48 protein-coding genes (2 of these 48 running past the window's edge) are annotated in these 57,671 nt (G+C 71.3%); 17 read left to right on the top strand and 31 right to left on the bottom strand.

Annotated features, from left to right (window positions below; genetic code table 11):
• From F7Q99_RS16680 to F7Q99_RS16660, 5 genes are all read left to right on the top strand, one after another.
• On the top strand, positions 1-92 hold the 3' portion of the coding sequence (locus tag F7Q99_RS16680; RefSeq protein WP_153462391.1) for a DUF2304 family protein. The gene continues 103 nt to the left of window position 1, outside the view; the window shows 92 of its 195 coding nt (coding positions 104-195); its start codon lies beyond the left edge, outside the window; the stop codon is at positions 90-92.
• A gap of 31 nt (positions 93-123) precedes the next feature.
• Positions 124-1,029: an N-acetyl-1-D-myo-inositol-2-amino-2-deoxy-alpha-D-glucopyranoside deacetylase gene (gene mshB, locus F7Q99_RS16675; protein ID WP_153462389.1), complete on the top strand. Its 906-nt coding sequence runs from the start codon at positions 124-126 to the stop codon at positions 1,027-1,029.
• Positions 1,026-1,517 carry a DUF6113 family protein gene (locus F7Q99_RS16670; RefSeq protein ID WP_230210241.1) on the top strand — a complete coding sequence of 164 codons (492 nt, stop codon included), beginning with the start codon at positions 1,026-1,028 and terminating at the stop codon, positions 1,515-1,517. The genes mshB and F7Q99_RS16670 overlap by 4 nt, the downstream gene beginning before the upstream one ends.
• Positions 1,518-1,743: 226 nt before the next feature.
• Complete coding sequence (locus F7Q99_RS42600) at positions 1,744-4,062, top strand: peptidoglycan binding domain-containing protein (RefSeq protein WP_153462388.1); 2,319 nt, start codon at positions 1,744-1,746, stop codon at positions 4,060-4,062.
• Between the two features lie 150 nt (positions 4,063-4,212).
• Positions 4,213-5,934 (top strand): ABC transporter family substrate-binding protein, encoded by a 1,722-nt coding sequence (locus F7Q99_RS16660; protein WP_153462386.1) that lies wholly within the window; start codon positions 4,213-4,215, stop codon positions 5,932-5,934.
• 53 nt (positions 5,935-5,987) lie between these two features.
• Here the strand turns inward: F7Q99_RS16660 and F7Q99_RS16655 are convergent, their stop codons facing one another.
• The 23 genes from F7Q99_RS16655 to F7Q99_RS16550 all read right to left on the bottom strand — a co-directional run bounded on the left by F7Q99_RS16655 (position 5,988) and on the right by F7Q99_RS16550 (position 37,191).
• Entirely contained in the window at positions 5,988-7,007 is a 1,020-nt protein-coding gene (locus F7Q99_RS16655; RefSeq protein ID WP_153462384.1) for an ABC transporter ATP-binding protein, read from the bottom strand.
• On the bottom strand, positions 7,000-8,097 hold the full coding sequence (locus F7Q99_RS16650; protein ID WP_153462382.1) for an ABC transporter ATP-binding protein: 1,098 nt from the start codon (positions 8,095-8,097) through the stop codon (positions 7,000-7,002). Before F7Q99_RS16650 ends, F7Q99_RS16655 begins: the two co-directional genes overlap by 8 nt.
• A 15-nt stretch (positions 8,098-8,112) precedes the next feature.
• A complete protein-coding gene (locus F7Q99_RS16645) occupies positions 8,113-9,042 on the bottom strand; it encodes an ABC transporter permease (RefSeq protein WP_153462380.1) in 930 nt (309 codons plus the stop codon).
• Positions 9,035-9,979 carry an ABC transporter permease gene (locus tag F7Q99_RS16640; RefSeq protein WP_153462378.1) on the bottom strand — a complete coding sequence of 315 codons (945 nt, stop codon included), beginning with the start codon at positions 9,977-9,979 and terminating at the stop codon, positions 9,035-9,037. Before F7Q99_RS16640 ends, F7Q99_RS16645 begins: the two co-directional genes overlap by 8 nt.
• Positions 9,980-10,073: 94 nt before the next feature.
• Positions 10,074-11,717, bottom strand: coding sequence for a peptide ABC transporter substrate-binding protein (locus F7Q99_RS16635; RefSeq protein ID WP_153462376.1), 1,644 nt, complete (start codon positions 11,715-11,717; stop codon positions 10,074-10,076).
• A 408-nt stretch (positions 11,718-12,125) separates the two neighbouring features.
• Positions 12,126-13,271, bottom strand: coding sequence for an ABC transporter ATP-binding protein (locus F7Q99_RS16630; RefSeq protein ID WP_153462374.1), 1,146 nt, complete (start codon positions 13,269-13,271; stop codon positions 12,126-12,128).
• A complete protein-coding gene (locus F7Q99_RS16625) occupies positions 13,261-14,313 on the bottom strand; it encodes an ABC transporter ATP-binding protein (RefSeq protein WP_153462372.1) in 1,053 nt (350 codons plus the stop codon). The genes F7Q99_RS16630 and F7Q99_RS16625 overlap by 11 nt, the downstream gene beginning before the upstream one ends.
• A gap of 16 nt (positions 14,314-14,329) precedes the next feature.
• Positions 14,330-15,244, bottom strand: coding sequence for an ABC transporter permease (locus tag F7Q99_RS16620; protein WP_153466267.1), 915 nt, complete (start codon positions 15,242-15,244; stop codon positions 14,330-14,332).
• A 76-nt stretch (positions 15,245-15,320) separates the two neighbouring features.
• Positions 15,321-16,247, bottom strand: coding sequence for an ABC transporter permease (locus tag F7Q99_RS16615; protein WP_153462371.1), 927 nt, complete (start codon positions 16,245-16,247; stop codon positions 15,321-15,323).
• 102 nt (positions 16,248-16,349) lie between these two features.
• A complete protein-coding gene (locus F7Q99_RS16610) occupies positions 16,350-17,969 on the bottom strand; it encodes a peptide ABC transporter substrate-binding protein (protein WP_153462369.1) in 1,620 nt (539 codons plus the stop codon).
• Between the two features lie 188 nt (positions 17,970-18,157).
• Positions 18,158-19,174, bottom strand: a complete 1,017-nt coding sequence (locus tag F7Q99_RS16605) for an ABC transporter ATP-binding protein (RefSeq protein WP_153462367.1) — start codon at positions 19,172-19,174, stop codon at positions 18,158-18,160.
• Positions 19,167-20,216: an ABC transporter ATP-binding protein gene (locus F7Q99_RS16600; RefSeq protein WP_153462364.1), complete on the bottom strand. Its 1,050-nt coding sequence runs from the start codon at positions 20,214-20,216 to the stop codon at positions 19,167-19,169. The genes F7Q99_RS16605 and F7Q99_RS16600 overlap by 8 nt, the downstream gene beginning before the upstream one ends.
• A 19-nt stretch (positions 20,217-20,235) precedes the next feature.
• Positions 20,236-21,177 (bottom strand): ABC transporter permease, encoded by a 942-nt coding sequence (locus tag F7Q99_RS16595; RefSeq protein ID WP_153462362.1) that lies wholly within the window; start codon positions 21,175-21,177, stop codon positions 20,236-20,238.
• Positions 21,170-22,114: an ABC transporter permease gene (locus F7Q99_RS16590; protein ID WP_153462360.1), complete on the bottom strand. Its 945-nt coding sequence runs from the start codon at positions 22,112-22,114 to the stop codon at positions 21,170-21,172. The genes F7Q99_RS16595 and F7Q99_RS16590 overlap by 8 nt, the downstream gene beginning before the upstream one ends.
• Before the next feature lie 89 nt (positions 22,115-22,203).
• Positions 22,204-23,832, bottom strand: coding sequence for a peptide ABC transporter substrate-binding protein (locus tag F7Q99_RS16585; protein ID WP_153462358.1), 1,629 nt, complete (start codon positions 23,830-23,832; stop codon positions 22,204-22,206).
• A 427-nt stretch (positions 23,833-24,259) separates the two neighbouring features.
• Complete coding sequence (gene typA, locus F7Q99_RS16580; protein WP_153462356.1) at positions 24,260-26,164, bottom strand: translational GTPase TypA; 1,905 nt, start codon at positions 26,162-26,164, stop codon at positions 24,260-24,262.
• 210 nt (positions 26,165-26,374) lie between these two features.
• A complete protein-coding gene (locus F7Q99_RS16575; RefSeq protein ID WP_153462354.1) occupies positions 26,375-28,177 on the bottom strand; it encodes an ABC transporter family substrate-binding protein in 1,803 nt (600 codons plus the stop codon).
• A gap of 112 nt (positions 28,178-28,289) precedes the next feature.
• Positions 28,290-30,902, bottom strand: a complete 2,613-nt coding sequence (locus tag F7Q99_RS16570) for a SpoIIE family protein phosphatase (RefSeq protein WP_230210240.1) — start codon at positions 30,900-30,902, stop codon at positions 28,290-28,292.
• Between the two features lie 264 nt (positions 30,903-31,166).
• On the bottom strand, positions 31,167-33,944 hold the full coding sequence (locus F7Q99_RS16565) for a SpoIIE family protein phosphatase (protein WP_326846742.1): 2,778 nt from the start codon (positions 33,942-33,944) through the stop codon (positions 31,167-31,169).
• A 195-nt stretch (positions 33,945-34,139) separates the two neighbouring features.
• On the bottom strand, positions 34,140-34,550 hold the full coding sequence (locus F7Q99_RS16560; protein ID WP_153462352.1) for an NUDIX domain-containing protein: 411 nt from the start codon (positions 34,548-34,550) through the stop codon (positions 34,140-34,142).
• Positions 34,551-34,560: 10 nt separating this feature from the next.
• Entirely contained in the window at positions 34,561-34,713 is a 153-nt protein-coding gene (locus tag F7Q99_RS40430; RefSeq protein WP_195911093.1) for a hypothetical protein, read from the bottom strand.
• A 118-nt stretch (positions 34,714-34,831) separates the two neighbouring features.
• On the bottom strand, positions 34,832-36,226 hold the full coding sequence (locus F7Q99_RS16555) for a DUF4190 domain-containing protein (RefSeq protein ID WP_195911092.1): 1,395 nt from the start codon (positions 36,224-36,226) through the stop codon (positions 34,832-34,834).
• Between the two features lie 146 nt (positions 36,227-36,372).
• Positions 36,373-37,191, bottom strand: coding sequence for a methyltransferase domain-containing protein (locus F7Q99_RS16550; protein ID WP_153462347.1), 819 nt, complete (start codon positions 37,189-37,191; stop codon positions 36,373-36,375).
• A 165-nt stretch (positions 37,192-37,356) separates the two neighbouring features.
• On the opposite strand from F7Q99_RS16550, the gene F7Q99_RS43655 reads away from it, so the two are divergent.
• Entirely contained in the window at positions 37,357-38,043 is a 687-nt protein-coding gene (locus F7Q99_RS43655) for a RibD family protein (protein WP_153462345.1), read from the top strand.
• Positions 38,040-38,486, top strand: coding sequence for a deaminase (locus tag F7Q99_RS43650; RefSeq protein WP_407697792.1), 447 nt, complete (start codon positions 38,040-38,042; stop codon positions 38,484-38,486). Before F7Q99_RS43655 ends, F7Q99_RS43650 begins: the two co-directional genes overlap by 4 nt.
• 89 nt (positions 38,487-38,575) lie before the next feature.
• Here the strand turns inward: F7Q99_RS43650 and ychF are convergent, their stop codons facing one another.
• The gene (ychF, locus tag F7Q99_RS16535) at positions 38,576-39,649 is read right to left on the bottom strand and encodes a redox-regulated ATPase YchF (RefSeq protein ID WP_153462343.1); all 1,074 of its coding nucleotides are present in this window, start codon (positions 39,647-39,649) and stop codon (positions 38,576-38,578) included.
• A 272-nt stretch (positions 39,650-39,921) separates the two neighbouring features.
• Here ychF and F7Q99_RS16530 point away from each other — a divergent pair, with 272 nt between their 5' ends.
• Positions 39,922-40,554: a DUF6542 domain-containing protein gene (locus F7Q99_RS16530; RefSeq protein WP_153462341.1), complete on the top strand. Its 633-nt coding sequence runs from the start codon at positions 39,922-39,924 to the stop codon at positions 40,552-40,554.
• A 10-nt stretch (positions 40,555-40,564) separates the two neighbouring features.
• On the opposite strand, the gene ppgK is transcribed toward F7Q99_RS16530, so the two are convergent.
• Together ppgK and F7Q99_RS16520 are read right to left on the bottom strand one after the other, a co-directional pair.
• Positions 40,565-41,311, bottom strand: a complete 747-nt coding sequence (ppgK, locus tag F7Q99_RS16525; RefSeq protein WP_153462339.1) for a polyphosphate--glucose phosphotransferase — start codon at positions 41,309-41,311, stop codon at positions 40,565-40,567.
• Between the two features lie 142 nt (positions 41,312-41,453).
• Positions 41,454-42,428 (bottom strand): 4-hydroxy-3-methylbut-2-enyl diphosphate reductase, encoded by a 975-nt coding sequence (locus F7Q99_RS16520; protein ID WP_153462337.1) that lies wholly within the window; start codon positions 42,426-42,428, stop codon positions 41,454-41,456.
• Between the two features lie 138 nt (positions 42,429-42,566).
• Between F7Q99_RS16520 and xseA the strand changes: the two genes are divergently transcribed.
• The 3 genes from xseA to F7Q99_RS16505 all read left to right on the top strand — a co-directional run bounded on the left by xseA (position 42,567) and on the right by F7Q99_RS16505 (position 44,812).
• Positions 42,567-43,778, top strand: coding sequence for an exodeoxyribonuclease VII large subunit (gene xseA / locus F7Q99_RS16515; RefSeq protein WP_153462335.1), 1,212 nt, complete (start codon positions 42,567-42,569; stop codon positions 43,776-43,778).
• A gap of 60 nt (positions 43,779-43,838) precedes the next feature.
• Positions 43,839-44,099, top strand: a complete 261-nt coding sequence (locus F7Q99_RS16510) for an exodeoxyribonuclease VII small subunit (protein ID WP_153462334.1) — start codon at positions 43,839-43,841, stop codon at positions 44,097-44,099.
• A gap of 110 nt (positions 44,100-44,209) precedes the next feature.
• Positions 44,210-44,812 carry a malonic semialdehyde reductase gene (locus F7Q99_RS16505; RefSeq protein ID WP_153462332.1) on the top strand — a complete coding sequence of 201 codons (603 nt, stop codon included), beginning with the start codon at positions 44,210-44,212 and terminating at the stop codon, positions 44,810-44,812.
• A 106-nt stretch (positions 44,813-44,918) separates the two neighbouring features.
• Here the strand turns inward: F7Q99_RS16505 and F7Q99_RS16500 are convergent, their stop codons facing one another.
• A complete protein-coding gene (locus F7Q99_RS16500) occupies positions 44,919-45,455 on the bottom strand; it encodes a DUF4245 domain-containing protein (protein WP_326846741.1) in 537 nt (178 codons plus the stop codon).
• A 215-nt stretch (positions 45,456-45,670) separates the two neighbouring features.
• On the opposite strand from F7Q99_RS16500, the gene glpX reads away from it, so the two are divergent.
• Positions 45,671-46,711 carry a class II fructose-bisphosphatase gene (gene glpX / locus F7Q99_RS16495; RefSeq protein ID WP_153462330.1) on the top strand — a complete coding sequence of 347 codons (1,041 nt, stop codon included), beginning with the start codon at positions 45,671-45,673 and terminating at the stop codon, positions 46,709-46,711.
• Positions 46,712-46,808: 97 nt separating this feature from the next.
• Here the strand turns inward: glpX and F7Q99_RS16490 are convergent, their stop codons facing one another.
• Positions 46,809-47,192, bottom strand: a complete 384-nt coding sequence (locus F7Q99_RS16490; RefSeq protein WP_407697858.1) for a WhiB family transcriptional regulator — start codon at positions 47,190-47,192, stop codon at positions 46,809-46,811.
• A 372-nt stretch (positions 47,193-47,564) separates the two neighbouring features.
• Positions 47,565-48,356, bottom strand: coding sequence for a DUF1707 SHOCT-like domain-containing protein (locus F7Q99_RS16485; RefSeq protein WP_326846740.1), 792 nt, complete (start codon positions 48,354-48,356; stop codon positions 47,565-47,567).
• Between the two features lie 145 nt (positions 48,357-48,501).
• On the opposite strand from F7Q99_RS16485, the gene F7Q99_RS16480 reads away from it, so the two are divergent.
• Positions 48,502-50,169: a fumarate hydratase gene (locus F7Q99_RS16480; protein ID WP_153462328.1), complete on the top strand. Its 1,668-nt coding sequence runs from the start codon at positions 48,502-48,504 to the stop codon at positions 50,167-50,169.
• A gap of 75 nt (positions 50,170-50,244) precedes the next feature.
• Here F7Q99_RS16480 and F7Q99_RS16475 read toward each other — a convergent pair whose 3' ends face one another.
• Complete coding sequence (locus tag F7Q99_RS16475) at positions 50,245-51,003, bottom strand: GntR family transcriptional regulator (RefSeq protein WP_153462326.1); 759 nt, start codon at positions 51,001-51,003, stop codon at positions 50,245-50,247.
• Positions 51,004-51,169: 166 nt separating this feature from the next.
• Between F7Q99_RS16475 and F7Q99_RS16470 the strand changes: the two genes are divergently transcribed.
• Positions 51,170-51,460 carry a hypothetical protein gene (locus F7Q99_RS16470; RefSeq protein WP_153462324.1) on the top strand — a complete coding sequence of 97 codons (291 nt, stop codon included), beginning with the start codon at positions 51,170-51,172 and terminating at the stop codon, positions 51,458-51,460.
• A gap of 131 nt (positions 51,461-51,591) precedes the next feature.
• On the opposite strand, the gene F7Q99_RS16465 is transcribed toward F7Q99_RS16470, so the two are convergent.
• Positions 51,592-51,876, bottom strand: coding sequence for a hypothetical protein (locus F7Q99_RS16465; RefSeq protein WP_153462322.1), 285 nt, complete (start codon positions 51,874-51,876; stop codon positions 51,592-51,594).
• A 213-nt stretch (positions 51,877-52,089) separates the two neighbouring features.
• Between F7Q99_RS16465 and F7Q99_RS16460 the strand changes: the two genes are divergently transcribed.
• From F7Q99_RS16460 to F7Q99_RS16450, 3 genes are all read left to right on the top strand, one after another.
• Complete coding sequence (locus F7Q99_RS16460; protein WP_153462320.1) at positions 52,090-55,047, top strand: AfsR/SARP family transcriptional regulator; 2,958 nt, start codon at positions 52,090-52,092, stop codon at positions 55,045-55,047.
• Positions 55,048-55,610: 563 nt separating this feature from the next.
• On the top strand, positions 55,611-56,282 hold the full coding sequence (locus tag F7Q99_RS16455) for a class I SAM-dependent methyltransferase (RefSeq protein ID WP_153466259.1): 672 nt from the start codon (positions 55,611-55,613) through the stop codon (positions 56,280-56,282).
• A 104-nt stretch (positions 56,283-56,386) separates the two neighbouring features.
• Positions 56,387-57,671, top strand: the 5' portion of a protein-coding gene (locus tag F7Q99_RS16450) for an ATP-binding SpoIIE family protein phosphatase (RefSeq protein WP_326846738.1). Its footprint extends 569 nt past the window's final position; 1,285 of the gene's 1,854 nt are visible here — the first part of the coding sequence; it begins with the start codon at positions 56,387-56,389; its stop codon lies off the right edge, out of view.

Raw genomic sequence — 57,671 nt, 5'->3', positions numbered from 1 at the left:
TCGGCTTCTACCTGGCGTCCAGCTCGCTCGCCCCGTCGATCAGCCAGGTCACCAGCAACCTCGCCGGGATGATCAACGGGCTGAAGCTCTGACCGCTCCCGGCCGGTCGTTAGGCTTCCTCCCATGACCGCGACTACCGGCCGCCGCCTGCTCCTGGTGCACGCCCACCCCGACGACGAGTCGATCGGCAACGGCGCCACCATGGCCCGGTACGCCGCCGAGGGTGCCCGTGTCACCCTGGTGACCTGCACCCTCGGCGAGGGCGGCGAGGTGATCCCGCCGGAGCTGGCCCATCTGACGGCCGATCGGGAGGACGCACTCGGCCCGTACCGGATCGGCGAGCTGACCGCGGCCATGAGCGCCCTCGGCGTCACCGACGTCCGCTTCCTCGGCGGCCCCGGGCGCTACCGCGACTCCGGGATGATGGGTGTCCCCGACAACGACGCGCCGGGCTGCTTCTGGCAGGCCGACGTGGACGAGGCGGCCGGCCATCTCGTCGCGGTGGTCCGCGAGGTGCGCCCGCAGGTGCTGGTCACCTACGACGAGAACGGCGGCTACGGGCACCCGGACCACATCCAGGCGCACCGGGTCGCGATGCGCGCGTACGACCTCGCGGCCGATCCGGCGTACCGCCCGGAGCTCGGCCCGGCCTGGCGGGTCGCCAAGGTGTACTGGAACCGGATGCCCCGCTCGGTGATCGAGGCCGGGCTCGCCGAGACCGCCGCCAAGGCGCCCTTCCCGGGCACGGCCGTCCCGTCGGACGTCCCCGGGGTGGTGGACGACGCGGTGGTCACCACCGCGCTGGACGGCGCCGCCCACGCCGGGCGGAAGGCCGCAGCGATGGCCGCGCACGCCACCCAGATCACCGTGGACGGCGCGTTCTTCGCGCTCTCCAACGACCTCGGCCAGCCGCTGATCGCCACCGAGTACTACCAGCTGGTGCGCGGCGAGGCGGGGCCCGGACGGCCCGAGGACGACCTGTTCGCCGGCCTGGACCACGAGACGTCTGCCGAGGAGAGCGCCCGATGAGCAAGCCCGAAGACGCCAAGCCCGCGGACGCCAAGCCCGAAGACGCCAAGCCTCGCCGCCGCTCGCTCGCCGTGACCGTCCTCGGCACCCAGGCCGAGCGCCTGGCCGAGGCTCAGCCCCCGCTCGCCGCGCGGATCGCGGCCTATGTCCTGTTTCTCCTGCTGGGTTTCGCGGTGTCGGTCTGCGGATCATTTGTGCAGGCCTTGTGGCCGCCCGTGGGACTCCTGCTGGCGCTCGGCGCGACCGCCGCGACCTTCTACGCCGGACTGCGCGTCACCGGCACCAGGCTGGGCGCGGCGATGCCCGCGGCCGGCTGGTTCCTGGCGCTGGTGCTGGTCATCGTGCCGCGGCCGGAGGGCGACACCGTGCTGTGGACCAACGCCACCTCGCTCAGCTGGATGTTCGTCGGCTCGATCCTGGGCGTGATCTGCGCCACCCTGCCGACCCGTACCAGCTGGTTCCCGGGCGTGCCCAACTCCCCGCGCTGACCCGGCGTACGGTACCGCGCACGACGCGCAGTCAGGACCACGCGACCGCACTCCCATACCGGAGGAAACGGACGTATCAGGATCTGTCCGAACCCGTTCACCGCTCAGTTCTTCCCAGTATGGTGGTGCCGCAGAACGCCAAACCCGACGCCGCCGCCCCAGGCCCGGCGACCACGAACCGCGGTCGCGCCCCACGGCCCGCCCGCGAACCCGGAGCAGAGCAGCATTGAGCAGCCGCGAATCTGACAACGCCCACCCGACGCCCCGGCGCACGGGCCCGGACGCCTACCCGTCGGGCACCCCGCCCTACGGCTCACCGGGGCTGCCCGGCGGCGACCGGGCGGGCGCCGGTGCCGCCCAGGGCGCCGCGTCGGGCGGCGAGGACGAGGTCCAGAAGACCGAGACCACCCTGACCACCCGGGTCCGGATCAACATCCCCGGCTCGCGCCCGATCCCGCCGGTCGTGGTCCGCAGCACCGTCAAGAACGAGGACGGCCCGGGCGACGAGGCCCCGGCGTCGGAGCCGGACGGCCCGCGCCACCGCTCCGCGCCCCCCTCCCCCGTCCTCGGTGTGATGGAGGGCGGCGACCGCACGGCCACGCCGCCGAACCTGCCGCCGGAGTGGCAGATACCGCCGATCCCGGCGGCGACCAGCGAGTCCGAGTCGACCGGCGCGTGGTTCCGGCCCCGGCAGAAGAAGGCCGCCCCCGCCGAGTCCGCGCCCGCCCAGGTCCCGGCCGGTGCGCCCGCCGCGCCGGGTGCCGACGCCGAGCCGCGGCCGAACGGCGCCCGCCCGAACGGCGCCCAGGCGCCCGCAGCCCGTCCCAACGGCTCCCGGCCGAACGGCGGCCCTGCCGCGGGCCCGGACGGTGCCCGCCCGAACGCCCGCCCGGTGCCCGCCCAGGGCCAGGCGCCCGCCCCGGCCCCCGCGCCGCGCCCGAACGGCGCGCCCGCCTCGCCGTTCGGCTCCGGCCCGGAGGACCGCGAGGAGCCCGGCGTGTACGAGGCCGCGCCCGCCGCCGACCCGTTCGCCCCGACGCCCCCCGCCGGGCCCCGCGGCCCGCAGAACGGCCGTCCCCGCGACGGCGCCCCCCAGAACGGCCGCCCCCAGGGCGCCCGCCCGCAGGGCCGTCCCGGCGGCCGCCCCGACGCGGCCGGTGCGGCGGACGCGGAGGACACCTCGGTCGACGGCTTCAAGCCGATCCGCGAGGACATGCCCGCGCCGGCCGGCATATCCGGCCAGCCCCGGGGCGGCGCGCAGAGCGGTCCCGCCCGTGCCGGCGACGGCCGCCCGCAGCCGAGCCTGTTCGCCTCCGCCCCGACCGGCACCGACCCGTTCGCCGCCCAGCGCCCCGCCGCGCACCGCCCGGGCCAGGACGCGTTCGCCACCCCGGCCCCCGGTGGCCTGTTCCCCGGCGCTCCGGCCGGGCCGGGCGCCCCCGGCCGCCCCGGCGCCGACCGGGAGTCCACCGAGGTCACCCCGCTGCCGGCCGCCGCGCCCGGCCCCCTGCCCGAGCCCGCCCAGGCCGCTCCCGCACCGGCTCCCGCTCCCGCTCCCGCTCCCGCCAAGGGCCAGGGCAAGAAGAAGGGCGGCGCCGGCAAGAAGATCGTCAAGCTGGGCGTCTACGGCGTCGGCGGCATCCTGTTCCTCGGCGCCGCCGCGTACGGCACCGGCCTGATGCTGAACCAGTCCGACGTCCCCAAGGGCACCCTGGTGCTCGGCACCGACATCGGCGGCGACAACCGCGACCAGGCGATCCACGCGCTCGACGAGACCGTCGGCAAGGCCGGCCAGCAGCCGCTCAAGCTGAAGATCGGCGACCAGACGGTGGACCTGGACCCGACCGTCGCCGGGCTGGGCTTCGACACCACGGCCACCGTGGACAAGCTCGCCCAGCACAGCTACAACCCGGTCGACGTCATCAAGTCGCTGAAGGGCGGCAGCAAGGCCGTCGCGCCGGAGGTCAAGGTCGACCGGGCCAAGCTCAAGGCCGCCCTGGACGGCCTGGCCGCCGGTTCGGGCCAGGGCCTCCAGGAGGGCTACGTCAAGTTCAGCGACGCCGGCGAGCCGGTCGTCGTGCCCGGCCGGGCCGGCCAGGCGGTGGACTCCGCGAGCGCCGTCGACGTGGTCGAGCAGGCCTACCGCGACCGCGCCGCCGGCAAGCCCGACCAGCCGATCGCGCTGGGTGTCACGGCCGCCCAGCCCAAGGTCTCCGCGCAGGCCCTGCAGGCCGCCGCGGACAGCCTCGGCAAGTCCGTGGTCAACGGCAACGTGCACGTCCTGGCCGGCACCAAGAAGTGGGACTTCGGCAAGCAGACCGCCGCCAAGGCGCTCACGCTCGTCCCGGACGCCTCCGGCAAGATCGCGCCCAAGTGGGACCTGGACGCGCTCAACACCCAGCTGGGCAACGTCTTCGACAAGGTCAAGGTGAAGAAGAACGGCCAGACCGCGGTGATCACCCCGCAGGACGTCGCCGACGCCGTCACCTCGGTGATGGACAAGAGCGGCGACAAGGACCGCACCTTCAAGTTCACCGTCGCCTGAGCCGCACCCGATCAGGCCGATCGCGCCTGATTCGCGCCGATCGAACGTGGGCGGGCCCGGATCCGGGCCCGCCCACTCGACAACTCACCCTCCCGGTCAGCAAGATGTGACGCCACACCATCCGCCGCATCCGCCACGAGGAGCACGCCCATGGGCCGCCGCCTACACCACCGGACGGCCCTGCTCGCCGGCCTGACCGCCCTCTCGCTCTCGCTGACGCTCTGTTCGTGCGGCTCCCGCTCGGACGGGGCCGCCACGCCCGGCGACGCCCTGGCGTCCGCGCCCGCGACGCCCAAGCTCACGTCGATGGACGTCAATCCGCGCGACCGCTCCCAGCTGCGCCAGGGCGGCACCCTGAACGTGGCGATCGCCCAGTTCTCCCGCCAGTGGTCGCCGATCCACACCGACGGCAGCGAGTCCTCGACGATGACCGTCACCAAACCCCTGCTGCCGACCTTCTTCCGCTCCGACGCGGCGGGCACCCAGACCGTCAACCCGGCCTACCTCCAGGACGCCCACGCGGAGCAGCGGGACGGCCGGCAGGTCGTCGTCTGGACGCTCAACCCCAAGGCCCGCTGGTCCGACGGCACCCCGATCACCTGGCGCGACATCGAGGCCAACTGGCACGCCCTGAACGGCAAGGACCCGGCCTTCAAGTCCGGCAGCAGCACCGGCTTCGAGCTGGTCTCCTCGGTCGAGCGCGGCAAGGACGACTTCCAGGCCGTGATGACCTTCGACCAGCCGTTCTCCGAGTGGCAGTCGATGTTCAACGGCGTCGCCAACGCGCCGCTGCTGCCGGCGAGCCAGGTCGCCACCCCGGAGCTGTTCAACTCCGCCTACCTGGACGCCATCCCGGTCACCGCCGGCCCGTTCAAGCTGGAGAAGCTGGACCGGGCGGCGCAGACCGTCACCCTGGTCGCCGATCCCGCCTGGTGGGGCGACAAGCCGATGTTGGACCGGATCGTCTTCCACGCCATGGCCCCCATGGCCATGGCCGGCGCCTTCGGCCAGGGCCAGATCGACTTCTTCAACAACGGCCCGGACGTGGCCGGCTACGCGGTCATCAAGCAGACCAAGGGCGCCGCCGTCCGCCGCGCCGGGGGGCCGGACTTCCGGCAGTTCACGCTGAACGCCAAGAGCCCGATGCTGACCGACGCGACCGTGCGCCAGGCCGTGTTCCAGGCGATCAACCGGGACGCGATCACCCGCGAGGACCTCAAGGGCCTGGACTGGCCCGCCGCCACCCTCAACAACCACCTGCTGGTCGCCAACCAGAACGCCTACCGCGACAACTCGCTCGGCCTCAGCCGGTTCGACCCCGCCGAGGCCCGCCGCAAGCTGGACGCGGCCGGCTGGAAGCTCGACGGCGACGTCCGCAAGAAGGACGGCCGCGAGCTGAACCTGCGGATGGTCATCCCGGCCGGTGTCGCCACCGCGCAGAACGAGGCCAACGCGGCCACCAGGATGCTCCGGGACGTCGGCGTGAAGGTCACCACGGTGCCGGCCGGCTCCAACGAGTTCTTCGACAAGTACGTCAACAAGCAGGACTTCGACATCGTCGCGTACGCGCTGCTCGGCACGCCCTTCCCGGCCAGCGGCGACCGGGCCAACTTCGCCCAGAACAGCGGCACCAACCACTCCCAGACCGGCAGCCCGGCCATCGACGCCGCCCTCGACCGGGCCGCGGCCGCGCCCGACGCGGCCACCGCCTCCGAGGCCATCAACCAGGCCGACGGCGAACTGTGGAAGGTCGCCGGGATGCTCCCGCTCTACCAGCGCCCACAGCTGTACGGCGCCCGCGCCAACCTCGCCAACATCGGCGCGCAGGGCCTCTCGGACGTCGTCTGGGAGAACGTCGGCTTCGAGAAGTGACCGGCCGGGCCACGGAGTCGAGCGGACTCCGCGGCCCGGCCGGCGGGGCGTGTTCAGGCGGTGCCGATCACGTCCCGCACCTCGGCGAAGTGGCAGGCCGACTCGTGCGCGGCCGGGCCCTCCAGCAGTGCGGGCACCGCCAGCAGCGGCAGTTCGGTGGTGCAGCGCTCCTGCGCCTTCCAGCAGCGGGTGCGGAAGCGGCAGCCGGACGGCGGGTTCGCCGGCGACGGCAGGTCGCCGCTGAGCAGGATGCGCTCGCGCTGATCCCGTCCGGTCGGGTCCGGCACCGGCACGGCCGACAGCAGCGCCTGGGTGTACGGGTGGGTCGGGTAGGAGTAGATCTGGTCCTCCGTCCCGATCTCGACCATCTTGCCGAGGTACATCACGCCGACCCGGTCCGAGATGTGCCGGACGATGGAGAGGTCGTGCGCGATGAACATGTACGAGAGCCCGAACTCTCCCTGCAACTGCTCCAGCAGGTTGATCACCTGCGCCTGCACCGACACGTCGAGCGCCGACACCGGCTCGTCGCAGATGATGACCTCCGGCTTGAGCGCCAACCCCCTTGCGATGCCGATGCGTTGACGCTGACCGCCGGAGAACTGGTGCGGATACCGGTTGATGTACTCGGGGTTGAGCCCGACCACGTCCAGCAGATCCTGAACGGCCTTGCGGCGGTCACCCTTCGGCGACACCTCGGGATGGATCTCGTACGGCTCGCCGACGATGTCGCCGACCGTCATGCGCGGGTTCAGCGAGGTGTACGGGTCCTGGAACACCATCTGGATGTTCCGCCGCACCGCCTTCAGCGCCGCACCCGACAGCCGGGTGATGTCCTGTCCCTTGAAGCGCACCTCGCCGGCGGTCGCCCGTTCGAGGTTCATCAGCACCTTGGCCAGCGTGGACTTGCCACAGCCGGACTCACCGACGATGCCGAGCGTCTCGCCCTTCATCAGGTCGAAGGAGATGCCGTCGACCGCCTTGACCGCGCCGACCTGCCGCTTGAAGAGGATGCCCTGGGTCAGCGGGTAGTGCTTGACCAGGTCCCGGACCTCCAGGATCGGCTCAGCCATGGAGGGTCTCCTTCCAGAAGTGGCAGGCGCTGCGGCGGCCCGGCAGGTCCGCGCCGTCCGCGTCCAGCACCGGGACGAGCGGCGGCGGTTCGACCAGACAGCGGTCCTGCACCCGGTCGCAGCGCGGGTTGAACGCGCAGCCCGCCGGGATCCGCAGCAGGCTCGGCGGCAGGCCCTGGATGGCGTACAGGTTCTGCCCCTTCTGGTCCAGCCGGGGGATCGAGGTGAGCAGGCCCCTGGTGTACGGGTGGGCGGGCCGCGCGTACAGCTCGTGCACCGGCGCCGTCTCGACGATCCGGCCCGCGTACATGACCGCGATCTTGTCCGTGACGTCGGCGACCACGCCGAGGTCGTGGGTGATCAGGATCAGCCCCATCTGGAACTCGGCCTGCAACTCGGCCAGCAGGTCCATCACCTGGGCCTGGACGGTCACGTCCAGCGCGGTGGTGGGCTCGTCCGCGATGATCAGGTCGGGCTCCATCGAGAGCGCCATCGCGATCATGATGCGCTGGCGCATCCCGCCCGAGAACTGGTGCGGGAAGTCGTTCACCCGCTGCCGGGCGGCCGGGATGCGCACCCGTTCCATCAGCTCGACGGACCTCTCCCGCGCCTCCTTGCGCGAGGCGCCCTGGTGCACCCGGAACATCTCGCCGAGCTGGTAGCCCACGCTGAGCACCGGGTTGAGCGAGGAGAGCGCGTCCTGGAAGATCATCGCGATCTTCCGGCCGCGGACCGCGCGCCGGGCCTTGGAGCTCATCGTCAGCAGGTCCTGGCCCCGGAACAGGATCCTCCCGGCGGTGATCCGCCCGGGCGGCATGTCCAGGATGCCCATGATCGCCTGCGCGGTCACCGACTTGCCCGACCCGGACTCGCCCAGCACCGCCAGCGTCTCCCCGGCCGAGACCGAGTAGCTCACCCCGTTGACGGCCTTGGCGATGCCGTCCCGGGTGACGAACTCGACGTGCAGGTCGTCGACTTCGAGCAGCGGGGTGCCGGGCACCAGGGCCTCCCGGCGGGGGCCGAGCACCTCCACCGCGTCCGGGCGCGGCCCGCCGTCCGTCGTACCGGACGGCTTCGTCGTGTCACTCATGGTCCGCGGCCCTCCTCAGCGCAGCTTGGGGTCGAGGGCGTCGCGCACCGCGTCGCCGAGCATGATGAACGCCAGCACGGTGATGCTCAGCACGACGGCCGGGAAGAGCAGCACGTGCGGGGCGTTCAGGAAGCGGGACTGGGCGTCGCTGATCATCAGGCCCCAGGAGATCGCCGGGGACTGGATGCCGATGCCCAGGTAGGACAGCGCGGCCTCGGCGCCGATGTACACGCCGAGGTTGATGGTGGAGACCACGATCACGGGCGCCACCGCGTTCGGCAGGATGTGCCGGGTGACCATCCGCCCGGTGCCGGCCCCGAGCGCGCGGGCCGCGACCACGTAGTCGTTGTGCTTGTTGGAGATCACCGCCGAGCGCATCAGCCGGTAGATCTGCGGCCAGCCGAGCACCGCCATCACCGCCGAGACCGTCCAGGCGTTGCCCTTCTGCCAGGTCGACATGATGAGCATGCCGCCGAGCAGCAGCGGGATGGCGAAGAAGATCTCGGTCACCCGGGAGAGCAGGCTGTCCCAGAGGCCGGCCAGCCAGCCGGCCAGCAGGCCGAGCGTGCCGCCGACCAGGACCACCAGCGAGGTGGTCAGGATGCCGACGATGATCGAGTTGCGGGCGCCCCAGACCGTCCGGGTGTAGATGTCGCAGCCCTGGACGTCGAAGCCGAACCAGTGGTCCGCGTCGGGGCGCTTCAGCGAGGAGGAGAGTTCGCAGAACCCGGGCGAGTTCGGGTCCTGGTCGGTGAACAGCTGCGGGGCGATCGCCAGCGCCACCATGAACAGCACCAGCAGCCCGCCGATGATGAACAGCGGATTGCGCCGCAGGTCGTACCAGGCGTCCGTCCAGAGGCTGGCCACCCGGTCCTTGGCGTCCTTGCGGCCCTTGCCGAGGGCGACCGCGGCCTTGCCGTCCAGCGTCTTCGTCGGCTCACTCATAGCGGATCCTCGGGTCAAGAACGGCGTAGAGCAGATCGACCACCAGGTTGGTGAACAGGTACACCAGCACCAGGGCGCTCACGACGCCCACCACGATGGTGCGTTCGCGCAGGTACACGGACTGGAACAGCTGGTGCCCGATCCCCGGGATGTTGAAGATGCCCTCGGTGATCACGGCTCCGCCCATCAGCGAACCCAGGTCCATGCCGAGGAAGGTGACGATCGGGATCAGCGCGTTCCGCAGCCCGTGGCGGACCACCACCCGCAGCGGGCTCAGGCCCTTGGCCACCGCCGTGCGGACGTAGTCGGCCCGCATCACCTCGATCAGGCTGGTCCGGGTGAGGCGGGCGATGTAGGCGAGCGAGGTGGACGCCAGCACGTAGGCCGGCAGCAGGTAGGCCCGGAAGCCGGCGTCCTCGTTGAACGAGACCGGGAAGAAGTCGATGCCGTAGTCGGTGTTGAGCTTCACCCCGAGCAGCAGTTGGAGCACGAAGCCGATCACGAAGGTCGGGATCGAGATGACCATCAGGGTCGAGATCAGCACCAGGTTGTCGATGAACCGGCCGCGCCGCAGGGCGGCGACCACGCCGGCCACCACGCCGATCACCATCTCGACGCCCAGCGCCATCAGCGCCAGGTTGATGGTGTACGGGAACGCCCGCGTCATCACGTCCACGACGGCGTGGCCGCGGTAGTCCTCGCCGAAGTCGCCCTGGAACAGGCCGATCAGGTAGTGCCAGTACTGGACGAAGAAGGGATCGTCCAGGTGGTACCGGTCGTGCAGCATCGCCACGACCGTGGGGTCCGCGCGTTTCTCACCGGCCAGCGCTTGGATGGGATCACCGGGCAGCAGGAAGACCAGTGCGTAGATCAGGAACGTCGCGCCGAGGATCACAGGTATGGCCTGGATGACCCGACGGACCACATAGCGGCCCATGCGGCCTCCTCGCGGTTCGGGGCACGCCCGTGACGGGCGGCGCGGGGATCACCCGCGCCGCCCATCGGCGTACCGGCCAGGGGGTGCGACAGGGTTAGGCGAGCTCGACTCCGGCCAGGTCGATCCGGTTCTGGGAGTCGATGACCACGTTCTTGACGCCCTTGGTGTACGCCCCGGAGGTCATGTAGGTGTACACGGGGATGTACGGCAGGTCCTTGATCAGGACGTCGTCGGCCTGCTGGTACAGCTTCAGGCCCTCCTCCTCCGTCTTCGCGCTGTCGGCCTTGGCGAGCAGCGACTCGAAGTCCTCGTTGACGTAGCCGCCGTAGTTGGAGCCGTTCTCGATGGCGATCTTCGAGAAGATCGGGCGGAGGTAGTCCTCGATGGACGGGTAGTCCATCTGCCAGGCCATGCGGAAGGCGCCGGAGTACTCCTTCTTGCCGAGCGCGTCGAGGATCTTGCCGAACTTCTCGAAGGGCTTGAAGGTGACGTCGAGGCCGAGGTTGTTCTTCAGCTGGTTGCCGACGGCCTCGATCCACTCCTTGTGGCCGCCGTCCGCGTTGTAGCCGATCTCCAGCTTGTTGCCGGGCAGGCCGCCGGACTGGGCGTACAGCTCCTTCGCCTTCGCCGGGTTGTACTTGGCGGCCTCGCCGAGGGCGCCCTGCCGGTAGCCCGGAATGATCGGGCTGATGAAGTCGTCGGCCGGCTTGCGGGTGCCGGAGAAGATGGTCTTGGTGATCGCCTCGCGGTCGATCGCCATCGAGATCGCCTTGCGCAGCTCGGGCTTCGCGAACGCCGGGTTGGTGGCGATCGGGAAGCCGATGTAACCGACCCCGGATTCCGGCTTGTAGATGTACCGGTCACCGAACTCCTGGGAGACCGTCGACATCGCCGAGATCGGCAGCTTGTTGGTGATCTGGATGTTGTCCGCGCGAAGGTCGTTGTACGAGGTTTCCAGCTTGTCGTAAATCTTGAAGGTGACCGAATCGAGCTTGGCCTTTTTGCCCGGGAACTTGTCGTAGCGCTTGACCTTGATCTGGCTGTTGTGCTGCCAGGGGCCGTCCATCTGGAACGGCCCGTTGCCGATCGGGTTGTCACCGAATGCCTTCGGGTCGTTGAAGAACGCCTTCGGGAGCGGGTAGAAGGCGTTGTACCCGAGCATGGTCTTGAACTGCGAGAACGGGTCCTTGAGGGTGACGGTGAAGGTCTTGTCGTCGACCACCTTGAGGCCCTTGAGCTGCTTGGCGGTGGGCGTCTTGTCCTTGCCCGGGGCCAGCTCCTCGGAGCCCTCGATCTTGTCGAAGAACGGCAGGGCCTGCGCCGCGTTGGTCTGGTCGGCGCCCCAGTTCCAGGCGTCGACGAAGGACTGCGCGGTGACCTTCTCGCCGTTGTGGAAGGTGTAGCCGTCCTTGAGCTTGATCGTCCAGACCTTGGAGTCCGGGGTCTCGATCGACTCGGCGACGCTCAGCCGCGGCGCGCTGGTCTTGGGATCGTAGTCGACCAGGCCGGCGAAGAGCGCGTACTCCACCTGGGAGCCCTCGGACTCCGCGGTGTTCTGCGGCACCAGGCCGTTCTGCGGCTCACCCGACTCGATGCTGATCGAGCCGCCCGTCTTTCCGCTCCCGCCGCTCGCCTGGTCCGAGGCCTTCTTGCCGTCGCCACCGGTGCTGCACGCGGAGATCGCCAGTGCCGCACACGCGGCCGTCGCGGTCAGGCGCATCGTCTTGGTGAGCCTCATTCAACTGCTCCTCGATTTGGGGGCTTACGAACGAACGGCGCCCCGCCACTCGGTGTGCCGGGCATGGCGAGGTCGACATCCCAGGGCCGATCCGCGCAGTTGGCGAGGTGGCCACTGAAACACGCAGAGCAACTATCGATCACCCGACCCACTTTTCGGAATCCACGTCACGTCTCTTTTCAATTACATGCTCAGGCCAGGCCGGACAATGCTCGCCAAATTCCCGCATATCGCGTCCGGAATTATCCGTTCCGGATTCCGGATGGCGGACGGCGATCTCCGGTATTCGCGCGTTTACGAGGCGTAATTGATCTTTTCCCGGGCGTTTCCGCAGCACAGCGGAGGGCGCGCCCTCGATTCGAGGACGCGCCCTGGGTTCGCGCCGCCGCTGCGACGTCGGCCGAATTGTTACCCGGCCACCGGGCCACCCTGCCCGTTCTGCCCGTTCTGCCCGCCCTGATCGTTCTCGCGCTCCGCGGCGAAGTGGCACGCCGACGCGTGCCGCGCCGGCCCGTCCAGCCACGGCGGCGCCACCAGCAGCGGGACCTCCACCACGCACCTCTGCTGCGCCTTCCAGCACCGGGTCCGGAACCGGCAGCCGGACGGCGGGTTCGCCGGCGAGGGCACGTCCCCGGTGAGCACGATCCGGTCCCGCGACTCCCGCGCCGTCGGGTCCGGCACCGGCACGGCCGAAAGCAGCGCCTGGGTGTACGGGTGCGTGGCGTGGTCGTAGATCTCCGCGTCGGTGCCGATCTCGACCACCTTGCCGAGGTACATCACGCCGACCCGGTCCGAGATGTGCCGGACGATCGAGAGGTCGTGGGCGATGAACATGTACGACAGGTTGAACTCGCCCTGGAGCTGATCCAGCAGGTTGACCACCTGCGCCTGCACCGACACGTCGAGCGCCGACACCGGCTCGTCACAGATGATGACCTCCGGCTTGAGCGCCAACCCCCTTGCGATGCCGATGCGTTGACGCTGACCGCCGGAGAACTGGTGCGGATACCGGTTGATGTACTCGGGGTTGAGCCCGACCACGTCCAGCAGATCCTGAACGGCCTTGCGGCGGTTGCCCTTCGGCGACACCTCCGGGTGGATCTCGTACGGCTCGCCGATGATGTCGCCGACCGTCATGCGCGGGTTCAGCGAGGTGTACGGGTCCTGGAACACCATCTGGATGTTCCGGCGCACCGCCTTCAGCGCCGCCCCCGACAGCCTGGAGATCTCCTCGCCCTTGTACCGGACCGATCCCCCCGTGGCCGGCTCCAGGTTCATCAGCACCTTGGCCAGCGTGGACTTCCCGCACCCAGACTCGCCGACGATGCCCAGCGTCTCGCCCTGCATCAGGTCGAAGCTGACCCCGTCGACCGCCTTCACGGCGCCGACCTGCTTCTTGAGCACGACGCCCGTGGTGAGCGGGAAGTACTTGACGAGGTCCCGGACTTCGAGGATCGGCTCGACGCGCGGCACCTCCTGGGTGAAGGCGATCTCCTCCGGTACCGCCTCCCCCGGCGTACCGGCCTCGTCGGGCGTCTGCCCGTCAGCGGTCATGGAGGGTCTCCTTCCAGAAGAAGCAGGCGCTGCCCCGCCCGGGCAGGGCGGTGCCGTCCTCCTCGGTCACCTGGAACAGCTCCGGCACCTCGACCCGGCAGATGTCCTGCGCCCGCGGGCAACGCGGGTTGAAGGCGCAGCCCTTGGGGATCCGCAGCAGGCTCGGCGGCAGGCCCTTGATCGCGTAGAGCTCCCGGCCCTTCTGGTCCAGCCGCGGGATCGAGTCCAGCAGGCCGCGGGTGTACGGGTGGGCGGGCCGCGCGTACAGCTCGTGCACCGGCGCCGTCTCGACGATGCGACCGGCGTACATCACGGCGATCTTGTCCGCGACGTCGGCGACGACGCCGAGGTCGTGGGTGATCAGGATCAGCCCCATGTGGTACTCGGCCTGCAACTCGGCCAGCAGGTCCATCACCTGGGCCTGGACGGTCACGTCCAGCGCGGTGGTCGGCTCGTCCGCGATGATCAGGTCCGGTTCCAGGGCCAGCGCCATCGCGATCATGATGCGCTGGCGCATGCCGCCCGAGAACTGGTGCGGGTAGTCGTTCACCCGCTCCTTGGCGGCCGGGATGCGCACCCGGTCCATCAGCTCGACGGCCTTCTCCTTGGCCTCCTGGCGGGACGCGCCCTGGTGGGCCCGGAACATCTCGCCGAGCTGGAAGCCCACGCTGAGCACCGGGTTGAGCGAGGAGAGCGCGTCCTGGAAGATCATCGCGATCTTCCCGCCGCGGATCCGCCGCCGCTCCTCCTTGCCCATCTTCAGCATGTCCTGGCCGCGGAAACGGATCTCGCCGCGCGGGATGCGGGCCGGCGGCATGTCCAGGATGCCCATGATCGCCTGCGCGGTCACCGACTTGCCCGACCCGGACTCGCCCAGCACCGCCAGCGTCTCCCCGGCCCGGACGCTGTAGTCGACCCCGTTGACCGCCCGGGCCACGCCGTCCCGGGTGACGAACTCGACGTGCAGGTCACGCACGTCGAGCAGCGGCCCCTCGTACGGCGCCTCCCGCGCGGGCCTGGTGGTGTCCGCGGCTGTGGTCATGATGCGCTCCCCTCGCTCAGCGAAGCTTCGGGTCGAGGGCGTCGCGCACGGCGTCGCCCAGCATGATGAAGGCCAGCACGGTGATGGACAGCGCCGCGGCCGGGAAGAACAGCACGTACGGCGCCGTCCGGATCACCTTCTGGGCCGAGGAGATGTCGATGCCCCAGGAGATCGTCGGGTCCTGCAGGCCGATGCCGAGGAAGCTCAGCGTGGCCTCGGTCGCGATGTAGCCGCCGAGCGCGATGGTGGCGACCACGATCACCGGGGCGATCGCGTTCGGCAGGATGTGCCGGAACATCAGCCGTCCGGTCCCGGCCCCGAGCGCCCGTCCGGCCACCACGTAGTCGGACTGCTTGACGGTCAGCACCGCGCCGCGCATGACGCGGGCGATCTGGGTCCAGCCCAGGACGGCGAGCGCGATGACCACGCTCCAGACCGTGCGGGTGTGGAAGGCGTTCAGCAGCACCAGCGCGCCGAGCAGCAGCGGGATGCCGAAGAAGATGTCGATGATCCGGGAGAGCACCGCGTCCACGCCGCCGCCGAAGTACCCGGCGATCATGCCGGTCAGCCCGCCGAGCACGGTGACCGACGCGGTCACGAAGATGCCGACGGTGATCGAGGCGCGGGCGCCGTACACCACCCGGGCGTAGATCGACCGGCCCTGCGCGTCGTAGCCGAACCAGCCGGCCCCGAAGACGTCGCTCCAGTCCGGCCGTTTGAGGTAGTCGTGCACCAGGTCGGCCTTGCGCGGGTCGGCGTCGGTGAACGCCCACGGGAAGATCGCCATCAGGATCAGCAGCAGGATCAGCACCGCCGAGATCAGGAAGATCGGACGCCGCCTGAGGTCCTGCCAGGCGTCGCCCCAGAGGCTGCGGGCGTCCTCCCGCTTGATCACGTCGGTCTCGACCAGCGTCTCCTGCTCGACCGCCATGCCCTGTTCCCCCGCGTAGTCGAGACGCGAGATGCCGGGCTTGGGGTGCGGCTCGTACGAGTCCTCGTCGTGGATGTCAGGCATAGCGGATCCTCGGGTCCAGGACCGCGTAGAGCAGGTCGACGAGGAGGCTGGCGACCAGGTAGACGATCACCAGGACGGTCACGATGCCAACCACCGTCGGCCCCTCCTTCTGGTTGATCGCCCGGTACAGCACGTTGCCGACGCCCTGCACGTTGAAGATGCCCTCGGTGACGATCGCACCGCCCATCAGCGCGCCGAGGTCGGTGCCGAGGAAGGTGACCACCGGGATCAGCGAGTTGCGCAGCAGGTGGCGGGAGATGATGGTCCGTCGCGGCAGGCCCTTGGCGACCGCCGTGCGCATGTAGTCGGCCCGCAGGTTCTCGCCGATGGAGGTGCGGGTGAGCCGGGCGACGAACGCGAGCGAGAGCGAGCCGAGCACGATCGCGGGCAGGATCAGCTGGGAGAGGTCGGTGGAGTCCTGGACCGTCGGTGTCACCCAGCCCAGGTTCGTGGCGAAGATCGTCTGGGCGATGTAGGCCAGCACGAAGACCGGGATCGAGATCACCAGCAGGGTGAGGAGGAGCACCAGGGTGTCCCGGACGCTGCCGCGCCGCAGACCCGAGAGCAGGCCCAGGCAGAGACCGAAGACGATCTCGAACGCGAAGGCCAGCAGCGCCAGCCGGATGGTGACGGGGAAGGCGTCCGCCATGATGTCGCTGACCGGGCGCCCGGTGAAGCTGGTCCCGAAGTCCCCCTGGAAGAGGTTCCCCATGTAGTGCAGGTACTGCTTCCAGATCGGCTGGTCGAGGTAGTACTTGTGCTTGATGCTGGCCACCACGGCCGGGTCGGCGGCCTTCTGGCCGAACAGCGCCGACACCGGGTCGCCGGGCAGTGTGTAGACCATCAGGAAGATCAGCAGCGTGGTGCCGAAGAACACCGGGATCATCTGCAGCACCCGCCGCAGGACGTAACTGCCCATCCGAGCCTCCTTCCTAGGTGCCCGACCGGCCGGGGCCGGTCGGCCGAGAGACCGGGGCCCGCCCTCCGTCCGGGGAGGGCGGGGCCGGTGCGGGGGCCCTGCTCAGCCCTTGACCTCGACCTGCGTCCAAGCCGGGTTGCCGAAGGAGTCGAACTTCACGTTCTGCACCTTGGTCGAGTAGCCCGAGTTGGTGCGGTAGTACCAGAGCGGGATGGCCGGCATGCCGCTCGGCAGCACCGCCTCGGCCTGCTGGTAGCCGGTGACCGTGGCCTCGACGCTGGCGGCCTCGTCGGCCTGCTTGGAGAGCTGGTCGAACTGGGGGTTGCTGTACCCGGTGTCGTTGGAGGCGGCACCGGTGCGGTAGATGTCGGCGAGGAAGTTGGCGTTCAGCGGGTAGTCCTGCACCCAGCCGGTACGGAAGATACCGTTGAGCTGGTGCTGGCTGATCAGCGTACGGGCGGTCTTGAAGTCGGGCTTCGGGTCGCCGGTACAGTCGACGCCGGTGCTCTGCCGGATCGAGTTGCAGACCGCGTCGACCCACTCCTTGTGGCCGCCGTCCGCGTTGTAGGTGATGGTCACCTTGTTGCCGGGGACGCCGCCGCCCTCGGTGATCAGCGCCTTGGCCTTGGCGGGGTCGAAGTTGCAGAAGTCCCCGCAGGCGCCCGCCTTGTAGCCCTCGACGCCCTCGGCCACCCACGCGCTGGCCGGCTTGCGCGAGCCCTGGAGCACCGTCTTGGTGATGGTGTCGCGGTCGATCGCCATCGACAGGCCCTGGCGGACCTTGGCCTTGTCGGGCGAGGACCAGTCGGCCTGGTAGAGCGTGAACCCGATGTTCTGGATGCCGCCCTGCGGGGCGTCGACGGCCCGGTCGCCGAGGTCGTTCTTGTAGGTGGCCAGCGCGGACGGCGGCACCTGGTCCATCACGTCCAGGTTATTGGACTGCAGGTCGGCGTAGGCGGCCTCGGACGTGTTGTACATCTTGAAGATGACGCCGCCGTTCTTCGGCTTGTCCACGCCCTGGTAGTCCGGGAAGGTCTTGGTGACCACTTCCTGGTTGTGCGACCAACTGACGAACTGGTACGGCCCGTTGCCCACGGGCTTCTGCCCGAACCCGGCCGGGTCCTTGAAGAACGCGTCCGGCAGCGGTGAGAAGGCGATGTAGCCGAGCTTGTACTCGAAGTACGAGACCTTGTTGGTCAGCTTGATGGTGAAGTGCAGGTCGTCGGTGACGGTCAGGCCGGACATCTTGTCCGTCACCGGCTGGCCGCTGGCCGGATGGACGTCCTTGTAGCCCTCGATGTCCGAGAACCAGGAGCTGTTGATCTGGTTGTTGCTGGTGGTCGCACCCCAGTTCCAGGCGTCCACGAAGTTCTTCGCGTGCACCGGGGTGCCGTCGTGGAACTTCCAGCCGTCCTTGAGCGTGACGGTGAAGGTCTGCGAGTCACTGGTGTCGATCTTGTCAGCGACCTGGTTCCGGAGCTTGGCGGTGCTCGGGTCGTAGTCGACCAGTCCCTTGAACAGGTTCTCGATGATGCGACCGCCACCGGTCTCGTTGGAGTTCGCCGGCTGCAACGGGTTCTGCGGCTCACTGCTCTGGTAGCTGAAGGTCTTGCTGGTGTCCGACGAGCTGCTGCCGCCGCCGCCGCTGCTGCACCCGGTGGCCACCAGGACCACGGACGTCGCAGCGGCGAGGACCCAGCGAGCACGGGCGGCTACGGGCATGGAGGTCCCTCCTCATGGTGTGTGTCGCATCACACCCCATGAGAAGGGCGCCCCGTCGACGGCGCGAGTCGAGTACCCCCGGACGGGTGCATCGACCGCCCTGTGGAGTTGACACAGTGCCGGATCGGCAGAGCGCCGGAAGGGCCCGTGGCACGGAGCCACGAGCCCTTCCGGATGCGTCACGGGGATCAGACGGCAGCCGTCTCCCGGACCTCGGCGAAGTGGCAGGCCGACTGGTGCGCGGCCGCGCCCTTCAGCACCGACGGCACCGCCAGCAGCGGGACCTCGGTGGAACAGCGCTCCTCCGCCTTCCAGCAGCGGGTGCGGAAGCGGCAGCCGGACGGCGGGTTGGCCGGCGAGGGGATGTCGCCGGTCAGGATGATCCGCTCGCGGGTCTCGCGCGCCGTCGGGTCCGGCACCGGCACCGCGGACAGCAGCGCCTGGGTGTACGGGTGCGTGGCGTTGTCGTAGATCTCCTCGTCCGAACCGATCTCGACCATCTTGCCGAGGTACATCACGCCGACGCGGTCGGAGATGTGCCGGACGATGGAGAGGTCGTGGGCGATGAACATGTAGGAGAGCCCGAACTCGCCCTGCAGCTGCTCCAGCAGGTTGATCACCTGCGCCTGGACGGACACGTCCAGGGCGGAGACCGGCTCGTCGCAGATGATGATCTCGGGCTTGAGCGCGAGACCGCGGGCGATGCCGATGCGCTGGCGCTGGCCGCCGGAGAACTGGTGCGGGTACCGGTTGATGTACTCCGGGTTCAGGCCGACGACGTCCAGCAGGTCCTGAACGGCCTTGCGGCGGTCGCCCTTCGGAGCCACCTCGGGGTGGATCTCGAACGGCTCGCCGATGATGTCGCCGACCGTCATGCGCGGGTTCAGCGAGGTGTACGGGTCCTGGAACACCATCTGGATGTTCCGGCGAACGGCCTTGAGGGCCTGGCCGGTCAGCTTGGAGATGTCCTCGCCCTTGAACAGCACCTGGCCGGAGGTGGCCCGCTCCAGGTTCATCAGCACCTTGGCCAGCGTGGACTTGCCACAGCCGGACTCACCGACGATGCCGAGCGTCTCGCCCTTCATCAGGTCGAAGGAGATGCCGTCGACCGCCTTGACCGCGCCGACCTGCTTCTTGAACAGGATGCCCTGGGTCAGCGGGTAGTGCTTGACCAGGTCCTTGACCTCCAGGATGGGCTCAGCCATGGAGGGTCTCCTTCCAGAGGTGGCACGCGCTGCGGCGGCCGGTGAGCTCCTTGCCGTCCTTGTCGGCCACCTGGTGCAGCGCCGGGATCTCCGTGCGGCACAGGTCGGTGGCGACGTCACAGCGGGGGTTGAACGCGCAGCCGGCCGGGACCTTCAGCAGGTTCGGGGGCAGACCCTTGATCGCGTACAGCTCCTGGCCCTTCTGGTCCAGGCGCGGGATGGAGCGGAGCAGACCCTTGGTGTACGGGTGCGCCGGGTTGGCGTAGAGCTCGCGCACCGGGGCCGTCTCGACGATCCGGCCCGCGTACATGACGGCGATCTTGTCCGCGACGTCGGCGACCACGCCGAGGTCGTGGGTGATGAGGATCAGACCCATGTTGTACTCGGCCTGCAGCTCCGCGAGCAGGTCCATCACCTGGGCCTGGACGGTCACGTCCAGGGCGGTGGTGGGCTCGTCGGCGATGATCAGGTCGGGCTCCATGGAGAGCGCCATGGCGATCATGATGCGCTGGCGCATACCGCCGGAGAACTGGTGCGGGTAGTCGCCGACGCGCTGCCTGGCGGCGGGGATGCGCACCCGCTCCATCAGCTCGATCGCCTTCTCGCGGGCCTCCTTCTTGGAGGCGCCGCGGTGCACCCGGAACATCTCGCCGAGCTGGGCGCCGACGGTCATCACGGGGTTCAGCGAGGAGAGCGCGTCCTGGAAGATCATCGCGATCTTCTGGCCGCGGATCTGCCGGCGCTCCTCCTCCTTCATGGCCAGCATGTCCCGGCCGCGGAAGAGGATCTGGCCCTGCCGGATCTTGCCGGGCGGCATGTCGAGGATGCCCATGATGGTCTGGGCGGTCACCGACTTGCCGGAGCCGGACTCGCCGAGCACCGCCAGGGTCTCACCGGCGGCCACGGAGTAGTTGACGCCGTTCACGGCCTTCGCGACGCCGTCCCGGGTGTGGAACTCCACGTGGAGGTCCTTGACCTCCAGCAGCGGGGTGCCAACTTCGAGCCGGCCGCTCTTCTGGTTCTTCTCGATCACGGTGGTCATCGGGTCGTCACCTCTTCTCTCAGCGGAGCTTCGGGTCGAGGGCGTCGCGCACCGCGTCGCCGAGCATGATGAAGGCCAGCACGGTGACGCTCAGGACCGCGGCGGGGAAGAGCAGCACGTGCGGGGCCGACAGGAAGCGGACCTGGGCGTCGCTGATCATCAGACCCCAGGAGATCTCCGGCGACTGGACGCCGATGCCCAGGTAGGACAGGGCGGCCTCGGCGCCGATGTAGACACCCAGGCTGATCGCGGCGACGACGATGACCGGCGCGATGGCGTTCGGCAGGATGTGCCGGAAGGTGATCCGGCCGGAGCCGGCGCCCAGGGCGCGGGCGGCCATCACGTAGTCGTTGTTCTTGTTGGCCAGCACCGAGGCGCGCATGATGCGGAAGATCTGCGGCCAGCCGAGGACGGCCATCACCAGCGAGACGGTGTAGGCGTTGCCCTTGCCGAGCATCGACATGATCAGCATGCCGCCGAGCAGGGTCGGGATCGAGAAGAAGATCTCGGTGAAACGGGACAGGATCGAGTCGGTGATCCCGCCCTTCCAGCCGGCCAGCAGACCCAGAAGGGAGCCGACCACGGTGACCAGGGTGGTGGTCAGGATGCCGACGATGATCGAGTTGCGGGCGCCCCACACCGTGCGGGTGTAGTTGTCGCAGCCCTGGACGTCGTAGCCGAACCAGTGCTCGGCGCTCGGGCGCTCCAGCGAGTGCGACAGGTCGCACGCGCCGTTGGCGAACGGGCTGCCGTCGGTGAACCACTGCGGCACGATCGAGATGACGATCAGGCAGGTCACCAGCACGCCACCGATGATGAACAGCGGGTTGCGGCGCAGGTCGCGGACCGCGTCTGACCAGAGGCTGGCGACGCGCTCCGGCTTCTGCTGCTTCGCCGGCTCGGTCTTCGGGGTGTTGTCCCCGGCCGGGGCCGAGGCGTCCTTGGTGATGGTGTCACTCATAGCGAATCCTCGGGTCGAGCACGGCGTACAGCATGTCCACGATCAGGGTGGTCACGAGGTAGATCATCACCAGCAGCGTGACGACGCCGACGATGATCGTCCCCTGCTTCTGGTAGACGGCCTGGGCGAGCAGGCCGCCGATACCGTGGATGTTGAAGATCTTCTCGGTGATCACCGCACCGCCCATCAGGCCACCGAGGTCGGCGCCGAGGAAGGTGACGATCGGGATCAGCGCGTTGCGCAGGGCGTGACGGCCGATCACCCGACGGCGCTTCAGGCCCTTGGCGACCGCGGTGCGGACGTAGTCCGCACGCATGGTCTCCATCAGGCTGGTGCGGGTCAGGCGGGCGACGTACGCGAGCGACAGCGAGGCCAGCACGAAGGCCGGCAGCAGGTAGGCCCGCAGGCCATCGTCCTCGTTGAACGAGACCGAGAAGAAGTCGATGCCGTAGGAGTTCTTCAGCTGGACGCCGAGCACCAGCTGAAGGATGAAGCCGGTGACGAAGACCGGGACGGAGATGACCAGCAGGGTGCTGATCAGGACCAGCTGGTCCAGGAACTTTCCCTTGCGCAGGGCCGCCATGACGCCTGCCGCGATACCGACGACCGCCTCGATGACGAAGGCCACCACGGCGAGGTTCACGGTGTAGGGGAAGGCGTCGCCGATCATGTCGCTGACCGAACGCCCGGTCAGGCTCTCACCCAGGTTGCCCTGGAAGACGCCCGAGATGTAGTTCCAGTACTGAAGGAGGAACGGGTCGTTCAGGTGGTACTTCTGACGGATCATCTCCGCCACGATCGGGTCAGCGCGCTTCTCGCCCGCCAGCGCCTGCACCGGGTCACCGGGCAGGTAGTGGACGAGCGCGTAGATCAGCAGCGTCGCGCCGAGCAGGACGGGGATCGCCTGTATCAGTCGGCGGATCACATAGCGGCCCATCAGACCTCCATACTTTCGGACAAGGAAGGGAGGCGGGAGGACTCGGACTGTCGTCCGGTCCGCCCGCCCCCGATCGTCTGACTACCAGATCAGCCGGCGAGCTCGACTTCGGCCAGGTTGTAACGCGACTGGGCGTCGGTGTCGAAGTTCTTGATCTTCTTCGTGTACGCGGCGGACGCCTGGTAGCTGTACACCGGGATGTACGGCATGTCCTTGATCAGGACGTCGTCGGCCTGCTGGTAGAGCTTGATGCCCTCGTCCTCGGTCTTGGCCGAGTCGGCCTGGGACAGCAGGGTCTCGAACTGGTCGTTGACGTAACCGCCGTAGTTCGAGCCGCTGTCGATCGCGACCTTCGAGAAGATCGGACGGAGGTAGTTCTCGATCGACGGGTAGTCCATCTGCCACGCCATGCGGAAGGCGCCCTGGTACTCCTTCTTCTGCAGCGAGTCCAGGATCTTGCCGAACTTCTCGAACGGCTTGAAGGTGACCTCGATGCCCAGGTTCTTCTTCAGCTGGTTGCCGACGGCCTCGATCCACTCCTTGTGGCCGCCGTCGGCGTTGTAGCCGAGCTCCAGGGTGTTGTTCGGCAGACCGCCGGCCTGGGTGAAGAGGTCCTTGGCCTTGGCCGGGTCGTACTTGCAGGCGTCGCCGCAGGCGTCCTTGCGGTAGCCGTTGATCAGCGGGCTGATGAAGTCCGAGGCCGGGACGCGGGTGCCGGCGAAGATCGTCTTGGTGATCTGCTCGCGGTCGATCGCCATCGAGATCGCCTTGCGGATCTCCGGCTTCTGGTAGGCCGGGTTGTAGGCGATCGGGAAGCCGATGTAACCGACGCCCGACTCCGGCTTGTTGATGTAGCGGTCGCCGAACTCGCTGGCCACGCTGGACATCGCGGAGATCGGGAGCTTGTTGGTGGCCTGGATGTTGTCCGCGCGCAGGTCGTTGTAGGCGGTGTCCAGGTTGTCGTAGATCTTGAAGGTGACACCCTGCAGGTGGGCCTTGGTGCCACCGTAGTTGTCGTACCGCTTGATCTTGATCTGCTTGTTGTGCTCCCAGGCACCGTCCATCTGGAACGGGCCGTCACCGATCGGGTTCTCGCCGAAGGCCTTCGGGTCGTTGAAGAACGCCTTGGGCAGCGGGTAGAACGCGCTGTAGCCCAGCATGGTCTTGAACTGCGAGAACGGCGCCTTGAGGGAGACGGTGAAGGTCTTGTCGTCGACGACCTTCAGGCCCTTGAGCTCCTTGGCGGTGGGCTTCTTGTCCTTGCCCGGGGCCAGCTCCTCGGAGCCCTCGATCTTGTCGAAGAACGGCATGCCCTCGGCGGCGTTGTCCTGGTTGGCGCCCCAGTTCCAGGCGTCGACGAAGGACTGGGCGGTGACCTTCTCACCGTTGTGGAAGGTGTAGCCGTCCTTGAGCTTGATCGTCCAGAGCTTGGAGTCCTGGGTCTCGATCGACTCGGCGACCTGCAGGCGCGGGGCGTTGGTCTTGCGGTCGTAGTCGACCAGGCCGGCGAACAGCGCGAAGAGGACCTGGTTGCCCTCGGACTCCGCGGTGTTCTGCGGGACCAGACCCTTCTGCGGCTCACCGAGCTGCACGGCGATGGTGCCACCACCGGACGCGGCCTTGTCGTCGCTGCTCTTGGAGCTGGTGCTGCAAGCGGTCGCCGCGAGGGCGATCGCGGTCGCCGCGACAAGCCACTTGGTCTGGGTTGCACCGCGCATGGGGGATGCCTCCTGAAATCGACTTTCCAACGAGGAGAGCACCGCGGATGGTGATACCGGTCCGCCGTGCCGTCCGCGCTCGTGGTTTCGGCGCGCACCCCTGCGCGTTAACCCTTGACCCGAGCCTGACTGGTCCCACTATCCGTCACGCAGGGACACGAAAGTGACCAATGCCGATCTCAATTAGGTCACATGAACGGTCGGTAAGTTTCGAAAACCGGACATATAAGACATAGTCAGACAGGTACCAAACGGACAGTCGTCATGCATGACGGACTGTCGTGTTCGCTCAGCGGACACCTGGCGGTGATAAGCGATATTCCGTTTATACGCGCGTCGACAACTTGCGGTAGTTGAAAAAGTTCGCCCCCCTCTCCATCGGAAAGGGGGGCGGACTTTCGGCCAAAGGCCGTTCAAACCGACCGGATCATGCCTTCTTGGCGCGCGAGGCGGTGCGGCCGCGGTCCTTCTGGTCCAGGACGACCTTACGGATGCGAACCGTCTCCGGAGTCACCTCGATGCACTCGTCCTCGCGGCAGAACTCCAGCGACTGCTCCAGCGAGAGCTTGCGCGGCGGGACGATCGACTCGGCCACGTCGGCGGTCGAGGACCGCATGTTGGTGAGCTTCTTCTCCTTGGTGATGTTCACGTCCATGTCGTCGGAACGCGAGTTCTCACCGACGATCATGCCCTCGTACACCTCGGTGCCCGGCTCGCAGAACAGCACGCCGCGCTCCTGCAGGTTGGTCATCGCGAAGGCGGTGACCACACCGGCCCGGTCGGCGACCAGTGAGCCGTTGTTGCGGGTGGTCAGGGTGCCGAACCACGGCTCGTGGCCCTCGTGGATCGAGTGCGCGATACCGGTACCGCGGGTGTTGGTGAGGAACTCGGTCCGGAAGCCGATGAGGCCGCGGGACGGGACGACGAACTCCATCCGGACCCAGCCAGAGCCGTGGTTGGACATGTTGTCCATCCGGCCCTTGCGGACACCCATGAGCTGCGTGACCGCGCCCATGTGCTCCTCCGGCACGTCCACGGTGAGGCGCTCGACCGGCTCGTGGGTCTTGCCGTTGACCTCCTTGGTGACCACCTGCGGCTTGCCGACGGTCAGCTCGAAGCCCTCGCGGCGCATGGTCTCGATCAGGATGGCCAGCGCCAGCTCACCGCGGCCCTGCACCTCCCAGGCGTCCGGGCGCTCGGTGTCCAGCACGCGCAGCGAGACGTTACCGATCAGCTCGCGGTCCAGGCGGTCCTTCACCTGGCGGGCGGTGACCTTGCGGTCCACCTTGGCGCCGGACTTGGCGTCCGCGCCCTTGCCGCTGCCGCCCCGGCCGACCAGCGGCGAGGTGTTGGTGCCGATGGTCATCGAGATGGCCGGCTCGTCCACCGTGATCAGCGGCAGCGCGATCGGGTTCTCGGTGTCGGCGAGGGTCTCGCCGATCATGATGTCCGAGATACCGGCGACGGCGCAGATGTCACCGGGGCCCGCCACCTCGGCCGGCTTGCGGGTGAGCGCCTCGGTCATCAGCAGCTCGGAGATGCGGACGTTCTGGATCGTGCCGTCGCGCTTGATCCAGGCCACGGTCTGGCCCTTGCGCAGCTCGCCCTGCTCGACGCGCAGCAGCGCGATGCGGCCGAGGAAGTTGTCGGCGTCCAGGTTGGTGACGTGCGCCTGAAGCGGGGCGTCCTCGTCGTAGGTCGGGGCCGGGACGTGCTCCAGCAGGGTGGAGAAGAACGGCTCCAGGTTGGTGCTGTCGGCCGGGACGGTGCCGTTCTCCGGCTTGGTCAGCGACGCGACGCCGTCACGGGCGCAGGCGTAGACGATCGGGAACTCGATCTGGTCCTCGTCCGCGTCCAGGTCCAGGAACAGGTCGTAGGTCTCGTTGATGACCTCGTCGATCCGGGAGTCCGGACGGTCGGTCTTGTTGATGCAGAGGATGACGGGCAGACGGGCGCTGAGCGCCTTGCGGAGCACGAAGCGGGTCTGCGGCAGCGGCCCCTCGGAGGCGTCGACCAGCAGCACGACCGCGTCCACCATCGACAGACCGCGCTCGACCTCGCCACCGAAGTCGGCGTGGCCCGGGGTGTCGATGATGTTGATGGTGATCGGCGCGCCGCCGTCCTTGGGGTGGTACTTGACCGCGGTGTTCTTCGCGAGAATGGTGATGCCCTTCTCGCGCTCCAGGTCGTTCGAGTCCATCATGCGGTCGTCGAGCTGCTGGTGGGCGGCGAAGGCGCCGGCCTGCTTCAGCATGGCGTCGACCAGGGTGGTCTTGCCGTGGTCGACGTGGGCGACGATGGCGACGTTACGGATGTCGTTGCGCGTGGGCATGCCTAGCGGATTCTCCCGGAATCGTGGGTTACGGCGCCCGGCCGCGAGACGCCGACCAGCGATCCCTGTTGATCGCCGCCGCCCGTTCCGCCTGCTACTACCGGTCCACCCGCCGGGCAACGGACATGCCTCGGCTTCCTCCTATCGTACGGGGAACCGCCCAGGTGGGCCGAAACGAGCAGGTGGGGCGGGATCAAGATCACAGGTGGGTCAGGAACTCCGCGCCCACCCCACGTCCTGGAAGCGCGGCCAGCCGAAGCCCCAGACGCCCGCGCCCGCCACGCCCGACCGGACGCCGACCAGCTCCGGGCGCTGGTAGAGCGGCACCGAGTGGCCGAGCTGCCAGATCCGGATGTCGGCCTCCTGGAGCAGGTCGAGGCGGGCGGCCGGGTCGAGTTCGGCGGCTGCGCGGTCGAAGAGGCGGTCGATCTCCTCGGTGCCGCTGCGGGCGTAGTTGGTGCCGGGGTCGAGGGCGCCGGTGGGGTCGGGCCGCGGCTTGGCGTAGACGGGACGCTGCTGGCTCGCCGGGCTCGGGCCGGCGGGCCAGGAGAAGAGGGCGAGGTCGTAGTCCCCGACGGCGAGGTGGTCCTTGACGAAGGTCTCGGCCGGCGCGGTCACCGTCTTCACCGCGATGCCGTGCTCGGCGAGGTCGGCGGTGAGGGCGTCGGCGGTGCGCTTCGCGGTCGCGGAGCCGGCCGGGATCAGCAGCGTGAGGGCGAGCTGCTTCCCGTCCTTGACCCGGGTGCCGCCCCCGGCGGGCCGCTTCCACCCGGCGTCGTCCAGCAGCCGGGCCGCGTCGGCGGGGCCGCCCGCCGTGCTGTTGTCCCGGTAGCCGTCCTGGTCGCCCGCGAGCAGGTGGCTGCCGAGCGGGGCCGCGGCGAGGCCGAGCGGGGTGAGGGCGGCGTCGGCGATCCGCCGGCGGTCGACGGCGCGGCCGAGGGCGAGCCGCAGCGCCGGATCGGTGAGCGGGCTGCGGGCGGCGTTCAGCGTGAGCTGGGTCAGCGAGGGCGCGGCGGCCCGGTGCACGGTGACGCCGGGCAGCGACTCGGCGCGCCGCAGGGCGAGCGCCGCCGCCTCGGGCGCGGCGGCGGGCGGTGCGGCCGCCGCCGCGGGGCTGCCGGAGGGCGGAGCCGGTACGGCCCGGTCCACCGCCGCGGTGAGCGGGGCGATGTCGATCCGGTCCTGGTCGAGGGCGTCGAGTCGCCGCTCGGGCGGTTCGGCGAGGAAGTCAATCCGGTCGGCCTTGGGCGCGTCGCCCCACCAGAGCGGGTTGCGGACGACGGTCACCCGCCCGCCCTCGGCGTCGTAGCGGGACACCGTGTACGGCCCGGCGGTCAGGTGCGCCCCGCCCGACAGCGCCCGGGTGAAGGCGGCGGCCGTGGCGGTCTCGGCGGCAGGGTAGAGCGGCCCGAACAGGGACGGCCACTCGGCGTACGGCCGCCGGAAGGTGACCCGGACCTCCTGCGGGTCGGCGCCCTGGGTGATCGCGTCGATGGCGTCGTACCCGGCCGGGTGGCCGCCCCCGTAGGCGGGGTCGAGGCCGGAGAGGGCGGCACGCTGGGCGATGAAATCGGCGGCGGAGAGCGGGGTGCCGTCGCTCCAGACGGCGTGCGGGTTGAGCCGGTAGGTGACGACCTGGGGCTGCTGCCCGGGCGGGGTCGACTCGGCGCCGGTCAGGTAGTCCGGGTCGGGGACGAGCTGCCCGTGCTCGTCGGGCCGGAACAGCGAGGGGTAGAGGGCGTGCGCGAGCAGCGCCGAGTCGGCGGTCGCGGCGGGCTGGTAGACGTTGAGCGTGGCGGGGACGCGGTCCACCGCCCAGCGCAGCGTGCCGCCGTCCCGGACGGCGGTGCGGTCGGCGGGCCGGACGTCGCCGGTGGCGGCGGTGGGGTCGGCCGAGGCCGGGACGGGCTCGGGGGCGGGGGTCGGGGCGGGGGCCGGGCCGTCGGAGCAGCCGCCCAGCGTGGCGGCGAGCAGCAGCGCGGCGGCTGCGGCGGTGAGCTGGCGGACGCGCATGGCGGCCATGGAACGCCGCCGGCTCGGCGCGCCCCGGCCCGACACGGCGGGCTGCCGGGCGGCTCCACCCGGACAGCCGATCGGCCCGCCGGTCCGACAGAGCCGCCCGGCCCTACAGCGCCAGCTCGAACCAGACGATCTTGCCCTTGGGCGTCCGCCGGCTGCCCCAGCGCTCCGCCAGCAGGCTGACGAGCTGCAGGCCGCGCCCGCCCTCGTCGGTCTCCTGGGCGCGCCGCTGCCGGGGCTGGGCGTAGCCGTCGTCCCAGACCTCGCAGACCATGCTGCGATCGCGCAGCAGCCGCAGCCGGATCTCGCCCCGCCCGTGCTTGAGCGCGTTGGTGACCAGCTCGCTGACCAGCAGCTCGGTGGTGTCGACCAGCTCCTCCAGGCCGCGGGAGAGCAGCCAGCTGCAGGCGAGTTCGCGGGCCTTGGCGACGGAGGTGGGCTCCGGCGGCAGGAACCAGTTGCCGACGGCGTCCTCGGGGAAGGCGTGCACCTTGGCCATCAGGAGCGCGATGTCGTCCTCCCCGTGGTGCGGGTTGAGCTCGCCGAGGACGTGGTCGCAGAGGTCCTCGAGGCCCTTGCCCTCGACGGAGAGGGCGGTGCGGAAGGCGCGCAGGCCCTCGTCCAGCTGGTGCTTGCGGCTCTCCACCAGGCCGTCGGTGTAGAGGCCGAGGACGGCGCCGTCGGGGAGGGTCAGCTCGACCTCCTCGAAGGGTTCGCCGCCGACGCCGAGCGGCAGGCCGGGCGGAACGTCGAGCATCCGGGCGGGTTCGCCGGGGCCGAGCAGGACGGGCGGCAGGTGGCCGGCGTTGGCGAACACGCAGCGCCGGGTGACGGCGTCGAAGACCGCGTAGACGCAGGTGGCGAGGTAGACCTCCCGGGCCTCCTCGTCGGCCGTGGAGGTGAGGCGGCCGTACGGGGTGGGCGGGCCGGCGGGCACGGAGTCGTCGCCGAGGCCGCGGGCGATCTCGTCGAGGGCGCCGAGCACCTCGGCGGGGTCGAGGTCGAGCATGGCGAGCGTGCGGACGGCGGTGCGCAGCTGGCCCATGGCGACGGCGGCGCGCAGGCCGCGGCCCATGACGTCGCCGATGACGAGGGCGGTGCGGTTGCCGGGCAGCGGGATGACGTCGAACCAGTCGCCGCCGACCTCGGTGTTGTTGTTGCTGGGCAGGTAGCGGCAGGCGATCTCCAGGCCGCTGGCGGCCGGGTTGCCCGGGGGCAGCAGGCTGCGCTGGAGGATCAGGGCGCGTTCGTGCTCGCGGCGGTAGAGCCGCGCGTTGTCGATGCAGACGGCGGCGCGGGCGACGAGTTCCTCGGCGATGGCGACGTCGCGGGCGTCGAAGGGCTCGCTGCCGATGGCGCGGGAGAGCTGGACGAGGCCGAGCACCTGGTCGCGGGCGACCAGCGGGACGATCAGCGTGGAGCGCAGCAGCGGGTCGGGCCCGGGCTCGGGGACGACGCTGCGGCCGGTGCGCAGGGCCCGGGCGTGCGGGGAGCGGCGGGGGTAGCAGAGGGTGCCGCCGGCCTCGGCGATCGGCAGGCCGGTGACCGAGCCGAGCACCGAGGAGGCGCCGCCCACGACGCTGGAGACCGCGACCCGGCGCAGCTCGCCGCTGCCGTCGGTGAGCACGGTGTCGCCGAGCCGGCCGGCGCTGGGGACGGTCTCGCCGGAGAGCAGCGCGGTGTAGAGGTCGACGGTGGCGAGGTCGCAGAACGGCGGGACGACGACGTCGAGCAGTTCCTTGGCGGTGGTCTCCAGGTCGAGCGTGGAGCCGATGTGCGCGCTGGCCTCGTTGAGCAGGGCGAGGTTGCGGCGGACGCCGTCGGCCTCGCGTTCGGCGACGTGCCGGCTGGTGACGTCTGAGACCTGCCCGGCGACGCCGATCGGCTGCCCGGCGGTGCCGTTGAGGCGGTAGAGCGAGACGGCCCAGAGCCGGTTGCCCTCGCGGGTCGGGACGACGCCGTGGAAGCGCAGGTCGAAGGTCGGCTCGCCGGTGGCGAGGACCTTGCGCAGGGCGGCGGTGAGCCGGTCGGCCTCGGACACCGGGAAGAGGTCGTGCGGGGTGAGGCCTTCGAGGTCGGCCGGGGTGAGGCCCATGCCGGAGGCGAAGGAGTCGTTGACGCGCTGGAGGCGGAGGCGGTCGTCGAACAGGATGAAGCCGGTCGGGGTCTGGCCGAAGACGGCCTCGGAGGCGGCGAGGTCGGTCTCGATGCGGCGCAGTCGGCCGAGGTCGACGGCGAGGCAGGTGGCGCCGGCGGTGGGCAGGGCGCTGTCGGGCATCATGTACAGCTCGGCGAGGCCCTCGCCGCCGGTGGCGTCCCGGTAGGGGGTGGTGCCGACCCACTCCTCGCCGCTCAGGGTGCGTTCCAGCCGGGCGCGGCCGCGCTGCCAGAGTTCGCGGGGGACGAAGGTGGTGATCGGGTCGGCGCCGACGGCCTCGGTGGCGGGGACGCCGAAGAACTCGGCGGCGCGCTCGCTCCACTGGCTGATCCGCCCGTCGGGGCCGATCGCGAAGGTGGCGACCCGGATGTAGTCGTAGATCGAGCCGGGGTCGCCGGCGCCCCAGTGGGCCTCGGCCACGGAGTGGGCGAGGCGGCCCGGGCCCGCGGCCGCGGCGGCCGGGGCGACCGCCGGGGTGGGCAGGTACGGCGAGCCGGCCTGCCCGGGCACAGCGGCATGACCGCTGCTGCTCGGCGCCTTCCGCGCCGGGGTGCTGTTCAACGGACCGACCCCTCCAACCCGCGACCGTCCGGATGTCGAGAAGACCGAGTATTCATCATCAAGGGGTGCCTTCACACGCCCTCAACATCACAACATCGGATCGGGCGAAGGTTTTTGTCCTACCGCCCGCGCAACCACAATGCCACGCCCGCGCCCCCTTCCGGGGCGCGCGCTCCCCCCAGACGTCAGGTGGCATATGCAGCCCCGTTCTACTCGCGTCCTGCTCGCCGTCTCGCCCGGTCGGGGACCGGCGCGGGGCCGTGATCACGGCCCGTCCGGCTCATTACCCGGCAGCGCCTGCTCGAACCAGACGACCTTGCCGACGCCCTCGGCCCGGGCGCCCCAGCGCAGCGCGAGCCGGCGGACCAGCTCCAGGCCCCGCCCGCCCTCGTCGGCCTCGGCCGCGTGCCGCTCGCGGGGCGGGTCGGGCAACGGGTCGGAGATCTCGACCAGCAGCGTCTCGCCGAGCGTCAGCCGGACGCCGATGGGGGCGCTGGCGTACCGGACGGCGTTCGTGACCAGCTCGCTGACCAGCAGCTCCGCGGTGTCGGTCAGCTCCTCGACGGCCCACTCGACGAGCGTGGCGCGGACCAGCCGGCGGGCCCGGGAGACGGCGGTGGGCTCGGCGGGCAGCGTCCAGCCGGCGGTCGGGGTGCCGGCCTGGCCGTGCCCGAGGCGGGCCAGCAGCAACGCGACGTCGTCCGGCTCGCGGCCCTGCTCCATGGTGTCGAGCACGGCCTCGCAGGCGGCCTGGATGGAGGCGTGCGGCTCCTGGAGCACGGTGATCAGCCGGCCGAGGCCGACGTCCAGGTCCTTGTCCCGGGACTCGACCAGACCGTCGGTGCACAGCGCGAGCAGGCTGCCCTCGGGGATCTTCAGCTCGATCGCCTCGAACGGGACGCCGCCGACGCCGAGCGGGGCGCCGGAGGGCAGGTCGAGGATCCGGCCGGTGCCGCCGGGCAGCGGGCTGCCGGTGCGGGTCGGTTCCTCGGTCTCCTGGCCCGGCACCACCAGCACCGGCGGGATGTGCCCGGCCTTCGCGACGGTCAGCGTCCCCGTCCCGGGGTCGAACACGGCGTAGACGCAGGTGGCGAGCAGCGCCTCGTCCGGCCCCTGGGCCAGGTCGTCGGCGAGTTCGTGGACGTGCCGCAGCAGCACGTCCGGCGGCAGGTCGAGGGCGGCGAGCACGCGGACGGCGGTGCGCAGCCGGCCCATGGTGGCGGCGGCCCGCAGGCCGTGGCCCATGACGTCGCCGACGACCAGGGCGGTGCGCTCGCCGGGCAGCGGGATGACGTCGAACCAGTCGCCGCCGACCTCGGTGCCGCTGCTGCCGGGCACGTACCGGTAGGCGACCTCGACGCCGGTGGGCTGCGGCACCTGCTGCGGGAGCAGGGTGCGCTGGAGGGTGAGCGCGGCGGTGCGCTCGCGGGCGTAGAGGCGGGCGTTGTCGAGCGAGCTGCCGGCCCGGTCGGCGAGTTCGACGGTGAAGGCCAGGTCGTCCCGGTCGAAGCCCTCCCGGTAGCCGGCCCGGCTGACCAGCAGCAGGCCGATCACGATGCCGCGGGCGCGCAGCGGGACGACCAGCATGGAGTGCACGCCGAGGTCGTGGGCGGCCTGCAGCTTCGGGTCGCCGGGGTACGTGACGTCGCCGAGCTGGTCGGCGCCGGAGAGCAGCTCGGGGACGCCGGTGCGCAGCACCCGGCCGCAGGCGGAGTCCTCGGCGAAGGTGATCCGGGCGCCGCGGCGCAGCATCACCTCGACCTCGGGGCCGTCCTGGACGGAGGCGGTGCCGAGCTGGAGCAGCGAGGTGCGCCGGTCGTGGCCGTGCCGGGGCAGGTCGTCACCGTGCGCGACGGCCTGGAGCAGGATCACCGCGGAGTGGTCGGTGAGCCGGGGGACGACCGAGCTGGCGAGCTCCTGGGCGATCCGGGAGGCGTCGAGCAGGTCGCCGACCCGGGAGCCGAACTCGTTGAGCAGGGAGAGCCGGCGCCGGGCGTGCTCGACCTTGGACACGGCTCGGTAGCGCTCGGTGACGTCCATCACGGTGCCGGAGATGCCGAGCACCCGGCCGGAGCGGTCGGTCATCCGGCTGTAGGAGATCGAGCGGTAGCCGGAGCGGGCGGTGACCGGGGAGGCCAGGGTGACGTCGATGACGGGCTCGCCGGTGGCCAGCACCTGGCGCTGGATGGCGGTGATCTCGTCGGCGGCCCGCTCGGGCAGGGTCTCGCCGGTGGTCCGGCCGACGTGGTCCTCCAGCGCGACGCCGTTCATCTCGGCGAGGGTCCGGTTGACGGCGGTGTAGCGCAGGTCGGTGTCGAGGATGGCGATGCCGAGCGGGGACTGTTCGAACAGCGCGTCACGGACGGCGAGGTCGCGCTCGACGGCCCGGACGGCGGCCGTCTCGGCGAGGCTGACCTGGAGGAACGGCGTGCCGTCGCCGTCCACCAGCAGGGAGATCCGGGCGTCCACGGCGACCGGGGCGCCGTCCCGGTCGCGCAGTTCGGCGAACCCGGCCCAGCGGCCGTGCCGCAGGGTGTCCTGGATCGCGGCCCGGATCCGGGCGACCTGTTTCTCGTCCGGGATCAGCTCGTCGATCCGGCGGCCGACCAGCAGTTCGTTCGGCCAGCCGAGCAGCTCCTCGGCGGCGGGGCTCCAGAGCACCACGCGGCCGGCGGTGTCCAGGATCGCGACGGCGACCTTGAGCAGGTCGAACAGGCCGCCCTCGGGCGGGGAGCCGTCGCCGCGCGGGGGCTCGGAGGGTCCGCCGGGGAACGGCCTGCCGGGGCGGCTGCGCAGGCCGGGCTGGGCGCCAGGGTCCGGGACGGCCGGGGTGGGCGCCGGCCGGGCGGGTTGCGGGGCGCCGGAGTCGGCGGAGGGGTCGGACGGGGCGGAGGTGCCGGTGGTGCCGCTCCGGCGGCGGCGGCCGGCCGGCGGCGGCGGGGCGGCCGGGCGGGCGCCGCGGCGCAGCCGGGCGCGGGCGGCGGCGCTCCCCGCAGTGCCTGCCCGCCGTGCTCCCCCGCCGCCGTTCCCGCTGTTCGACACCGACGGGGCCTCCGGCTCTGGTCGGGATCGGCGGCCTGCTGGGGCGGCTCACCGATGGTGACGAATTGTGCCGAAAAGTGACATACCCAGCAGCAACCAGGCTATCCCGGCTGCCGGGCCGTCCCGTCCGATCGACCTGCCCGGCGCCCTGCGCGTCGGGCGCCGCGGGGCTCAGGACTGGACTCAGGGCGGGAGTCAGGATTCCAGGAGGCGGGCGATGTGCGGCAGGACGTCCCGGTCGTGGTCGATCCAGTCGACGCTGTCCAGCTCGGCCGGGCCGAGCCAGCGCAGTTCGTCGTGGTCCTCCAGCGGGCGCGGGTCACCGGCGAGCAGCTCGGCGGCCCAGAAGTGCAGCTCCAGGCCGGGCCGGACGGTCCAGGCGCCGGGCAGCCGCTCCAGTGCCCGGGCCCGTACGCCCAGCTCCTCCAGCAGCTCCCGCTCCAGCGCCTGGGCCTCGGTCTCGCCGGGCTCGGCCTTCCCGCCCGGGAGCTCCCAGCGCCCGGCCACCGCGGCGGGCGCACTGCGCCGGGCGGCCAGCAGCCGGCCCCGGTGGATCAGCGCGCCGCCGACCACGATCCGGGTGGCGGTCTCGTCCTGAACGTCCATGGGCCCGACCCTATGCGTCCTCGGCCTCGACCCAGTACAGCTGTTTGTGCCCGCGGGCCTCGAACTCGGCGGCCAGCCGCTCGGCCTCGGGCCGGGAGAGTCCCCCGGCCACGACGAAGCGGTTGCCGTTGTCGTCCTGCCGCATCACCCGGAAGGTGTCCATGGCCGGAGCGTATCCCCGGCCGGCGTGGGGGTCGGGCCGGGGATACGCCCCTCGAACGTTACGGCCCGCTCGCTACCGGCAGGTACGGGCGCGGTTAACTCCCGGTAAGACGATGCGATCAGACCCGGAGGTCGGGCGCCTGCTCGCCGGTGGAGAGGCCGAGCTCACGGCGGATCTCCACGCTCAGCGGGAGGGTCTTGGCCGTCAGCTGCTGGGCCCGCCGGATCGCCCCCGCCAGCGCGGTGGCGTCGGTCGTCTTCGCGGCGGCGTCCCAGGCGTCGGCGGCCGCCCGCTGGGCCGCGGCCAGTTCGGTGACCTTCGGCTTGGCGCCGTCCGGCCAGACCGTCGAGGTCTTCGACAGCTGCTCGGCCTCGGCCCGGGAGGCGGCGGCCATCTGCCGGGCCCAGGCCGCGTACTCGGAGTTGGCGGCGTCGACCTCGCCCTTGGGCCGCTTCGCGTAGGCGGAGTTGAAGCCCTTGACGGCCTCGAGGTAGGTCAGCTGCGCGGAGTTCAGGCTGCCGCGGTCGGTGCGGACGGTCCCGGTGTGCTCGGCGTCGCGGTCCTCGAAGGCGCAGGTGACGGACCGTTCGCCGGACCTCCAGTTACCGCGGGTCGGGTAGAGGTAGACGTCGTCCATGCCGTCCGGGATCGCCCACTGGTCGAGGGCGTACTCGTCGAGCACCGGGCCGCACAGTTCGCCGGCGCGCTCGCGGATCTTCGCCTCGCCCGGGTAGGACGGGCCGTCGCTCGCCGGGATCCTCACGGTGCCGGCCACCTCGCCGTGGTGCGGGGCGGAGCAGGGCACCTTGCGCACCCAGTACACGGTCTCGTCGCCGCCGTCCGGGTCGGTCCGGCTGCCGTCCTCCGGGGTGCTGTAGCAGTCCCCGGCCTTGAGCGCGGACCAGCGCACGGAGCCGGCCGGGGCCTTGGGAGCCGGGAGGTGGTCGGCGCGGTCGCTCCGGCCGGCGGCCACGATCCCGCCGAGGACGCCGAGGCCGGTGAGCAGCAGGCCGATCACGCCGAACACCAGGCCGGTCACGGCCATGCCGCGGCCGCGCTCCCCGCGCTTGCCGATCTGGACCAGCGCGATGATCGAGAGGACGAGGGCGACCGGCCAGACGCAGACCAACCCGGTCACCAGGGCTCCGACGGCGAAGCCGTTGGTCTGCTCGGAGGCCGGGGGGTAGGCGTAGCCGGGCTGGAAGCCGGAGTACGCGCCGGGCACCACCGACGCCCAGCCGCCGGCGGGCGCGCCGTTCGCGGGCGGGAGCGGCGGGTGGGGCGCCGACATCGGCATCGGTATCCGGCCGGTGGGCGGGGCGGCGGGGCCGGGAGCGGCCCAGGGGTCGGCGGGCGCCGGGGTCTCCGCGGGCGCCGGGGTGTCCGCGGGCGCCGGGGTGTCCGCGGGCTCGGCTGACTTCGACGTCGGGGCGTCCGGCTTCCTGAGGTCGACCGTGGGCGCGGCGGCGGCGTCCGGCACCGCGACGGGCGCGTCGGAATCGGGCTTGGACACGTGGACTCCCCGGCCCGCCGGTACGGGCATCAGCTCGGCGTTCGACACCATGGCTCGAACCCGAACGGGCCCGACATGAACGGTCGCGCGACTTTACCCGATCTTTTCGAACGCCCGCCCGCCCGTATCCCCGGCCGCCCCGCCGGTCAGCCGCGGGCCAGGATCTCGCCGTGCAGCATCGAGAACCACCCGTCCTCGGCGGTGCTCCACTCCCGCCAGGCGGCCGCGATCCGCTCCAGCTCCGCCCGGTCGGCGAAGCCCCTCTCCTCCGCGGTGCGGGCGAACGCGGAGTCCACCGTCCGGTCGGCCCACATGCCGGCCCAGAAGGCGCGGCGCTCGGGCGTCGCGTACGTCCAGGTGGTGGCGGTGGCGGTGACCTCGGCGAACCCGGCCGCGCGGGCCCAGGACAGCAGCCGCCGCCCGGCGTCCGGCTCGCCGCCGTTGGCCCGGGCGGTGCGCCGGTACAGCAGCAGCCAGCTCTCCAGCGCGGGCGCCTCGGGGTACCAGGTCATGGTCGCGTAGTCGACGTCCCGGGCCGCGACCACGCCGCCCGGCGCGACGACCCGGCGCATCTCGCGCAGGGCGGCCACCGGGTCGGCCACGTGCTGCAGCAGCTGGTGGGCGTGCACCACGTCGAACTCACCGTCGCGATACCGCAGTTGGTGGACGTCGGCGACCTCGAAGACGACGTTGGACAGGCCCCGCCCGGCGACGTACGCGGCCGCCTGCTCCAGCACCTCCCCGGAGGTGTCCACGGCCACCACGCGCCCGCCCGGGCCGACCAGTTCGGCCAGGTCGGCGGTGATCGTGCCCGGCCCGCAGCCGACGTCCAACAGGGCCTGCCCGGACCGCAGTTCGGGCACCAGGTAGGCGGCCGAGTCGGCGACGCCGCGGGAGCGGTGCGAGCGCAGCACGGCCTCCTGGTGGCCGTGTGTGTAGACGGCGGCAGGCCGCTGTCCGGTCATGGAACCCCCTGAGGTGTGGTCGGCTTCCGCGGCTACCCGCAGCACATCTGACGCTACTGCACGTCCCATATCACGAGAAGGTTCGTCTCACATTCCGACCGCCTGGCCATGCCTCCCACTCCGCCCGCCGTACCGTGGAGGCGCCCCCGACAGAACGGTCCCACGATGCCTGGCTCGCGCCCCTTCGTCCTGCTGAGCGCCGCCATGTCGCTCGACGGCCATCTCGACGACGCCTCCCCCGAGCGCCTGCTGCTCTCCAACGAGGCCGACTTCGACCGGGTCGACGAGGAGCGCGCCGCCGCCGACGCGATCCTGGTCGGCGGCAACACCCTGCGCACCGACAACCCGCGCCTGCTGGTCAACGACCCCGCCCGGCGTGCCGCCCGGCTCGCGGCCGGCCGCCCCGCGTACCCGCTGAAGGTGACGCTCAGCGCGAGCGGCGCGCTCGACCCCGCGCTGCGGTTCTGGCACACCGGCGGCGCCAAGCTCGCCTACACCACGGACGCCGGCGCGGCCGTCCTGCGTCCGGCACTGGACGGGCTGGCCGAGGTGGTCGCGCTCGGCGGCACGGTGGACCTCGGCGCCGTACTGGACGATCTCGGCGCGCGCGGGGTGCGCCGCCTGATGGTCGAGGGCGGGGGCAGCGTGCACACCCAGTTCCTCGCCCAAGGCCTCGCGGACGAGCTCCAGCTGGCCGTGGCCCCGCTGCTGGTCGGCCAGGCGCAGGCGCCGCGGTTCGTCCACCCGGCCGCCTTCCCCGGCGGCCCGGCACGGCGGATGCGGCTGCTGGAGGCACGTACCGTGGGCGATGTCGTCCTGCTCAGGTACGCCCCGAAGGAGCCCGCCCCGTGACCACCGACCTCGACCACCTGCGCCGGGCCGTGGAACTCTCCCGCCGCTGCCCGCCCTCCGGGACGGCCTTCTCGGTGGGCGCGGTGATCGTCGGCGCGGACGGCAAGGTGCTGGCGGAGGGCTACAGCCGCGAGGTGGACGCACACAACCACGCCGAGGAGGCGGCGCTCGGCAAGCTCCCGCCCGGCGACCCGCGGCTGCGCGGCGCCACCGTCTACAGCTCGCTGGAGCCGTGCGGGCAGCGCGCCTCCCGCCCGATGCCGTGCGCCCGGCTGATCATCGCGGCGGGCGTGCCGCGGGTGGTGGTGGCCTGGCGGGAGCCCGACCTGTTCGTCACCGACTGCCAGGGCACCGCCCTGCTGGAGGCAGCCGGCGTCGAAGTGGTCGAGCTGCCGGAACTGGCCGAGGAGGCCCGGGCCGTCAACGCCCACCTGCTCGGCTGATCCCCGCCCGCCGTCCACTGACGAGACGCCAGAGGCCGCCCCGCCCCCGCGATGGGGGTCGGGGCGGCCTCCTGACACCTGGCCGGACGTCAGACGTTGAAGCGGAACTCCACGACGTCGCCGTCCTGCATGATGTACTCCTTGCCCTCGATGCGGGCCTTGCCCTTGGCGCGGGCGTCGGCGATCGAGCCGGTCTCGACCAGGTCCTCGAAGGAGATGACCTCGGCCTTGATGAAGCCCTTCTGGAAGTCGGTGTGGATCACACCGGCGGCCTCGGGGGCGGTGGCGCCCTTCTTGATGGTCCAGGCGCGGGCTTCCTTGGGGCCGGCGGTCAGGTAGGTCTGCAGGCCGAGGGTGTCGAAGCCGACCCGGGCGAGCGTGGCGAGGCCGGGCTCGTCCTGGCCCATGGACTGGAGGAGTTCGAGGGCCTCGGCGTCGTCGAGCTCGATCAGCTCGGACTCGATCTTGGCGTTGAGGAAGATCGCCTCGGCCGGGGCGACCAGCTCGCGCTGGGCGTTCTTGAAGTCCTCGTCGGCCAGCTCGGCCTCGTCCACGTTGAAGACGTAGAGGAAGGGCTTGGCGGTCAGCAGGTGGAGGTCGCGGATCGGGGTGGTGTCGAAGCCGGCCTCGAAGAGGGTCTTGCCGGTCTCCAGGATCGCCTGCGCGGCCTCGGCGGCGGCCAGCACGGGGGCGGTGTCCTTCTTGAGGCGCGCCTCCTTCTGGAGCCGCGGGAGCACCTTCTCGATGGTCTGGAGGTCGGCCAGGATCAGCTCGGTGTGGATGGTCTCGATGTCGTCCTTGGGCGACACCTTGCCGTCCACGTGCACCACGTCGGGGTCGGTGAAGGCGCGCACGACCTGGCAGATCGCGTCCGACTCGCGGATGTTGGCGAGGAACTTGTTGCCCAGACCCTCGCCCTCGCTGGCGCCGCGCACGATGCCGGCGATGTCGACGAAGTCGACGGTGGCCGGGAGGAGGCGCTGGGAACCGAAGATCTCGGCGAGCTTGGCCAGCCGCTCGTCCGGAACGCCGACGACGCCGACGTTCGGCTCGATGGTGGCGAACGGGTAGTTGGCCGCCAGCACGTCGTTCTTGGTCAGGGCGTTGAACAGGGTCGACTTGCCGACGTTCGGCAGGCCGACGATTCCGATCGTGAGCGACATGAAGCGCAGTCCCGTGGGCTTGGAGGAGTTGGGTCGGCACCGTGCGGGCCGACCTCCAAGTCTACGGGCAGCTCCTCGACCCTCGGTCGCCCCCGGCAGGAGCTCCGGGAACTCCGTCCGGTTTCCGGATCGGACGATCACGGTTCGCCGGATCGTCCGGGCTGGTCGCACGCCTGAGCGACGGTCACCTCGGCACTCCGTCCGGAGACACGGAGCGAGGCCGGAACGGTCCATTACACAGTGTGGCGATGATCGGACCGTACGTTGGGTGGGTGGAGCAGAGCATCCGTACCCAGACGCCAGGGCCCCGACGCCGTCCGCCGAGCGGCGCGGCCTCGGCCTCCGTCCCCGGGCCCGGGCGGGCCCCCGAGACGGCCGGGGCAACCCCCGCCCCCTCCCCCGCCTCCCGGCTACGCCCCGTAGCCGGCCCGCCCCCCGCCGGCCGTCCGGCCACCCCCCGGCTGCGGCTGCGCCTGCCGCTGTCCGGGCGCGGCCCCAGCCGGCTGTACGGGCGGCGCCGGACCGGGCGGCCGACCCGGCTGACCGCCGTCGGCACCGGCGTGGTCGCGGTGCTGGCGACCCTCGCGGCGGCCGGCCTGGACCGACTGCTGTTCGGCGGCCTCGGCTGGCTGTTCGGCCTCGGCTACCTGGTGGTCTGCTTCCAGCTGGCCGTCCGGGTGCGCTACGCCGACCTGCTGGCGGCGCCGATCAGCGGGCCGATCGCCTTCGCCCTGGCGCTGCTGCTGCTCGCGCCGGTGAGCTCCTCGGGCGTCACCGCCCAAGTGGTGGGGCTGGCGACCGGGCTGGCGCTGCGGGCCGGCTGGCTGTTCTGCGGCACCGGCCTGGCGGCGCTGATCGTCCTGGCCCGGTTCGTCGCGCAGAGCCGGATCCACCGCTCGCGCTGACGGCGGGCGGTCAGCCCGCCGCCCGGGCCGCGGCCATGGCGGCGCCGACGATGCCAGCGTCGTTGCGCAGCTCCGCGGGGACGACCCGGGCCTCGCGCTCGCGCAGCAGCGGCAGGAACCTCTCGTGCTTGCGGCTCACCCCGCCGCCGATCACGATCAGCTGCGGCGAGATGAGCATCTCCACCAGGTCCAGGTACTCGTCGACCCGCCGGGCCCACTGCTCCCAGCTCAGGTTGTGCCGCTCCCTGGCGGCCGAGGAGGCGCGGCGCTCGGCATCCTTGCCGCGCAGCTCCAGGTGGCCCAGCTCGGTGTTGGGCACCAGCGTGCCGTCCACGAAGAGCGCGCTGCCGATGCCGGTGCCGAAAGTCAGCACCAGCACCACGCCGGGCTGATCACGGCCGGCGCCGTACGCGGTCTCGGCGAGGCCGGCGGCGTCGGCGTCGTTGAGGACGGTCGCGGGCAGGTCCAGCGCCTCGCGGAACAGGCCTTCGGCGTCCAGCCCGACCCAGCCCTTGTCCACGTTGGCCGCGGTCCTGGTCCGGCCGCGGACCACCACCCCGGGGAAGGTCAGCCCGACCGGACCCTCGTGGCCGAAGTGGCGGACCACCTCCCGGACGGTGGCGACCACGGCCTCGGGGGCGGACGGCCGCGGGGTGAGCACCTTGTAGCGCTCCTGGGCGAGCGCGCCCCGGCCCAGGTCGACCGGGGCGCCCTTGATGCCCGAACCGCCGATGTCCACGCCGAATACCGCCGTCATCACGACCACCCTCCGCCGGGGGCCGCGGACCGCTCGTCCACAGCCTGTGTACAAAACTACGAGAGCCGGCACGGGCCCGCACAGCAGAGAACCCGGCGCCCACGAGGGGCACCGGGCTCTCCGGGGATCAGCGCAGAAGGCGTTACAGCTTGCCCGCGGCCTCGGCGCGAAGGTCGCGGCGCAGCTCCTTGGGCAGCGAGAAGGTCAGGTGCTCCTCGGCGGTCTTGACGGTCTCGACCGTCTCGTAGCCGCGCGCGGCCAGCCACTCCAGCACGCCGTCGACCAGGATCTCCGGCACCGAGGCGCCGCTGGTCAGGCCGACCGTGGTGACGCCCTCCAACCAGGCGTCCTGGATCTCCTCGGCGAAGTCCACCAGGTGGGCGGCCTTGGCGCCGTACTCCAGGCCGACCTCGACCAGGCGGACCGAGTTGGAGGAGTTCTTGGAGCCGACCACGATCAGCAGGTCGGTCTCGGGGGCCAGCTGCTTGACGGCGACCTGGCGGTTCTGGGTCGCGTAGCAGATGTCGTCGCTGGGCGGGCTGACCAGCAGCGGGAAGCGCTTCTTCAGCTCGCCGACGGTGGCCATGGTCTCGTCCACCGACAGGGTGGTCTGGGACAGCCAGACGACCTTGGACTCGTCCCGGACCTGCACGTTCGCCACGTCCTCGGCGCCGTCCACCAGGTGGATCCGGTCCGGGGCCTCGCCCATGGTGCCGATGACCTCCTCGTGGCCCTCGTGGCCCACCAGCAGGATGTCGAAGCCCTCGTCGGCGAAGCGGACGGCCTCCTTGTGCACCTTGGTGACCAGCGGGCAGGTGGCGTCGACGGTGGCGAGCTTGCCGGCCTTGGCCTCGTCGTGGACGGACGGCGCGACGCCGTGCGCGGAGAAGACGACGATCGAGCCCTCGGGCACCTCCTCCGTCTCGTCGACGAAGATCGCGCCCTTCTTCTCCAGGGTCTGCACCACGTACTTGTTGTGGACGATCTGCTTGCGGACGTAGATGGGGGCCCCGTACTGCTCCAGGGCCTTCTCCACGGCGATCACGGCGCGGTCGACACCCGCGCAGTAGCCCCGGGGGGCGGCGAGCAGGACACGGCGCTGCGCGGTGTTGGACATGGCTCCATCGTACGGGCGGCACGGAGCCGCGCCGCCCGGGGCGGGGGTGACCGGCCGGTACGCGGCTGCTGCCGGGCGTTGGACCGACCGCCGGTTCGGGCGGCGGGACTGTCGGCGTGCGCCGATAACCTCGTACGCATGGCCAACACCAGCTCCCCTGAAGCCCCGCTCCCGGTCGGCAAGGTCTCCGCGCTGATCGGCGGCTGGATCGACCGGCTCGGCTCGGTGTGGATGGAGGGCCAGATCACCCAGCTCAGCCGCCGGCCCGGGGCGGGCGTGGTGTTCCTGACCCTGCGCGACCCGCAGGCGGACGTCTCGCTGACGGTGACCTGCTTCCGCTCGGTGTTCGACCAGGTCGCGGAGGTCGTGCAGGAGGGCGCGCGGGTCGTCGTGCACGCCAAGCCGGAGTGGTACGCGGCGCGCGGGCAGCTGTCGATGCGGGCCTCGGAGATCCGGCCGGTCGGGCTGGGCGAGCTGCTGGCCCGGTTGGAGCAGCTGAAGCGGCGGCTCGCCGGGGAGGGCCTGTTCGCGGCGGAGCGGAAGACGCCGCTGCCGTTCCTGCCGCAGTGCGTCGGGCTGGTCACCGGGCGCGGCTCGGCGGCCGAGCGGGACGTCCTGGAGAACGCCCGGCGGCGCTGGCCGGCGGTCCGCTTCGAGGTGCGGAACGTGCCGGTGCAGGGCGTCAGCGCGGTGGAGCGGGTGAGCGCGGCCGTCCGGGAGCTGGACGAGCACCCCGAGGTGGACGTGATCATCGTGGCCCGGGGCGGCGGCAGCGTCGAGGACCTGCTGCCGTTCTCGGACGAGGGGCTGGTGCGGCTGGTCGCGGCCGCCCGCACCCCGGTGGTCAGCGCGATCGGGCACGAGCCGGACCAGCCGCTGCTGGACTTCGTCGCCGACCTGCGCGCATCCACGCCGACCGATGCCGCCAAACGGGTGGTCCCGGACGTCGGCGAGGAGCTCGCCAAGGTCCGCCACCTGCGGGACCGGGCCCGGCGGAACGTCCTCGGCCGGGTCGAGCGCGAGCAGCACGGGCTGGACGGCGTGCGCAGCCGCCCGGCGCTGGCCGCGCCGCACCGGATGCTGGACGGGCGCGGCCAGGAGGTGACCACGCTGCTGGACCGGGCCCGGCGCACCCTGCGCCACCGGCTGGACCACGCGCAGAGCGACCTCGGGCACACCCTGGCCCGGGTGGTCGCGCTCTCGCCCGCGGCCACCCTGGACCGCGGCTACGCGGTGCTCCAGCGGGCCGACGGCACGGTGGTGACGGACCCGGCGCAGGTCGCGGCCGGGGAGGGGCTGCACGCCCGGGTGGCGGGCGGTTCGTTCGGCGTCACGGTGGACGAGGGCTGACGGCCGCACGACGGCCCGGGCCGCTGCCGGGTGTCGGTGCCAGCCCCTACGCTGGCACGCATGGCAGAGCAGCAGGAGCAGGACCGGCACGCGGTGCCGCAGACCCCGGACGACGCGCTGGGCTACGAGCACGCCCGGGACGCGTTGCTGGAGGTGGTCCGGCAGCTGGAGAACGGCGGCACGTCGCTGGAGGAGTCGCTGGCGCTCTGGGAGCGCGGCGAGCAGCTGGCGAAGGTCTGCCAGCGCTGGCTGGACGGCGCCCGGGCCCGGCTGGACGCCGCGCTGGCCGCCGAGGAGGGCGAGACGCCCGGCGGCGAGTGACGCAGGTCACAGCGGAGCCGGGAATCGTTGAAAGTTCACCCATGTTGGGACCTGGTGATCGGCCGCGGCCGGTCACACCGACGAATCCATCCCGCATGAGGTGCACTGACATGACCACCGACGCCCTGGTACTCGACGCCGCCGCTCAGGACCTGCTGTTCCGCGAGGCCCGCACCGCGAACACCTTCACCGACGAGCCGGTCACCGAGGAGCAGGTCAAGGCGATCTACGACCTGGTCAAGTACGGCCCGACCGCGTTCAACCAGCAGCCGCTGCGCGTCGTCCTGGTGCGCTCCGCCGAGGGCCGCGAGCGCCTCGTGCGACACCTGGCCGACGGCAACAAGGCCAAGACCGCCGCCGCCCCGCTGGTCGCCATCCTGGCCGTGGACAACGAGTTCCACGAGGAGCTGCCGACCCAGTTCCCGCACTTCCCGCAGGCCAAGGACGTGTTCTTCTCGGAGCGCCCCGTCCGCGAGCGGTCCGCCGCCCTGAACGGCGCCCTGCAGGCCGCCTACTTCATCGTCGGCGTGCGCGCCGCCGGCCTGGCCGCCGGCCCGATGACCGGTTTCGACGCCGAGGGCATCGACAAGGAGTTCTTCGGCGACGGCGAGCACTCGGTGCTGGCCGTGGTCAACATCGGCAAGCCGGGCGAGGACGCCTGGTTCCCGCGCTCGCCGCGCCTGGAGTACGACCAGGTCGTCACCACGGTCTGACGCGATCCGGTCCGACTCTCTCCGGCCTGTCGCGTTTCGCGCGCGAAGGGGCCCGCACCGGTTCGTCCGGTGCGGGCCCCTTCCGCATGCGTGTGGGCTGCCGGCGCTACTTGAGCGCCTGCGCCAGCTCGGCCAGTTCCTCGTAGGAGGCGGTGCCGGTGAGCAGAGTGGTCCCGGTGCCGTTCTGCACGGCCAGCGCGCGGGCCTTGTCGCCCTGCACGCGGTCCCAGGTCCGGCCGGCCACGTCCGCGGTGCCGTCCGCCTTGCCGCCCGCGACCTTGTCGGACAGCAGCGCCTCGCGCGGTACGTCGCTCTGCTCGACCGCCGCGTACTGGCCGGACGGCGTGACGAAGCCCAGGTGCCAGGCGTTGCCCTTGCCGTTGCTCTGCGCGGCCGGCTGGTAGCTGACCGAGGTGGCCCGCCACCGGTCGGACAACCCCTCCGGGGCGACCAGCTGGTAGGGCGCGGCGCGCTTCGCCGAAGCCGCCGCGACCCGGTACTCGACCTTGAGCGGCGGGACGCTGTCCGCATCGTGCGGGAGGAACAGGTACCCGATCCAGACCACGCCACCGACCGCCAGCATCGACAGGACCATGTCCCGTACGGTCTGCCGGCCTCTCAAGCCCTTGCTCTCTCCTGCCACCCCCACATGGTCCCTCATACACTCCCGGGACCCGTCACCCGGGGTGCCCACGTCCGGGTGAAGCGGGACGAACCGGTGGTTTCCGGCGAAGGGTGGCGACCCGCGCCACAGACAGTCATCTCGTGGGCGGATACGATCGCAGAACCCTCACCACGGCGTTCGACCTGGCAGTAGTCGGGCGCTTACTGGCCGTCGCGTACAGAGAGGTAACGACGATGACCACGCAGTACCCGCACCACCTTCCCAGTGCCCTGGAGGTCGCGCCCGAGGCTCCGGACCGGAACCTCGCGCTCGAGCTCGTCCGGGTCACCGAGGCGGCGGCGATGGCCGCCGGCCGGTGGGTCGGACGCGGCGACAAGAACGGCGCGGACGGCGCCGCAGTCAAGGCGATGCGCACCCTCGTCTCGACCGTCTCGATGAACGGCGTGGTCGTCATCGGCGAGGGCGAGAAGGACGAGGCCCCGATGCTCTTCAACGGCGAGCGTGTCGGCGACGGCACCGGCGCCGAGTGTGACGTCGCGGTCGACCCAGTCGACGGCACCACCCTCACCGCCAAGGGCATGAACAACGCCGTCGCGGTACTCGCCGTCGCCGACCGCGGCACCATGTTCGACCCCAGCGCCGTGTTCTACATGGACAAGCTGGTGGCCGGCCCGGAGGCCGCCGAGTTCGTCGACATCACGGCCCCGCCGGCCGTCAACATCCGCCGGGTCGCCAAGGCCAAGGGCAGCGCCGTCGAGGACGTCACCGTCGTCATCCTCGACCGCCCGCGCCACGACGGCCTGGTCCGCGAGATCCGCGAGGCCGGCGCCCGGATCAAGTTCATCTCCGACGGCGACGTGGCCGGCGCCATCATGGCCGCCCGCGAGGGCACCGGCGTCGACCTGCTCATGGGCATCGGCGGCACGCCCGAGGGCATCATCGCGGCCTGCGCCCTGAAGTGCATGGGCGGCGTGATCCAGGGCCGGCTGTGGCCCAAGGACGAGGCCGAGCGGCAGAAGGCCCTCGACGCCGGCCACGACCTGGACCGGGTGCTCACCACCAACGACCTGGTCAGCGGCGAGAACGTGTTCTTCGTCGCCACCGGCATCACCGACGGCGAGCTGCTGCGCGGCGTGCACTACCGCCAGGAGACCGCCACCACCAGCTCGCTGGTGATGCGCTCCAAGAGCGGCACCATCCGCGAGATCAACTCCACCCACAAGCTGTCGAAGCTGCGGGCCTACAGCGCGATCGACTTCGACCGCGCCAACTGAGGCTCGACACCCGGCACTTGGCGGCCCCGGCGGAATCCCCCTCCGCCGGGGCCGCGGTGCGTCCGTCTTCCGGTGGGCGGGTGCCTTCGACCCGCCGTCAACCCGCTATCCGCCGCCCGGCCGCGGCCACCCTGGCCGCCTCGCGCAGCTCCGTGTCCCGGCGGCGGCGCCGGGCCAGCACCACCCGGCGCTCGGCGGCCGTCAGCCCGCCCCACACCCCGTACGGCTCCGGCTGCGCCAGCGCGTGCTCACGGCACTCCAGCAGCACCGGGCAGCGCGCACACACCTGCTTCGCCTGCTCCTCGCGCGACAACCGGGCCGCCGTGGGCTCCTTGGACGGCGCGAAGAACAGCCCCACCTCGTCCCGCCGGCACGCGGCGCCCGTGTGCCAGGGGTTGTCGTCGCCCACGGAGCCCGCAGAGCCCGCAGAGCCAGGGGAACCCTGCGGCTGCCGGCGGCCGTCGGGGCGGGGCTCCAACAACTGCGCGGCGGCGACGGGCGAGGTGGTGCGGGACTCGATCGGATGCAGCACGGCCGTACTCCTGACGAGGCTCTCGGACACGGGGAAGCTCGCTCCCCTGCCCGGCTGCGAGCCCCCGCTCTTCCAACCCCCGGACCGGCCGCTTGGCCGCCCCCGGTGCGCAGCCGTACGAGAAGCGATGTGCGGAGGAATTACCCCACCGCGGCGCGATTCATGCACACTGCACGCAATCGACTACCCAGTGCACTCGCCACAACGACGAGTGCCCGGCCGGGAGTTGTCCCCACGGCCGGGCACTCGGGAGATGTCGGGCAGGTCGGCCGGCACCTCGGTCGACAGGCGCCGAGCAGGTCAGCCGGAGGTCAACCGGCTTCAGTCGACGCCGAGTTGCTTGCGCACCCACTCCTTGAGCTTCTTGCCCCGGCGCGGCTTGGCGTCACAACCGCCGAAGATGGCCGTGCCCTTGACCCGGACCACCGGCGCGTACGGGTCGGCCGCCGTCTGCTCCTTGACGTCGAAACCGCCGAAGATGCCGACGCCGCCGCCGTGCAGGCTCACGTTCTCCGGCACCCGGATCTCGACCCCGCCGAACAGCGACAGTACGTCGATCTCCACCTTGGGCGACTCGAACACGGCGTCGCTCAGGTCGATGTCCACCCCGCCGAACACCGCGGCCACCTTCAGGTGCGAGCCGACGCGCCAGCGGCCCTTGCGGGACGCGCCGCCGAAGACCGCCACGATCGACGGCGACTCCTGGCGGGCGGGCGGCTGCACCGGGCCGGCCGGGCGGGGCGCCGAGGCGTCCAGCGGCGGCTTCTCGAACGAGACCGGGCGGTGGCTGGGAAGGTCCCGGGTGAGCGGCATCAGGTCGCCCAGCGTCTTGGCGGCGTAGGCGGCCTCGATCCTCTCGGCGTGCTCGTCGACGTTCAGCCGGCCCTCGGCGTAGGCGTCGCGCAGCAGCTCGGCGACCCGCTCGCGGTCGGCGTCCGAGGCCCTCAACTCGGCCTCCGCCACCGGGACCTGCGCGGACGTCGGCGCGGACGTCGAGGCCGGCCTGGCCTGATCGGTCGGCGTGGGCTCGGGTGCGGCCCCCGGCTTGGTGATGGGTACGGGCGCCGGCACGGGCGGCTGCCCCTGATCGTCCTGCGACGGCGAGTTGTCCACGGCCACAGCCTAGTCGCTCGCACTGCCGCGCGAGTGAGCCCCGTCACGCAGGCTGCCCTGTCCGTCTGCGTGCTCCACCCGGGTCCTACCCTGGATGGTGCTTCGCCGACGCAGCCGGATCACTGGAAACCTAAGGACCGCCCCCATGGCTCCCACGCCAGACTTCGAGTACAGCGACCTGCTCCCCCTGGGCGCTGACCCGACCCCTTACCGCAAGCTCACCTCCGAGGGTGTCTCCACCTTCGAGGCCGGCGGTCGCACCTTCCTCCAGGTCGAGCCCGAGGCCCTGCGGCTGCTCACGGCCGAGGCGATGCACGACATCTCGCACTACCTGCGCCCCGCCCACCTCGCCCAGCTGCGCCGCATCCTGGACGACCCGGAGGCCAGCCCCAACGACCGCTTCGTCGCGCTCGACCTGCTGAAGAACGTCAACATCTCGGCCGGCGGCATCCTCCCGATGTGCCAGGACACCGGCACCGCCATCGTCATGGGCAAGCGCGGCCAGAACGTCCTCACCTCCGGCGCCGACGAGTCCGCCATCGCGCGCGGCGTGTACGACGCGTACACCAAGCTCAACCTGCGCTACTCCCAGATGGCCCCGGTGACCATGTGGGACGAGAAGAACACCGGCAACAACCTGCCGGCCCAGATCGAGCTGTACGCCACCGACGGCGACGCGTACAAGTTCCTGTTCATGGCCAAGGGCGGCGGCTCCGCCAACAAGTCGTACCTCTACCAGGAGACCAAGGCCATCCTGAACGAGACGAGCATGCTCTCGTTCCTGGAGCAGAAGATCCGCTCGCTCGGCACCGCCGCCTGCCCGCCGTACCACCTGGCCATCGTGATCGGCGGCACCAGCGCCGAGTTCGCGCTCAAGACCGCCAAGTACGCGTCGGCGCACTACCTGGACAACCTGCCGACGTCGGGGAACGCGAAGACCGGCCACGGCTTCCGGGACCTGGAGCTGGAGCAGAAGGTCTTCGAGCTGACCCAGAAGATCGGCATCGGCGCCCAGTTCGGCGGCAAGTACTTCTGCCACGACGTGCGCGTCGTCCGCCTGCCGCGGCACGGCGCCTCGCTGCCCGTCGCCATGGCCGTCTCCTGCTCCGCCGACCGCCAGGCGCTCGGCAAGATCACCGCCGAGGGTGTCTTCTTGGAGCAGCTGGAGACCGACCCGGCCAGGTACCTGCCGGACACCACCGACGAACACCTCGACGACGACGTGGTGCGCGTCGACCTCAACCAGCCGATGTCCGCCATCCGCGCCGAGCTCTCCAAGTACCCGGTGAAGACCCGGCTCTCGCTCACCGGCACGCTCGTCGTCGCCCGCGACATCGCGCACGCCAAGATCAAGGAGCGCCTGGACGCCGGCGAGGGCATGCCCAAGTACCTCCAGGACCACCCGGTCTACTACGCCGGCCCGGCCAAGACCCCCGAGGGCTACGCCTCCGGCTCCTTCGGCCCCACCACCGCCGGCCGGATGGACTCCTACGTCGACCAGTTCCAGGCCGCCGGCGGCTCGATGGTCATGCTCGCCAAGGGCAACCGCAGCAAGCAGGTCACCGACGCCTGCGCCCAGCACGGCGGCTTCTACCTCGGCTCCATCGGCGGCCCGGCCGCCCGGCTCGCCCAGGACTGCATCAAGAAGGTCGAGGTCCTGGAGTACGCCGAGCTCGGCATGGAGGCCGTCTGGCGCATCGAGGTCGAGGACTTCCCGGCCTTCATCGTCGTCGACGACAAGGGCAACGACTTCTTCCGCGAGACCACCGAGGGCCCGCTGATCACCAACCTGCGCGTCCGCTCGAAGGAGTAGCCCCTTCCGCGCTCCCCGCGCTCTTGCGACGCCCCGGCCGCACCCCGCGGTCGGGGCGTCGGCGTTGACGCGGCCTCACGCGTCGAAGTCGTACTCCAGGACGTAGGAGGCGGCGTCGAGGATCATCTCGTTCAGCTCGACGACCTGGCCCTCGTCCGCGAAGGCCGTCCGGCAGATCAGGATCACCGGGGTGCCGGCGGACAGCTCCAGCCGCGCGCCCTCCTCCGCGCTCGGCATGCGCGAGCGCACCTCCTCGCGGAAGTGGACGGGCTTCGCGCCGATCTCCGCCAGGCGCGCGTACGTGCCGCCCGGGCCGGTGTCCTCCCGGGTGATCGCCGTGCCGGCGACCAGGCCGGCCGACAGGTAGGAGGTGGACAGCAGCACCGGCTTGCCGTCCAGCACGAAACGGCGGTGCCGCACGCACATCGGCTCCCCCGGGTCGACGCCCAGCACCCGTGCCACGTGGTCGGGCGCGCCCTGCTCGGAGACCGACACCTGGTCGACGACCAGCGAGCGCCCGTCGATGTCCGCCGACCATATCGACCGGCCCGACCCCCACTGCCCCTGCGCCAGCCGCTGGATCCCGCGCCGCCGCAGCGGCCGGAAGTCCCGCACGAACACCCCCGCACCCCGGCGCGCCTCCGCGATGCCCTCGCTCCGCAGCACCCCCAGCGCCTGGCGGGCCGTCATCCGGGCGACCCCGTACTCGTCCATGAGGTCGTTCTCGCCCGGCAGCCGGTCCCCCGGCCGGTACTCGCCGGCGTCGATGGCCGCCCTGAGCGTGTCGGCGATCCGCTGGTACTTGGGCTGCTTCTCGCCACTGCTGCCGGTCATCGCCGCTTCCTCTCCCTCGCGGAAATCGTAGGCGCGTCCGCGGTCGCCGGTAAGCGGATACGACCGTTGACATCTCTAGAGATATTAGCTTCTCTAGAGATGCCGGGCAGTAGTCGCCGAGCATCACCACACACGCACGGACAGCGACCAGGCGAAGGAGAGTGCGGTGAGCACCCGACGTCAGCACAACGCCACCAGCTATCGGCCACACGTGGGTGAACGCGTCCTGGACCGCAGGACCGGACGCACCGGCATCTACATGGACACCATCGGCGGAGAGCACTACATACGCCCCGAGGGCGGCGGCCGCGAATGGACCGCCGACCCCGGCCACCTCACCCCGGCCCCGACGACCGACGACGACGATCCGGAGCCGACGGGATTCGGCCACCGGGAGGCGGGGCAAGTTCCGTCCGTTCCGGCAAAACCACGGCAAACTGCAACAATCCGGGTCTGATCGAGTTCTCGCTGAACCCGGAATTCCGGAAGCCCGACCCCCACCCGTGAGCGTCCGGTGATATTCCTGCGCAAAAGACCGGTGCCCCCGCCTCCACATCCGGAAGAGGCAAGGGCACCGGCTCGACCGGGTTACGGGTGGCTGGAGATGATGCTCTCCGGCTCGAACTTGTGGCCCGGCTCACCCGTCGCCGGCTTGGCGGGCTCGACAACGTGCTCGGCCTCGTCACCGAACAGGTCCTGCTCGAGCGCCGCCTTCTCGGCGGTGGTGGGCTCGGTGTAGGTGGTCGGGTTCGAGGACGCGGTCACTGCGCCCTCGACAGCCTTACCGGCCTCCACAGCGGCAGCCGGCGCCGACGTCTGCACCTTGTTGTCGGGCGTCGACGGCACCGGGGTCTCGCTCTGGTCGTTGGCCATTGGGCGGCCGCCTTTCGGTCATCAAATGTCTTCAGCCCGACCTGCTTGGCGCGGGCGCGCGGACAGTATCGTAGGGTTGATTAAATGTCCGATAAACATCGTGCGGCTTGCGGTGCCGTCCGGCAGAGTCGGCCGTCCGCCTAAGCTGAAGCACCACGGCGGACCGCCGAGCGCCCTTCGCGGAATCAACACCACAGGCCATCGGGGGACTTCATGGAGTTTCGGGAGACGCCGCCTCTGCCTGCGCTGCGCTTCCAAGTCCTCGGTCCGGTCCAGGCCTGGCTCGACGGCAGACCCCTCGCGCTCGGTTCCCCGCAGCAGCAGGCTGTTCTGACTGCCCTTCTCCTGCACGCCGGCCGTCCCGTCACCACCCAGGACCTCGTCGACGGTCTCTGGGGCGACCGCCCGCCGACCCAAGCCGTCGCAGCGCTTCGCACCTACGTCTCCCGGCTTCGCGCGGTCATCGAGCCTCGACGGGAAACGCGGGCGCCCGCCGAGCTGCTGGTCTCGGTCGCCGACGGTTACGCCCTGCGCATTCCCGGCGACGCCCTCGATGTGACGGTCTTCGAGAATCTCTCGGCGGAGGCGACCACGGCCCGGGCCGCGGGCGATCTCCACGAGGCGCACCGGCTCCTCGTCCGCGCCCTCGGGTTGTTCAGCGGGCGCCCGCTCACCGGCATCCCCGGCCCCTACGCGGACGCACAGCGCCTGCGGCTCGCCGAGCGCCAGGTCGCCGCCTCCGAGGACATGTGCGCAGCGGCCCTCGACATCGGGCTGCACGCCGAGGTGGTCGGCGAACTGAACTCCCTGACCGCCGAACACCCGCTCCGGGAACGGCTCCGCGAGCTGCTGATGCTGGCGCTGTACCGCTGTGGGCGCCAGGCCGAGTCCCTGGGCGTCTACACCGACACGCGGAAGCTGCTGATCGACGAGCTCGGTGTCGAACCGGGTGCCGGCCTGTCCGCCATGCACTCGCGTATCCTCGCCGCCGACCAGACACTGACCCTCCCGGCCGCACCCGTTCGCGACGACGGCTCGCCGACACCTCCGCCTCCGGCCCAACTCCCGGCCGACGTTTCGGACTTCAGTGGACGGTCCGGACTTGTCGCCGATCTCTCCACCGTCCTGATGAACGCCACGGGGCAGGCGGTCGTCGTGACCTCCCTGGCCGGCATCGGCGGAGTGGGGAAGACGACGCTCGCCGTCCACGTGGCTCATCGGGTTCGGACCGAGTTCCCGGACGGGCAGCTCTACGTCGACCTGCGCGGAGCCGGTGCCTCACCGGCCGACCCCGCAGTCGTCCTGGGCGACTTCCTGCACACGCTCGGCGTCACCGAGAACCCCGACTCCCTTGAGCAGCGCGCGGCGCTCTACCGTTCGCTGCTCGCCAGCCGGCGGATGCTCATCCTGCTGGACAACGCGCGGGATGCCGAGCAGATCAGGCCGCTCATTCCCGGCGTCTCCGGCTGTGCGGTGCTCGCCACCAGCAGGTCCCGCCTGGCCGGGATCCCCGGTGCGCAGCTGTTCGACGTCGAGGAGCTGACCGCCGACGAGGCACTGTCGCTCTTCTCGGCCATCGTCGGGGAACAGCGTGTCGCCGCCGAGCCGGAGGCGGCCATGGCAGTGGTCACCGCCTGCGGATTCCTCCCGCTTGCCGTCCGGATCGCCGCGGCCCGGCTGGCCAGTCGGCCCCGGTGGAGCGTCTCGGACCTCGCCCGGCGGTTAGCCGACCAGCGTCGGCGCCTGGACGAACTGCAGCTCGGCAATCTCGCGGTGGAGACCACGATCGGGCTCGGCTACGGACAGCTCTCCACAGCGGAGGCCCGGGCCTTTCGGCTGCTGTCCCTGATCGACGCCCCCGACGTCCCGCTGGCGGCCGCGGCGGCGTTGCTCGGTGTGGACGACGACACCGCCGAGGACCTTGCCGAAGCCCTGGTCGAAGCGAACATGCTGGAGTGCTTCTCGCCCGGCCGCTACCGGTACCACGACCTGCTGCGGCTCTACGCCCAGCGCCAGAACGAGCGAATCGGAGACCTCGAGGAACAGCAGCTGGCAGTTCTGCGGCTGCTCGACCTGCTGATACCGACCGTCTACAACGCGGCGCAGACCATCGAGCCGGACGATCCGCTGCCGGAGCTGCTGAGCTCGCTCACCTCGCCGGGGCTGAGTCTTCCGACCAGCGGGGCCGCACAGGACTGGCTCCGTAGCGAGGGCGCCCTGCTGCTCAGCGCCATCGTGGCCGCGGCGGACGGCCCCGGTGACCTGCAACGCTCGGCGATCGACCTGCTGATCCTGCTGTACTGCCTCGGCCCGGACCCGACCCACGGACCTCGGGTCCGCCGGATTCTGGAGATCATGGGCCGCGACGCGCAGGACCGCGGCGACTCGGCCGCGCTTGCCCGCGTGCATTTCGCACTGGGCACGCTGCAGTCGGTCACCAGCGACTTCCAAGGCGCGGAGCACTCCCTCCGCCGAAGCCTCGAATTTCAGGCACCGGATGACGCGACCATCTTCCGCCTCGCCACGGCCAACACGCTGGGCTGGATCCTCAGCGTCGGCAATCGCCCGGCCGAGGCGCTGCCGTTCCTCGAACAGGCCCTCGCCATCAGCCAGGTGGTCGGCACACCGATCGGCGAGGCCAGGCTGATCAGCAACATCGCCCGGGTCCAGCACCGGCTCGGCATGACGGAGACCGCGATCCAGTCCGCCACCGACGCTGTTGCCGCCGCCCGGACGTCCAAGAACGGCCCCTACCTGGCCCACACCCTCTACCAGCTCGGCGTGGTGCTCTCCTCCGGTGAGGCCGTGGAGCACCTGCGCGAGGCCCACCAGCTCTACCAGTCGCAGCAGAACCCGCTGTGGGAGGGCTACACCCTCGCCCGGCTCTCGTCCTCGCTGCTCGCCGCCGGACGGCATGCCGAGGCGGCCGAGACGGCGGGTGAGTCGCTGACGATCGGCCAGGACATGGACTCCGCCTACTGCCAGGGCCTCGCGAACGCCGCCCTCGGCGAGGCGTTGCTCGCCCTCGCCCAGCCGGCGCGTGGGCTCGCCTGCCTCCGGGAGGCGCATGCGATCTTCACGCGGCTCGGTGTGCCCGAGGCCTCCCCCGTGGCGGACCTCATCTCCCGGCAGCACACCGAGCCACTCCCTACCTCTCCCCCCGCGCCGTAAGGCCTCCATCCCCCAGCGGAGAACCTCCCCCGATGCGTCGCGCCGGCGCTCCCGCAGCCCCCCGGCTGCGGGAGCGCCCTCAACGCTTCCCCGGCGCTGGACTCCACTGTGCACCGGACCGATTGACGTTCGATAAACGTCGGATTGTCAGCCTGCGGAGCGCCAAAGCCGCAGGTCAGAGCGGCGCACCGGCCTCTCCGTGCGGCGTGCGGGCCCTGGCCGCACCACCCCGGCCCGCACCACCGTGCTTCCGCAACCCGGTCCACATCGGCCCAAGTGAGACGAGTTGGCTGGAAAGGGACCCCATGGCGGTGTGATCACGCATATCCTCGGATGCCAGTGCACACGAGTGTCTGCCGACAACGTGTCAGAGTGCAGTCCATCAGTGTGATGCGGGGAGCGTGACGTACCGCCACCGGCAGCGGCCGGCCAGCCGACCGGAGGCCAGGGTGGAAGGGTGCCTCTCAATCGTGACGACCGGACAGATATCGGATCCGTTCCCCGTCGGCGAGGACGCGGACGACGACGAGCCCGACGCCCGGCGGCGCCGGGCCGCGCGGGCGTTGCAGGCGGTCGCGTTCGACACGATCGGCGCCGGGTACGGCGAGGCGTTTCCGGCGAAGGACGGGCAGCTCGCGTGCGGGCGGCGGCTGCTGGCCGAGCTGGAGCCGGGGTCGCGGGTGCTGGACGTCGGCTGCGGGACCGGGGAGCCGACGGCACGGCAGCTGGCCGCGGGCGGGCTGCGGGTCACCGGGATAGACCTCTCGGACGTGATGCTGACACTGGCCGGAAACGAGCGCTACCCCGGTGACTTCCCGCCGGAGTTCCGCCGGATCGACCTGTACGACCTGGGCACCGAGCGCGCCGGCCGGGTCTGGAACGTCCCGGAGCTCGGGCCGCTCGGGAAGGGCCGGTTCGCCGCCGTCACCGCGTTCTTCTCCCTGATCCTGCTCCCGCAGGACGAGATTCCCACCGTGCTCGGCCGGCTGCGCGAGCTGCTGCGGCCGGGCGGTCTGCTGGCGCTGGGGATGGTCGAGGCGGATCTGGATCACGTTCCGCTTCCGTTCCTTGGCAGAGAGCTGCGGATCAGCGGGTATCTGAGGGAAGATCTGGAACGGGTTCTGGTTGCGTCGGGGTTCGCCGTCGAGGAGTGCTCGGGGCATCCGTACGCGCCCGCCAGTACCTCGCTGCCGCCGGAGGAGCAACTGTTCCTGTGCTGTCGACGCGTCGGCTGATCGAACGGCGTCGGCTGATCGACCACGAGAGACCGGACGCGACCGCGGAAGAGTCAGCAAAGCAGAACACCCCAGAGCCCACCCCGAGTCCAGGACAGGCAGCCGTGCGCGACCAGCTCAAACCCGAGGCCGGACAGCCGCCTGCCGTGCCCGTCCCACGCCGCGAGCCGGCGCCGGTCCCGGAGCCGGCCCCCGTCCGGGAGCCCTCACCCCTGCCCGAGCGGGCCCGCGACGACGTGGCCGACCGCCTCGCGTACCTCGACTCGGCGACCCGGCGGATCAACAGCGCGCTCGACCTCTTCGCGACGCTGCGCAACATCGGCCGGGTGCTGGTCCCGACGTTGGCCGACGCCGCCGTCGTCCACCTGCGCGACCCGCTGCCCAACGTCGAACGCGAGCCCGGGTTCCCGGACGAGCTGCGGATCCACCACAGCACCGGCACCCGGATCGGACGGCGCGGCCGGCCCAGCTGGGCGGACGACCGGCGCCGCTCCCGGTACGGCGCCCGCTCGACGGCCGACGGCGGGCCCGCCACCCCGGTGACCCGCGGCGGGGCGCTCGCGCACGCTCTGCTGAGCCGCCGCCCCGCCGAGTCCGCCGTGCTCGGCACGCCCGCCGCGGAGCGCACCGAGGCGCTGCTGCGCGAGCTGTACGGCACCCGCGGGCTGGCCCGGCTCGGCGCGGGCACGTCCGTACTGGCCCTGCCGCTGCGCGGGCGCAAGGCGGTGCTCGGCCTGCTGGTACTGATCCGCCGCCCTCCCGAACGCACCGGCCGGCCCTCGTTCGATGCCACCGACACCGCGGCGGCCGCCCATCTCGCCACCCAGGCCGGCCTGGCCGTGGACACCGCGCTGCGGTACGCCCGCGAGTGGGAGATAGCGAACGAACTCCAGCGCAGCATGCTGCCGTTGCGCCTCCCGCAGCCGCACGGGGTGCGGCTGGCCCAGCGGTACCTGCCGGGCGAGCGCGGCGCCCAGGTCGGCGGCGACTGGTACGACGCGGTGCCGCTGCCCGGCAACCGGGTCGCCCTGATCGTCGGCGATGTGATGGGCCACTCGCTCACCTCGGCCGCCATCATGGGCCAACTCCGTACCAGCGCTCAGACGTTGGCGGCCCTCGACCTGCCGCCGCACGAGGTGCTGTACCACCTGGACGAGCAGGCCCAGCGGCTCGGCCGCGAACAGCACCTGGCCACCTGCGTCTACGCGGTGTACGACCCGATCGCCAACCGCGTGGTGATCGCCAACGCCGGGCACGTTCCGCCGGTGCTGGTCGGGCCGGACGGCACGGCCGAGTTGGTGGAGCTGGACTCCGGGGCGCCGATCGGCGTCGGCGGGGTCGACTTCAACTCCGTCGAACTGCCCGCGCCGCCCGGCTCGGCCCTGCTGC

It is taken from the genome of Streptomyces kaniharaensis (assembly GCF_009569385.1).
Classification (GTDB): Bacteria; Actinomycetota; Actinomycetes; order Streptomycetales; family Streptomycetaceae; genus Kitasatospora; species Kitasatospora kaniharaensis.
This window is presented reverse-complemented; position numbering and strand designations above follow the sequence as displayed.

Bases quoted from the DNA above. Each gene is read 5' to 3' on its own strand.
- mshB (WP_153462389.1), top strand. From the start codon at position 124: ATGACCGCGACTACCGGCCGCCGCCTGCTCCTGGTGCACGCCCACCCC.
- F7Q99_RS16670 (WP_230210241.1), top strand. From the start codon at position 1,026: ATGAGCAAGCCCGAAGACGCCAAGCCCGCGGACGCCAAGCCCGAAGAC.
- F7Q99_RS16660 (WP_153462386.1), top strand. From the start codon at position 4,213: ATGGGCCGCCGCCTACACCACCGGACGGCCCTGCTCGCCGGCCTGACC.
- F7Q99_RS16655 (WP_153462384.1), bottom strand. From the start codon at position 7,007: ATGGCTGAGCCGATCCTGGAGGTCCGGGACCTGGTCAAGCACTACCCG.
- F7Q99_RS16650 (WP_153462382.1), bottom strand. From the start codon at position 8,097: ATGAGTGACACGACGAAGCCGTCCGGTACGACGGACGGCGGGCCGCGC.
- F7Q99_RS16645 (WP_153462380.1), bottom strand. From the start codon at position 9,042: ATGAGTGAGCCGACGAAGACGCTGGACGGCAAGGCCGCGGTCGCCCTC.
- F7Q99_RS16640 (WP_153462378.1), bottom strand. From the start codon at position 9,979: ATGGGCCGCTATGTGGTCCGTCGGGTCATCCAGGCCATACCTGTGATC.
- F7Q99_RS16635 (WP_153462376.1), bottom strand. From the start codon at position 11,717: ATGAGGCTCACCAAGACGATGCGCCTGACCGCGACGGCCGCGTGTGCG.
- F7Q99_RS16630 (WP_153462374.1), bottom strand. From the start codon at position 13,271: ATGACCGCTGACGGGCAGACGCCCGACGAGGCCGGTACGCCGGGGGAG.
- F7Q99_RS16625 (WP_153462372.1), bottom strand. From the start codon at position 14,313: ATGACCACAGCCGCGGACACCACCAGGCCCGCGCGGGAGGCGCCGTAC.
- F7Q99_RS16620 (WP_153466267.1), bottom strand. From the start codon at position 15,244: ATGGCGGTCGAGCAGGAGACGCTGGTCGAGACCGACGTGATCAAGCGG.
- F7Q99_RS16615 (WP_153462371.1), bottom strand. From the start codon at position 16,247: ATGGGCAGTTACGTCCTGCGGCGGGTGCTGCAGATGATCCCGGTGTTC.
- F7Q99_RS16610 (WP_153462369.1), bottom strand. From the start codon at position 17,969: ATGCCCGTAGCCGCCCGTGCTCGCTGGGTCCTCGCCGCTGCGACGTCC.
- F7Q99_RS16605 (WP_153462367.1), bottom strand. From the start codon at position 19,174: ATGGCTGAGCCCATCCTGGAGGTCAAGGACCTGGTCAAGCACTACCCG.
- F7Q99_RS16600 (WP_153462364.1), bottom strand. From the start codon at position 20,216: ATGACCACCGTGATCGAGAAGAACCAGAAGAGCGGCCGGCTCGAAGTT.
- F7Q99_RS16595 (WP_153462362.1), bottom strand. From the start codon at position 21,177: ATGAGTGACACCATCACCAAGGACGCCTCGGCCCCGGCCGGGGACAAC.
- F7Q99_RS16590 (WP_153462360.1), bottom strand. From the start codon at position 22,114: ATGGGCCGCTATGTGATCCGCCGACTGATACAGGCGATCCCCGTCCTG.
- F7Q99_RS16585 (WP_153462358.1), bottom strand. From the start codon at position 23,832: ATGCGCGGTGCAACCCAGACCAAGTGGCTTGTCGCGGCGACCGCGATC.
- typA (WP_153462356.1), bottom strand. From the start codon at position 26,164: ATGCCCACGCGCAACGACATCCGTAACGTCGCCATCGTCGCCCACGTC.
- F7Q99_RS16575 (WP_153462354.1), bottom strand. From the start codon at position 28,177: ATGCGCGTCCGCCAGCTCACCGCCGCAGCCGCCGCGCTGCTGCTCGCC.
- F7Q99_RS16560 (WP_153462352.1), bottom strand. From the start codon at position 34,550: ATGGACGTTCAGGACGAGACCGCCACCCGGATCGTGGTCGGCGGCGCG.
- F7Q99_RS40430 (WP_195911093.1), bottom strand. From the start codon at position 34,713: ATGGACACCTTCCGGGTGATGCGGCAGGACGACAACGGCAACCGCTTC.
- F7Q99_RS16550 (WP_153462347.1), bottom strand. From the start codon at position 37,191: ATGACCGGACAGCGGCCTGCCGCCGTCTACACACACGGCCACCAGGAG.
- F7Q99_RS43655 (WP_153462345.1), top strand. From the start codon at position 37,357: ATGCCTGGCTCGCGCCCCTTCGTCCTGCTGAGCGCCGCCATGTCGCTC.
- ychF (WP_153462343.1), bottom strand. From the start codon at position 39,649: ATGTCGCTCACGATCGGAATCGTCGGCCTGCCGAACGTCGGCAAGTCG.
- ppgK (WP_153462339.1), bottom strand. From the start codon at position 41,311: ATGACGGCGGTATTCGGCGTGGACATCGGCGGTTCGGGCATCAAGGGC.
- F7Q99_RS16520 (WP_153462337.1), bottom strand. From the start codon at position 42,428: ATGTCCAACACCGCGCAGCGCCGTGTCCTGCTCGCCGCCCCCCGGGGC.
- xseA (WP_153462335.1), top strand. From the start codon at position 42,567: ATGGCCAACACCAGCTCCCCTGAAGCCCCGCTCCCGGTCGGCAAGGTC.
- F7Q99_RS16510 (WP_153462334.1), top strand. From the start codon at position 43,839: ATGGCAGAGCAGCAGGAGCAGGACCGGCACGCGGTGCCGCAGACCCCG.
- F7Q99_RS16505 (WP_153462332.1), top strand. From the start codon at position 44,210: ATGACCACCGACGCCCTGGTACTCGACGCCGCCGCTCAGGACCTGCTG.
- glpX (WP_153462330.1), top strand. From the start codon at position 45,671: ATGACCACGCAGTACCCGCACCACCTTCCCAGTGCCCTGGAGGTCGCG.
- F7Q99_RS16480 (WP_153462328.1), top strand. From the start codon at position 48,502: ATGGCTCCCACGCCAGACTTCGAGTACAGCGACCTGCTCCCCCTGGGC.
- F7Q99_RS16475 (WP_153462326.1), bottom strand. From the start codon at position 51,003: ATGACCGGCAGCAGTGGCGAGAAGCAGCCCAAGTACCAGCGGATCGCC.
- F7Q99_RS16465 (WP_153462322.1), bottom strand. From the start codon at position 51,876: ATGGCCAACGACCAGAGCGAGACCCCGGTGCCGTCGACGCCCGACAAC.
- F7Q99_RS16460 (WP_153462320.1), top strand. From the start codon at position 52,090: ATGGAGTTTCGGGAGACGCCGCCTCTGCCTGCGCTGCGCTTCCAAGTC.